The sequence below is a fragment of the Bifidobacterium sp. CP2 genome, from assembly GCF_018555635.1.
Taxonomy (GTDB): domain Bacteria; phylum Actinomycetota; class Actinomycetes; order Actinomycetales; family Bifidobacteriaceae; genus Bifidobacterium; species Bifidobacterium saguinibicoloris.
The window spans coordinates 288,357-340,179 of record NZ_JAFEJX010000002.1 but is presented as its reverse complement, the minus strand read 5'-3'; the positions used below and the strand labels follow the sequence as shown (position 1 = coordinate 340,179).

General features: G+C 66.5%; 29 protein-coding genes (1 of these 29 running past the window's edge). 4 read left to right on the top strand and 25 right to left on the bottom strand.

Annotated features, from left to right (window positions below):
• Positions 1-201: 201 nt before the first annotated feature.
• Complete coding sequence (locus JS531_RS02690; RefSeq protein WP_214312255.1) at positions 202-1,752, top strand: hypothetical protein; 1,551 nt, start codon at positions 202-204, stop codon at positions 1,750-1,752.
• 300 nt (positions 1,753-2,052) lie between these two features.
• On the opposite strand, the gene JS531_RS02685 is transcribed toward JS531_RS02690, so the two are convergent.
• The 11 genes from JS531_RS02685 to JS531_RS02635 all read right to left on the bottom strand — a co-directional run bounded on the left by JS531_RS02685 (position 2,053) and on the right by JS531_RS02635 (position 25,822).
• On the bottom strand, positions 2,053-4,017 hold the full coding sequence (locus JS531_RS02685) for a zinc ribbon domain-containing protein (protein ID WP_276313114.1): 1,965 nt from the start codon (positions 4,015-4,017) through the stop codon (positions 2,053-2,055).
• A gap of 87 nt (positions 4,018-4,104) precedes the next feature.
• On the bottom strand, positions 4,105-5,502 hold the full coding sequence (locus JS531_RS11285) for an FHA domain-containing protein (protein ID WP_214312251.1): 1,398 nt from the start codon (positions 5,500-5,502) through the stop codon (positions 4,105-4,107).
• Between the two features lie 13 nt (positions 5,503-5,515).
• Positions 5,516-6,007, bottom strand: a complete 492-nt coding sequence (locus tag JS531_RS11235; RefSeq protein ID WP_214312249.1) for a hypothetical protein — start codon at positions 6,005-6,007, stop codon at positions 5,516-5,518.
• Between the two features lie 222 nt (positions 6,008-6,229).
• Positions 6,230-11,536, bottom strand: coding sequence for a hypothetical protein (locus JS531_RS02670; protein WP_214312247.1), 5,307 nt, complete (start codon positions 11,534-11,536; stop codon positions 6,230-6,232).
• Positions 11,536-12,150: a hypothetical protein gene (locus JS531_RS02665; protein WP_214312245.1), complete on the bottom strand. Its 615-nt coding sequence runs from the start codon at positions 12,148-12,150 to the stop codon at positions 11,536-11,538. The genes JS531_RS02670 and JS531_RS02665 overlap by 1 nt, the downstream gene beginning before the upstream one ends.
• A complete protein-coding gene (locus JS531_RS02660) occupies positions 12,147-13,868 on the bottom strand; it encodes a serine/threonine-protein kinase (protein WP_214312243.1) in 1,722 nt (573 codons plus the stop codon). Before JS531_RS02660 ends, JS531_RS02665 begins: the two co-directional genes overlap by 4 nt.
• Before the next feature lie 269 nt (positions 13,869-14,137).
• Positions 14,138-18,262 carry a DNA-directed RNA polymerase subunit beta' gene (locus JS531_RS02655; RefSeq protein ID WP_214312241.1) on the bottom strand — a complete coding sequence of 1,375 codons (4,125 nt, stop codon included), beginning with the start codon at positions 18,260-18,262 and terminating at the stop codon, positions 14,138-14,140.
• Positions 18,263-18,409: 147 nt separating this feature from the next.
• Positions 18,410-22,024 (bottom strand): DNA-directed RNA polymerase subunit beta, encoded by a 3,615-nt coding sequence (locus tag JS531_RS02650; RefSeq protein WP_214312239.1) that lies wholly within the window; start codon positions 22,022-22,024, stop codon positions 18,410-18,412.
• A 180-nt stretch (positions 22,025-22,204) separates the two neighbouring features.
• Entirely contained in the window at positions 22,205-22,864 is a 660-nt protein-coding gene (locus JS531_RS02645) for a hypothetical protein (RefSeq protein WP_214312237.1), read from the bottom strand.
• Positions 22,865-22,958: 94 nt separating this feature from the next.
• Positions 22,959-23,915 carry an A/G-specific adenine glycosylase gene (locus JS531_RS02640; RefSeq protein ID WP_240541991.1) on the bottom strand — a complete coding sequence of 319 codons (957 nt, stop codon included), beginning with the start codon at positions 23,913-23,915 and terminating at the stop codon, positions 22,959-22,961.
• 206 nt (positions 23,916-24,121) lie between these two features.
• Complete coding sequence (locus tag JS531_RS02635; RefSeq protein WP_214312235.1) at positions 24,122-25,822, bottom strand: zinc ribbon domain-containing protein; 1,701 nt, start codon at positions 25,820-25,822, stop codon at positions 24,122-24,124.
• 227 nt (positions 25,823-26,049) lie between these two features.
• On the opposite strand from JS531_RS02635, the gene JS531_RS02630 reads away from it, so the two are divergent.
• From JS531_RS02630 to JS531_RS02620, 3 genes are all read left to right on the top strand, one after another.
• Positions 26,050-28,074 (top strand): WD40 repeat domain-containing protein, encoded by a 2,025-nt coding sequence (locus JS531_RS02630; RefSeq protein WP_214312233.1) that lies wholly within the window; start codon positions 26,050-26,052, stop codon positions 28,072-28,074.
• 40 nt (positions 28,075-28,114) lie between these two features.
• Complete coding sequence (locus tag JS531_RS02625; protein ID WP_214312224.1) at positions 28,115-30,124, top strand: zinc ribbon domain-containing protein; 2,010 nt, start codon at positions 28,115-28,117, stop codon at positions 30,122-30,124.
• 432 nt (positions 30,125-30,556) lie between these two features.
• A complete protein-coding gene (locus tag JS531_RS02620) occupies positions 30,557-31,714 on the top strand; it encodes a hypothetical protein (protein ID WP_214312222.1) in 1,158 nt (385 codons plus the stop codon).
• A gap of 434 nt (positions 31,715-32,148) precedes the next feature.
• Here the strand turns inward: JS531_RS02620 and JS531_RS02615 are convergent, their stop codons facing one another.
• From JS531_RS02615 to JS531_RS02550, 14 genes are all read right to left on the bottom strand, one after another.
• Positions 32,149-32,820, bottom strand: a complete 672-nt coding sequence (locus tag JS531_RS02615; protein ID WP_214312220.1) for a tRNA (cytidine(34)-2'-O)-methyltransferase — start codon at positions 32,818-32,820, stop codon at positions 32,149-32,151.
• Between the two features lie 469 nt (positions 32,821-33,289).
• Entirely contained in the window at positions 33,290-34,654 is a 1,365-nt protein-coding gene (locus tag JS531_RS02610) for a PFL family protein (protein ID WP_214312218.1), read from the bottom strand.
• A 105-nt stretch (positions 34,655-34,759) separates the two neighbouring features.
• Positions 34,760-35,032 (bottom strand): ACT domain-containing protein, encoded by a 273-nt coding sequence (locus JS531_RS02605; protein WP_214312216.1) that lies wholly within the window; start codon positions 35,030-35,032, stop codon positions 34,760-34,762.
• Positions 35,033-35,245: 213 nt separating this feature from the next.
• Entirely contained in the window at positions 35,246-36,832 is a 1,587-nt protein-coding gene (locus tag JS531_RS02600) for a DHA2 family efflux MFS transporter permease subunit (RefSeq protein ID WP_240541990.1), read from the bottom strand.
• A 379-nt stretch (positions 36,833-37,211) separates the two neighbouring features.
• Entirely contained in the window at positions 37,212-38,459 is a 1,248-nt protein-coding gene (gene galK, locus JS531_RS02595) for a galactokinase (RefSeq protein ID WP_214312207.1), read from the bottom strand.
• A 115-nt stretch (positions 38,460-38,574) separates the two neighbouring features.
• A complete protein-coding gene (galT, locus tag JS531_RS02590; protein WP_214312205.1) occupies positions 38,575-39,825 on the bottom strand; it encodes a galactose-1-phosphate uridylyltransferase in 1,251 nt (416 codons plus the stop codon).
• A gap of 2 nt (positions 39,826-39,827) precedes the next feature.
• Complete coding sequence (locus JS531_RS02585) at positions 39,828-40,637, bottom strand: DeoR/GlpR family DNA-binding transcription regulator (RefSeq protein ID WP_214312203.1); 810 nt, start codon at positions 40,635-40,637, stop codon at positions 39,828-39,830.
• 558 nt (positions 40,638-41,195) lie between these two features.
• Complete coding sequence (locus tag JS531_RS02580) at positions 41,196-42,344, bottom strand: quinone-dependent dihydroorotate dehydrogenase (protein ID WP_214312195.1); 1,149 nt, start codon at positions 42,342-42,344, stop codon at positions 41,196-41,198.
• Positions 42,345-42,496: 152 nt separating this feature from the next.
• Positions 42,497-43,858, bottom strand: coding sequence for an NADH:flavin oxidoreductase/NADH oxidase (locus JS531_RS02575; RefSeq protein ID WP_214312194.1), 1,362 nt, complete (start codon positions 43,856-43,858; stop codon positions 42,497-42,499).
• 349 nt (positions 43,859-44,207) lie between these two features.
• Positions 44,208-46,487, bottom strand: coding sequence for a transglycosylase domain-containing protein (locus JS531_RS02570; RefSeq protein ID WP_214312193.1), 2,280 nt, complete (start codon positions 46,485-46,487; stop codon positions 44,208-44,210).
• A gap of 200 nt (positions 46,488-46,687) precedes the next feature.
• Positions 46,688-47,383, bottom strand: a complete 696-nt coding sequence (locus JS531_RS02565; protein ID WP_217625619.1) for a Crp/Fnr family transcriptional regulator — start codon at positions 47,381-47,383, stop codon at positions 46,688-46,690.
• 255 nt (positions 47,384-47,638) lie between these two features.
• Complete coding sequence (locus JS531_RS02560; protein WP_214312318.1) at positions 47,639-48,832, bottom strand: lipoate--protein ligase family protein; 1,194 nt, start codon at positions 48,830-48,832, stop codon at positions 47,639-47,641.
• 255 nt (positions 48,833-49,087) lie between these two features.
• Complete coding sequence (locus JS531_RS02555) at positions 49,088-50,131, bottom strand: 3-isopropylmalate dehydrogenase (protein WP_214312178.1); 1,044 nt, start codon at positions 50,129-50,131, stop codon at positions 49,088-49,090.
• A 149-nt stretch (positions 50,132-50,280) separates the two neighbouring features.
• A protein-coding gene (locus tag JS531_RS02550) for a S9 family peptidase (protein ID WP_240541989.1) crosses the window boundary here: on the bottom strand, positions 50,281-51,823 show its 3' portion. 1,166 nt of this gene lie beyond the right edge of the window; 1,543 of the gene's 2,709 nt are visible here — the last part of the coding sequence; the start codon falls outside the window, past its right edge — the gene reads right to left on this strand; it ends in the stop codon at positions 50,281-50,283.

Here is a 51,823-nt window from a genome sequence, read left to right as displayed (position 1 = left end):
ATTCCGCCCCATCCCCTCCCATACCCCTCACGCAACCCCTCATCCGGCACCCCACCCGGACGCGTCGTTTCCAATTGTTCATCTTCGGCTTCCAAGAAAACAGGCCGAACGATGCTAGGCTGGAGACACGCACCCGGCTGTACGACATGGTCATCGAAGGCGAATGACCCGACCGGATGAGGGGAAGGAAAGGAAACTTTCATGAGTGAGGAATATCCGAACGCGACGGGGGCACAGCCCGCCCAACCCGAGCAGAACGGACAGGCCCCCTTCGACCAGTCCACCCAGCCGGCGCAACAGGAGTGGCGTCCCTCCCCGGAGTCCGCGCCCCAGCAGCAGACGGCACCGTCCGGGGCACCGTTCGCCCCGCAGGGCCAATACCCTGCGCAGCCGCAGTTCCCGGCGCAACCGGGATTCCCCCCGCAGGGACAGTTCCCAGCGCAGCCGCAGTATCCGGCGCAACCGCAGTTCCCGCAGGGCCAGCCCCAGCCGGTCGCGGGATTCCCCCAGCAACAGGCGTTCCCCGCCGCTCCCCAGTTCCCAGCTCCGGCAGCCCCGGCTCCGGCCGTTCCCGGAACCCCCACGGCACCCGAAGCCGGCGTTCCGGAAGGCGCTCCCATTTCAGGTGATGCCGCTCCTGAGGCGACGGCGCCGGTCGAAGCGCCCGCACCTAACGGCACCGTCGAGCCGGCAACGGCCTCTGAGGGTGCAGCCCCCGTCAACGCCCCTGAATACCCCGCACCGGCGGGTGCTCCCGAAGCCGGATTCCCCGCTCCCGGCGCACCCGAATACCCTGCGCCGAACGGTCAGGCCCCGGTTCCGGGCGCTCCGACCCCTGGCGTTCCGGGCGTTCCCGGCACCCCGGTTCCGGGCGCTCCGGTTCCTGGCGTTCCCGGTGTTCCCGGTGCCGCGCCGAAGAAGAAGATGTCGAAGGGCGCGCTCATCGGCATCATCGTGGGCATCGTCGCGGCCGTGCTGGCCGTGGTGCTCATCGTGGTGTTCGTGGTGGTCAAGCCGTTCTCGCTGAAGTCCGATGACTATCTGGACGGCATGAACAAGACCATCTCCATCCAGAAGCAGTACAGCGACGTCTCCTCCGAGGTGACCAAGGCCACGAGCGCCGTCTACGGCTCGTCCTCGAAGTTCGACTCCGCCGACGCCGCCAAGCTCAAGAAGCAGCTCAAGGAGTTCACCGACGAGAGCCAGGCGTTCGGCGACCTCAAGGTGGCCACGCGTGACGACAAGGTCAAGCAGCAGTACGACAAGTACATGAAGAAGGTCAAGCAGTACGAGAGCTTCGCCAACAAGATGGCGAACGTCGCCGTGCCGATGAACGAGGCCGCCATCGCGTGCAACGACACGCCGAACGCCTACTATTCGGACAGCGACTTCTACTCCCAGTACGACACGTACATCAAGAGCTGCACCGCCGCCCTGGACAAGGTCTCCAAGACGAAGGACGTGAAGGCCGTGGCCGACTACGCCTCCGCCATCAAGGACTACATCACCCAGCTGGGCGACATCATGAGCCAGATGGAGGCGCTGGGCGATCTGAGCAAGATCGAATACGGCACGGACACCTACAACAAGTTCCGTGACCTGAGCAGTAAGTTCTACGATCTGAGCTACCCGTACGACGCGTCCAGCGATCTGAGCGACGCGTTGCGCGACATGGCCGACGAGTCCAACCCGTCCGAAGCATTGGACGATCTGGACAGCGTCTGCCAGGACGGCTTCAACGAGAAGCTCTGATCCCGCCCGCGGCACATCCTGCCGAAAGCTGTAATGAGGAACCCCTTCGGAATACTCCGAAGGGGTTCCTCATTACAGCCGTATTGCGTCCGTCCACCCGTCCGTTGCCCCGGTTCAGCCGTCGGTTCATCCGTCCGTCGGCCCGCCCGTTGCGTCGTCCGTAGCGTCCGTCCGTCCGCCCGTCCATTGCGTCCGTCCGATTCCGTACCGGGTTCCACGGATGTCGTCCCCCGCACGCCGCATGCCCCGCACGCCGCATGCCCCGCACGCCGCATAGCGGCATGCGGGGCATCGCCGTTTTCAGTCCGTGTCGGAGTCGCTGTCCGTGTCCGCACCGGAACCCGTACCGGAACCTGTACCGGAATCATCCGTCCCCATGCTCGGCGCCGGCTGGCCGGGTGCCTGGCCGCGCGTCACGGTGACCGTGTCGCCGCGGGTGTCACTGCCGTCGCCGGTGTGGGCGGCGACGGACCATTTCATCCATTTCATGGCGGTGTGGTCGCATGCGGTGAACACGCTCTCCTCCGGCAGTTCCGAGTATTCGCCGGTGGATTCGCCGTGCTCGTCCACCGTGATCTGCTGGTCGGTGGTCTTCACATAGATCCGTTTGGTGAGGTAGTTGATGCCGTGGAATTCGCCGCTGTCGAGCAGGAGCCTGTTCCATTGGTCGCTGTCGAGCACTTCGGTCTTCTTGAGGTCCTTGTCGAGCAGGAAGACGCGTTTCTCGCCGTCGTATCCCTTGTAGAGGATGTACAGCGTGCCGTCGGAGAACTGGTCCCATGCGTCGACCTCGGTGTACGGCTTGGCGTCGTCGATGCCGAGCACCGTGGTCATGTATTCGCCTTTGCCGGTGGAGGTGTCGAGGATGATGTCGCCGGATATGCTGCTGATCGCGTAATGGTCGCCGCCGATGTACCGGATGGTCTCCACGCTGCAGCCCGAGACGTCGGAGTTGCCGGGACAGTAGTCTTCACCGAACGAGGCGGTCTGCTTGTTGCCGTCGATGGAGTACAGGTGGTAGCCGGAGCTGTCCGTGACCATGTAGACGTCCTGCATGGTCACGTTGCTCGCGGTGGTCTTGACGACGGACTTGTATCCGTAACCTTGGTCCTCGATGGAGTCCTTGAGGTTCTGCAGCGTGGCGGCTTCGGTCTTGTCGCGGGTGAGGCCCATCACCTGGGTGTGTCCGACGTGCAGGTCGTCGTGGTCGCCGTCACCGGGGTAGGGTTCGTCGGTCACCCATGTCTTGGCGATGGCCACGGTGGTGTTGGACGAGCCGAGGATGCCGTAGTTGTAGTCCTCCTGCTTGTCGAGGTGGTTGTCTTCTTCGGTGCGTAGGTCGATGCGTTTGCCGAGCGTGCCGGCGTCGAGGTCCACCTGGTGTGCGTACAAGTGGACGCTTTCCGGCGTGGTGCCCACGGCTTTGGTCTTGACGGCGTACATGACGAACACGGCCGGGTTGTCGCCGTAGGTGGCGGCGATCTTCGGTTCGGAGTATTCCTTCTCCCCGGATTCGAGCATGGAGATGTGGATCTCCTTGGATTGGTCCATCGCCGGCGTCCAGACGCCCACCGAGTATTCGCCGTCCTCCGGGTCGGATGCGCTTGAGTATGTGGACGAGTCGGAGGTGTCGGTGGTGGAGTCGCCGGATCGGCATGGGATGGGGACGGAGACGAGTGCGCTGCCCGTCCACTGCCAGTCGGAGGTGATATGGCCGTCGCAGACGAAGTCGGTCATGGCGACTTCGCTGACCTTCGGTTTGGTGGGTTGCTTCGGCGTCGCCTTCGGCTTGGTGGTCTTTGTCTTCGGTTTGGCGGCCGATGCCGATTGCGTCGTGTCCGCGGCGTCCGTGGCGTGCATGTGCCTCCAGACGAGGAATCCGGTCACGGAGGCGACGACGAGCAGCACCGCCACGATGGCCGCGATGATCGGGACCGCTTTTCCGTGCTTCTTCCGTCCACCCGTCCGGCCCGCGTCGCCGCCGGCGGCAGGCGCGTCCGGAGCGCCGGGCATGCCCGTCGGCATCGGTACGGGTGGCGCCGGCTGCGGCACCGCAGACGGCGGGGACGGCACCGCGGCGGCCGGCTGCGGCACCGGCATAGGCACCGGTGGGACCGTCGGCGCGGGTCTTCCATGCCCCTGCGCCTGCTCCTGCGCATTCGTGGTCATGCCGGTACCCGCCGCCGCGGCCAGAGGCGCGCCGCAGTTCGTGCAGTAGGCCTGCCCGTCCGGCATCATCGTGCCGCACCTTGTGCATCGTTTCATGGTCCCTCCCGTCATTCCCGGTCTCACGACCGGTCCTGCCGGTTCCGTTCCGTCCTGTCCGCGGCCACTTCGCTGCGTGGGGACGGTCTAGAGCAGTGTGATGATGAACGTGTCGTCGGCGAGCTCGAAGTCCTCCCCGGAGGTGAGGAATTCGGTGCCGCCGGCGGCGATTTCACGGCCCCGAACGCTGGTGCCGTTGGCGGAGCCGTTGTCCGTGATGCTGAACCGGCCGTCGGGCAGCATCTCGATGGTGGCGTGGATGCGGCTCACGTTGGTGTTGCCGCCCATGTGCAGGTCCGCCGTCTTGGACCGTCCGATGGTGGCCTTGCGTGCGATGGCGCCGGTGGCGTTGAGCGTGCGGCCATCGCGCAGTCTGGTGACGGTGAAGCCGGTGCGCGCGGCGCTTCCGAAGATCCGCGTCTCGCCGTCGTCCGCCCGGTCGTCCGGAGACGGTCCGGTCTGTACGGACGGCTGCGTCGGCTTCGGGGATGGCGTGACCGGCATCGCCGGAATCGTCGGTTTCGGCGATGTCTCCTCCTGCGCCTGCGGACTCACCGGTGTCGGCTGTGCTGCCGGCTGCGGCGTCGACCCGTTTTCCGGTGCGGGGATTGCAGGAGCCTTCGACGCGGCCGTTGGTACGGCGTGGGCCTCAGCCACCGCCGATGGCGTGCCGCCGAAATGGGAGAGCACCGTTCCGTCAGGTTCCGACTCCTCCGGCACCTCCGGCTTTTTCGGCGTCTCAGGCCGCGTTTCGGCCCCGACGCCGTTCAACCGTTGCAGGAGCATCGACCTCCGGTCCGTATGTTCCCGCGCGGTGATGGTCGATCCCGCCACGGTGGCGTCTTCCCGTACGGATGCGATGGTCTCGCTCCCGACGGTCGCGCCCACGGTCACCCCTACAGTGGCCGCGTCCTGAGCGGGTGGTCTCAGCAGGCCGAGGGAGACGAGCAGTCCGCCGAATTGCACGGCGGTGAACGCCGGCACCTGTGCGGCGAATTCGCGCACCGAACCCTGCAGCCATTCGCCGCGTGGCGTGACGGGTTTCACATGACGGTTCTCCCCCAGCAGTCCCACGAGCGTCGCCGGCGTGTGACGCCCGGCGCCCAGTCCCGTCAACGGTGCCAAGGCGAAGTAGACGCCGCCGTTGGGCGCCACGAACACCTGCTTGGGGTCCCAGAGCACGGCGGCAAGCGGCACGCCGTTGGCCTCGCACAGGTTCATCACCGTGTACGCGGCGACGAGCGCGCCGGCATACAAGCCATCCGTCACGGGCTGGCGCAACACGTCGTGCAACGTCGTGCATCCGGTCACGTTGTATGTGATGGTGACGCCGCCGTCGGTCACGTCACAGCGGTACGGCAGCAGTGCCGGTCCGCCTGCGGCGAACATCTGCGCATGGGCGGCGTCCGGCCCCTCCCCACGGGTGGAGGACACCGTCATGATCGTCGTGCCGCTTCGCCGGTCCTTGGTCGTTCTGACTTTCACGATGCCACCGTCGCTATCGTTCCTCGACGCCTTCACCGGGCGTCGTCGTCGGGTGTTCCTCCGGCGTACCGACCGTACCGACCGTACCGACCGCATCCGGCGTTTCCGTCACCGTGGGGGAAGCGGCCGAAGGCACCGGCGCTCCCGTGTACGGAGTCGCGGATGGGTAGGCCACGCCCGGTGCCGCATAGGGAGGCGCCATCCGACCTGGCGCACCCGGCACGCCCGGCACGCCCGGCGCACCGGGCCCCGCCGGCGCGTACGGTCCCGCCGGCATCTGCGGCATCCCCGGGTACGGCGCGCCCTGCCATTGCCCGTATTCCTGCTGTTGGCGACGCATCGCCTCCTCCTTCTTGCGGACATTGCGCAGCACGAGCAGCGGCACCACCACCATCGTGACCACGATGGCGGTGATCACAATCACCAGAATGGCGATCGGCAGCGCCACGATCCACCAATCGGTCGACCAATCCCATGGACGGCAGTCCCCATTCACGCAGACCATGTCGTTCTCCTTCCTTTCCCATCGCTTTCGGCGACGGCCCGCATCATCATCGAAACGTCGATTCCATCCTAGGTCCGGCAGACAGGGGCCGGGCCATATCGCCCGGCATCCCCGGAGCCGGCGTGTCGCCCGGAACGACGGGGCGCCCGGCGCACACGTCCCTGTGAAGGAGACCGTGTCCGCCGGGCGCCCATCATCATCGGCCCCTCATCGCCGTCCGGGTCACACGGCCAACGGGTCGCCATTGGTCCTGCCGCGCCGGCTGAACGCCACGATGGCGCCGGCGATGACGGCGAGCACGATGATCAGGCCGAAGATCAGCGTGTTGCGGACCGCGGGCGTGTTCATCGCGTACTGCCACCAGTTGGAGGCCACATAGACGTTGTCGTACGTGGCGACGGCCTTGTTGCCGGCCTTGTCCACGGAAGTGACGGTAATCTCATGGCGGGCGCCGTCCGCGGGCAGACGGAACGTGGGCGTCGAGGAGAGCAGCGTGGAGCCCTTCCACGTGGCCTGCACCTCGCCGTCCACCGCGATCTCGGCGGAGTCGAGGTCGAGGTTGTCCTTCGCGTCCACGCCCACGTTGCGGCCGTTCTGGTCGTAGTACACGGCGCCGGACTGGATGTTCAGCGCGTGCGCGGTGGGGGCGGTGGTGTCGAGCGCGAAGTTCACCTCGGCGTCGCCCTTGCGGTCGACGTCCTTCTTCTCCATGGTGTTCTGGGAGAGGTTGCCGGCCTTGTCGGTGGAGGTGAGCTGCACACGGTAGAAGCCGTCGGCGGCGAACTGCTTCGCCGGGATGGTGTACACGTTGCTGCTCCAGCCCTTGTCGTCGCCGGCCTTGACGCTGTACTCGTCCTCGGAGAGCTGCTTGGCGGAGGCGTTCCGGGCGACCACCACGTTGGACTTGCCGGGCTGGAGTCCGGACACGTTGATCTCGGTGACGGTGACCGGCTCGCTCTTCTTCAGGTACGTGCCGCGCAGGTTCTCGGTGCCCGCGTTGAACAGGTACGTGGAGCCGAAGCGGTTGGCGGAGAAGGTCTTCGCGGTCTTGTACGTGTTGCCGGCCATGTCGGTGGCTTCGGCGGTGAGCGTGTACACGTCGTCGATGTCGGCCTTGCGTTCGAAGTCGGCGAAGTCGACGGTCTGCGTGTTGTCCGTGTCCTTGGTGGTGGATTGGGGCAGCTTCTTGTCCTTGAGCTCGCCGCGGTGGGCGCCGACGAGCGTCCACTTGACGTGCTTGGCGTCGAGGTTCGTGTCGTCCGTGTCGATGAGCGGGGCGACGGTGCCGGCGTAGGCGGTCTTGTCCTCCACGCGTTCGATCTTGATGGACGGCTTGGTCTTGTCGATGACGAATTCGGGTGCGCTGACCTCCTGCGCCACGTTGCCGGCCAGGTCGGTGGCGGTGGCCTTGATGGTGTAGTGCAGTTCGCCGGTGAAGGCCACGGTGTTGGTCCACTGCGTGGTCTCCTTGTCGCCGCCGGCACGAGTCCAGCCGGAGCCGCCCGGCGCGTTCTGCGAAGCGCCCTTGTCGTCGGTCGCGGTGGTGGTGATCACCGATTCACCTTCGGAGAAGTTGCGTTCCGTCTCGCGTACGGTGGCGATGCGGTCGGCCGCGTAGTACATGCCGTTGCGCACGTCGTTGTTGTTGAACGAGAGCTCGAGCACGGGGGCGACGGTGTCGACGGTGAATTCGTCGTGGAAGGTTGCGGCGGCGTGGAGCGGATCGGCGAAGCTTGCGTCGATGGTCCAGTCGCCGTCCCTGTCGGCGGCGAAGGTCGCGGCGTAGGTCCTGCCGTCCTTCGAGACGGCCTTGAACGCGCTCAGCGGCACGGTGCGCGTCTGTCCGTCCACGGTGGCGGTGACGACGGTGCGGTCGCCGTCGCGCGCCTGGAGGAGGTCGAGGTTCGATTCGACGATGGTGACGGTGCCGGTACGGTGCGCCTTGTAGTACTTGCCGTTGCGCACGTCGTTGTTGTCGTACGAGACCTGCATGGTGGGCGCCACGGTGTCGATGACGACGCCGTCGAGGCCCTTGAACGCGCTGTGCCAGGTGAGGTCGCCGGTGGTGGCGTAGTTGCCGGCCTTGTCGCCGATGGCGAGGGCGGTGCCCTTGGTCCACAGACGGAAGCTGTCCTTGTCGAGGGTGAAGGCGAGCGTGCCGTTGGCGTCATCCTGCACGAGCGAGCCCTTGTCCAGCGTGAATCCGCTGGTGTGCGGGTCGGTGCTGGGCGCCCTGCTGACGAAGTTGTCGTCCGTGTCGGCGATACCGAAGTCGCCGCTGCCGGGTGCTACGCCGGCGACGTCGTCGCTGATGCCGTTGAGCGTCACGGTCTCCGATTCGGCGAACAGGAGGCCGCGGAACACCGGGCTGGCGGAGCTCAGCGTGAACTCGCCGAACGTCGGCGCGGTCCAGTCCATCACGAACGTGCCGTTCGTGAGATAGTCGCCGTCGACGGCACCCTGGGTGGCCTTGTCGCGCATGCCCTGGTAGCTGAAGGCGATGGTGTACACGCCCTCCTGCTTGTCGGTCCTGCCGTCGAGGCGGACCGGCTTGGTGACGCTCCACTGGTATTGGCCGGTCTTGGTCCAGCCGTCGGTCACGTGCAGCGGGGACAGGTCCTGTCCGCTGCCCTTGCTGCCTTCGGTGAGGTTCGCGGCCTTCGCCCCGGCGTTGCCCTGGGCGAGCGGGAACCATTTGTCGGTCACCGTGTAGGTGGCGGACACGTCGCCGCGGAAGTAGCCTTGGCGACCGTCGATGAAGACGGGGTGTCCGTCCTTCTCTCCGATGATGTTCTTCTTGGCTTCGGGCGCGTTGTCGGTCAAGGTGATGGCGGAGACGGAGACGTCGTCGGAGCCGGCCTTCATGACCACCGCGGCATCGAGCCCGTTGAGCCCGTACGCGGCGTCGTTGGCTGCTTTGGAGACCTTGTTCGTCACGTTGTCCTCGGCGGTGACGGTGAGCTCGCCCAAATCATACTTGCCTTCGGCGTGCAGGGTGATGGTGCCGTTGCCGTCGGCGTCGAGTGCGACCTGCTCGGTCTTCGCCGGCTGCAGCTCCTTGCCGTCCAAATCGGTGCCTGCCGGCACGGCAACAGTCACGGTCTTGATGCCGGACGTGTGGTCGGTGCTGGTGGTGACGGTACCGTCGGGGGCCTTGCGGTAGTCCTTGACGGTGATGCCAATCGTCTGGTCGCCAGAGGCGGCGTAAATCCGCTTGCCGTCATAGGAGGTGTTTGCCGCGGCGAGGCCGGTGATGGCCGTGATAGTCGGTTCCTGGCTGTCCACACCGAAGGTCACGTTTCGCGTGCCCTTGCTGATGCCGAAGAGCCGGTCCGCGTCGGTGTTGGACGCGACGGAGGCCGTGTACAGGCCGTCGGCGGCCGGCTGGGAGACGGTCCACGTGGCGGTGGCCTTCGCCGGGTTCTTCGCGTCGGACGTGACCTTCACCTGTGCGAGGGTGACGGCGGTGGTCGCGGCGTCGTTGAACGTGCCGGTGACGGCTTCGCCCGCGTTGGCGTTGTTGGCGTACGTGGCGGCGAGGCGTGCGGCGAGCGGGTTGCCGTCGATGTCGGCTTCGAGGGTGACGGTCTTGGAGTGCCAGTCGACGCCGTTCACCTTGGCGTCGGCGTCGCCGGAGGCGCGCACGACGCGCAGCGTGGTGCTGATGTCCTTGGCGCTGCCGGCGAGGGTGAGCTTCTTCGGCAGGGCGGTGCCGCTGGCGTCCGCGGGCACCTTGTCGAAGGTGGTCGCGGCATCCGCGTTGCCGAGCCTGTCGGCGGCCTTGACGCTGATCTTCGAGAAGTCGTAGGTGCCCGGGGTCTTGAGCGTCATGACGAGCGTGTACGCGCCGTTGCCCTGGTCGCGGAGGTCGAGGTCGTAGTCGCTGCCTTCCTTCAGGGCGGTGGCGGTCCCGCCGTCGATGGGGGTGACGTCGCCGGTGATGGCGATGCCGTCCGTGTCGAGTCCGGCGCCGGCTTCGGTGAGGTGGAAGGTGACGTCGCGCGTGGAGGCCTTGTCCGGGTCGCCGCTGAAGGCGAACGTTTCGCCGGTGGTCGCGTCGGCGAGGTCGTTGGCCGTGTCGGCGCCGTAGCTCACGGAGTCGACGGTGGGCGCGGTGGCGTCCACATGGAAGGTCTGCGTGCCGAAAGCGAGGACGAAACGGTACTCGTACGTGCCGTCCGTGGCGTCGGGGATGGTGAAGGTGACCTTCGGCGTGTCCTCGTCGATGTCGGCGGTGACGCCGGTGACGTCAACGCCGTCATGGGTGAGCGTCAGGAGCGGCTGGTTCGACGACTCCATAATCTTGAGATGCAGGAGGAACACGTTCTTGTCGAAGTTGTTCTGGTTCCTCGGTTCCACGGTGATCTTGGAGACGCTCGTGAAGTATCCATCGACCTTGCCGTTGCCCTTGTCGCCGGTCACGGTGTACTTGAAGCGGCCCCTGTACTGCTCGTCGGCGTTGTCGACGACGATCAACGCCGCCTTGTCGGCCTCCGGCAGGAGGTCGGAGAGTTTGGCGCTGACGGGGTTGCCGGCTTCGTCGGTGGTGGTGACGGTGATGTCGGTGACATGGTATTTGCCGGTGGCGGTGGGCGTCCAGACGAACGTGTCACCGGTGGGCCTGCCGGAGCCGATCGTGATGTCACGCCCCTTGTCGTCCACGGCGGTGAGCTTGACGGTGTCGCCGTTCACGGGCGCGCCGAACGTGATGGTGACGGAGCCGCTGCCGGTGGACAGGCGAGTGTCGGCACCGTCCACGGTGGCCTTCCGCCAGTCGCCGTCGGCGGTGGAGAACGCGGCGGCGGTGGGTGCGGCCGGCGGGGTGGTGTCGTAGACCACTGCGGCGGGCACGGTGATGCCGTCGGCGAAGTCGTCGCCGTCGACGGGCAGACCGGTGGCGGGGTCGTCGGACGCGGCGACGGCGAACGCGGTGCTCGCGCCCTCGCCGGTGGCCTTGAGGTCGAGCTGCGGGCTGTCGTCGTCCTGTTCGGAGATGACGTACCGGTCGGCGATGACCCTGCCGGCGTCGTCGCGGGCCTGCGTGAACGCGCCGTACGTGACGGGGATGTCGGTGTCGGCACCCGCGGGCGAGACCGGGCTGACGCGGAACTTGAACGCCACGTCGTCCTTGGCGTCGCCGTCGTACTTGCCGGTGGTACGGTCGAAGCCGCCGGACGGGAAGTCGGCGGTGTCGAGGGTGATGCGGAAACGCAGGGAGTCGGCGTTGGTGGCGCCGTTCACCGGTTTCGCGTCCTTCGCGACGACGCCGCCGGTGGCCGGGTACGCCTCGATGGCGAGGGTCGACCGCGCGGCGCGCGCCGCGGGCGAGGCCGCGGCGACGGCGGTGGCGTCACCGGTCCCGCGGGCCGCGGGGAAGCTGCGTGCGGACGCGACGTGATCGGAGACGGCGGACGAGACGGCCACGGCGGCCGGGGCGATGGCGCCCACGCCCAACGCGAACGCCGCGATGGCGATGGCCGAACCGATGGCCGGTTTGAGCCAATGGAATGCTTCGTGCTTCGGATTCATCACTTGTTCTTTCCTCCACGGACCAGAATGGTGCGGGATTCGTCATCGTCGTCGGTCGTATGCTGGTCGGTCTTGCGGAACTGCATGAGGGAGGTCTCCCCTTCGTCGGCGAGTTCGGCGGCGGACGCCAGGTTCACGGGGATCTCGACGAGCGGATTGCCGTTGTCGTCCTTCGCACCGCTTACGGGCGCGGCTGCCCCGCCAGCAGTCTTGTGCGGCCGTTTCGCGGACTTCGCCGGCTTGGCCGGCTTGGCGGCCGGCGCGTCGAGACGTTCGCCTGCGCCAGTGCGGGTCTCGCCGTCCTCGGTGGGCAGAGAGCCGGAGCCGGTGCCGGTGACCGGACGGAACGCGATGTCGCTGGTCTCGTGCGATCCGGTGCCGCCGGTGGTGTCCGACCGCTTGGATCCGCGCCTGCCGAATTCGTCGGCATGCTGCCAGGAGCCGGCGCGCACGCCGCGCAGGTCGGCGATCTCGCGCGCGGCGGTGCGGCCGGTGAGCGCGTCGCGCACGGCGCGGATGTCGAACACGCGGTAAAGGATTACGGCGACGACGGCCAACACGATGGCCAGCGCTAGGAACACGACCGCGAGGGTCCTGAAGGTATCGGCGTTCACTTGGCATCCCCCTTGATATCGACGAAGGCGTTCGCGATGGCCTCGTACGTGGGTTGCAGGGCCTGTTCGGCCTGCTGCTTCGATTGGTCCTGCGCGTCCGTGGTAGGCGTCACCTTGCCGGCCAGATCGCCGGCCTTGCGGGCCAGCTGCGTCATCTGGTCCTGTCCGACGCCGTCGGCGCGGAACTTGCGCGGGTAGACGCGCAGCGCGTCCAATGTGAGGTTCGCGGCCTCGAGACGGATCACGTCGTTGTCCTCGGACTCGGCCGAGGCGATGAGGTCGTTGAGCTTGATGAAGTACGGCTTGTACTTGCCGGCGTCGCCACCCTCGTTGATGAGCGGGACGATCTGCGTGTTGAAGTCGGCGATGTCCGCGTACATCTGCGCGATCTTCGCGTTCTTGAAGTTCTTGTCCTTCGCGGCGTTGTGCATCCACTGCGAGGCGGATCGGATGCGCGCGTAGCGGATCGGGTCGGAGCCCTGCGAGGCGCCGGACGCGGTCTTCATCTTCGGACCGTTGTAGTAGTACCAGTACATGCGGCCGGTGTCGTAGCTGAGCGAGGCCCACGCGTCCGCGTCCTTGGCGAGGTCGTCGGAGTGGGCGGTGATGGCGGCGTTGTAGACGCGCTCTTCCTTGTCGGTGAACGTGCCGTCGGCCGTGTAGCGTTCGATGAGCTTCTCGTACGGTTCGACGCTGCCGGTCTTGATGTCGGCGGCCTTGAGGTAGGCGTCCACGGCCTGGGCGTCGCCGGTGCTCTGTCCGGCCTTGTTCATCCAGTAGTCGTAGTCGTTGTCCTGCGCGCGGTTGGCGAGCAGCAGGGACCCGCCGGACAGGGCGAGGCAGACCACGGAGGCGATGGCCGCGGCAAGGAAGCCGCGCCACTTGGCGAGCAGCGCGCCGCGGTGCGCCGCGTCCTCCTCCTGGTAGTGCCTGAGCGCATACGCGAATTCGGCGCACGTGTTGAAGCGTTCGTCCGGGTTCTCGCGCGTCGCCTTGTCGATGACGCGTTCGAGGCCCTCGCTCAAGGCGGGGTTGATGCGGCGGATCGGCACGATGCCGTTCTTGCGCGGGTGCGATCCGGTGAGCAGGTAGAAGAGCGTGGCGCCGAGCGCGTAGATGTCGGTGCGTTCGTCCACGGTGCCGTTCGGGTCGAACTGTTCGGGTGCGCCGAAGCCCGGCGTGCCGAGCTGGCGGTCGTCGCCGATGAGGGGGCGTTCGCCCTTGCCGATCTCCAGCGCGATGCCGAAGTCGATGAGTTTGACGGCGCCTTCCGGCGTGAGCATCACGTTGGAGGGCTTCATGTCGCGGAACACGACCGGCGGCTTGCGGCGGTGGAGGTAGTCGAGCACGTCGCACAGCTGGATGCCCCAGTTGACGACGTCCTTCTCCTTCTGCGGGCCTTCCTTCTTGAGGAGGCTGGCCAGCGTCTGGCCCTCCACGTAGTCCATCACGACGAACAGGGAGCCCTTTTCCTCGATGAGGTCCACGATGCGCGGGATGGCCGGATGGTCGAAGCGCTTGATCATGTTCGCTTCGACGGTGAGACTTCTGATGACGAGGTCGCGCTGGACGGGATCGGAGACGTTGCGGATCTCCTTGACGGCCCACTGTTTGTTCAGCGAGGAGTCCATCGCCAGATAGACGGTGGACATGCCGCCCTTGCCTATCCGGGTCAGGATGCGGTACCGCTTGCCCACAAGCGTGTTTTCAGCCACCATACGTGCGGCCCCTTCTGCTTCTCTCGGTCATGCTTCCACGCCGCGGGCGATCAGGGACCCGAACTACCTTCCCCGTACCGCCCACAGCGATACTTGATTCCTGACCATACTCTGAAAAACCGACAATACAACCCCGTTTATCGATGGCAACGGCCCGGGACCCCCGATGGGGGTCCCGGGCCGTTGCCAAGGATTCACCGTCCGTTCATCTTCGTCGCGTTCCCCCTGCGTTCGGGGGAATGCGACGGATGCGGGACGGAGCGGTCGGGTCAGACGGTGCCGTTGGCGCCGTCGGTACCGTCGGTCGTGCTGCCGGAGGCGTCGTCGCCGCCCAGGTCGGGCAGGTCGGTGTCGCCGAGGTCGAAGTCGGCGCCGCCTTCGGTTCCGCCGAGGAACTCGTCGGGGTTGAAGTCCTCGCCGAGCTTGAGGTCGCCGAAGTCGATGTTGGAGAAGTCCACATCGTTCATGTCGCCATCGGGGAAGTCGATGCCGTCGCCGTCCGCGTCGCCGCCCAGACCGAAGTTCGGGTAGATGGTGTCGCGGATCGCCTTGTCCGGCTCGACCACCGCGTTGCGGTAGCGGGCCAGGCCGGTGCCGGCGGGGATGAGCTTGCCGATGATGACGTTCTCCTTGAGACCCTTGAGGTCGTCGACCTTCTGGTTCAGGGCGGCGTCGGTGAGCACGCGGGTCGTCTCCTGGAAGGAGGCGGCGGACAGCCACGAATCGGTGGCCAGGGAGGCCTTCGTGATGCCCATGAGCTCCGGACGGCCGGAGGCGGGCTTCTTGCCGGCCTTGACGGCGGCCTTGTTCACGTCGCGGAAACGGCGCTGGTCCACCAGCTCACCCGGCAGGAGGTCGGTGTCGCCGGAGTCGATCACGGTGACGCGACGGCTCATCTGGTGCACGATGACCTCGATGTGCTTGTCGTGGATGTCGACGCCCTGGGAGCGGTACACGTTGTGCACCTCCTCCACGATGTTCATCTGGGCCGCGCGCTTGTTGAGGATGCGCAGGATCTTCTTCGGATCGACGGAACCCTCGACGAGCTGGGTGCCGGTGGCGACATGTTCGCCGTCCTTGACCAGCATCGGCACGCGGCGGGACACGTTGTAGATCAGCGGCTTGATCTCGCCGTCCTCCGTCGGGGCGCCGGAATCGGCGTCCGGGACGAGGATGATCTGACGGCCGCGCTCGTTGTCCGTGACCTTGATGGTGCCGGCGAACTCGGCGATCGGGGACTCGCCCTTCGGCGTACGGGCTTCGAAAAGCTCGGTGACACGGGGAAGACCCTGGGTGATGTCGGACGCGGAGGCGACGCCGCCGGAGTGGAAGGAACGCAGGGTCAGCTGCGTACCCGGCTCGCCGATGGACTGGGCGGCGACGATGCCCACGGCCTCGCCGACGTCGACCAGCTTGTTGGTGGCCATCGACCAGCCGTAGCACTTGGCGCACACGCCGCGCGTGGAGTCACAGGACAGCACGGAACGGCACTTGACGAACTCGACGCCGTGGGCCACGAGATCCTTGAGGACGTCCATGGACAGGGCGTCGTCACGGTGGTACAGGACGGTGGTGCCGTCGGCGGGGTCGACCACGTCGGCCGCGAGCAGACGGGAGTACGGGCCGCCGTCCGCCGCCTTGACGAGCACGAGCTTGCCGTCGGCGTCGCGGTCGGCCACGCGGATCTGGATGCCCTGCTTGGTGCCGCAGTCCTCCTCGCGCACGATGACGTCCTGGGCCACGTCGACGAGACGACGGGTCAGGTAGCCCGACTCGGCCGTACGCAGTGCGGTATCGGCCAGACCCTTGCGGGCGCCGTGCTGGGAGATGAAGTACTCCAGCACGGACAGGCCGTCGCGGTAGTTGGACTTCACCGGACGGGGGATGATCTCGCCCTTCGGGTTGGCCACGAGGCCACGCATGCCGGCGATCTGGTTGATCTGCATCATGTTGCCTCGCGCGCCCGACTGGACGATGATGGCGAGGTTGTTCTGCGGATCGAAGTCGTGCTCCACGGCCTTGGAGACCTCGTCGGTGCACTCGGTCCACAGGTCGATGAGCTCCTGGCGGCGCTCCTCCTCGGTCAGCTCGCCGATCTCGTACTTGTCGTTGATCGTGGCGGCGTCCTCCTCGTACTTGGAGACGAGGGATCCGCGCTCGGCCGGCTCGATGACGTCGGAGAACGCGAAGGACACACCGGACCACGGCGCGCGGGTGAAGCCGAGGTCCTTGAGGGCGTCAAGGGAGGCGGCCACCTGGGCGGTGGAGTAGCGGGTGGCGATGTCGTCGACGATCTTGGCGAGGCGCTTCTTGCCGACCTGCTCGTTGACGAACGGGTAGTCCACCGGCAGCGTGTGGTTGAACAGCACGCGTCCGTAGGAGGTGGCGAACAGCGCGGTGCCGTCGTGGAAGCGCTCCTCGTGCACGGTCTCCTCGCCGTTCTGGGCGGCCGGGTCGGCCACCTTGAGCTCGCCCGGCTCCCAGCCGGCGGGCAGGACGAAGTCGGCGGGCACGCGGATGAGCACCTTGGCCTGCATGTCGATCTCATGCAGGTCGAGGGCCATCTCGGCCTCGGCCAGCGAGGAGAACACGCGGCCCTGGCCCTTGGCGCCCTCGATCACGGTGGAGAGGTAGTACAGGCCGAGGATCATGTCCTGGGACGGCATGGTCACGGTGTGGCCGTCGGCCGGCTTCAGGATGTTGTCCGAGGCCATCATCAGCGAGCGGGCCTCGGCCTGGGCCTCGGCGCTCAGCGGCAGGTGGACGGCCATCTGGTCGCCGTCGAAGTCGGCGTTGAAGGCGGCGCAGGCAAGCGGCGGCAGGTGGATGGCCTTGCCTTCCACCAGGATCGGCTCGAACGCCTGGATGCCCAGACGGTGCAGCGTAGGCGCACGGTTGAGCAGCACCGGATGCTCGGAGATGACCTCTTCGAGCACGCCCCACACCTCGGAGTCGCCGCGGTCGACGAGACGCTTGGCGCTCTTCATGTTCTGCGCGTAGTTCATGTCGACGAGGCGCTTGATGACGAACGGCTTGAACAGCTCGAGGGCCATCGGCTTCGGCAGACCGCACTGGTGCATGCGCAGGGACGGGCCGACGACGATCACGGAACGGCCGGAGTAGTCGACGCGCTTGCCGAGCAGGTTCTGACGGAAGCGGCCCTGCTTGCCCTTGAGCATGTCGGACAGGGACTTGAGCGGACGGTTGGACGCGCCGGTGACGGCACGGCCGCGGCGGCCGTTGTCGAACAGGGAGTCGACGGCCTCCTGGAGCATGCGCTTCTCGTTGTTGAGCATGATCTCCGGGGCGCCGAGCTCGATGAGTCGCTTGAGTCGGTTGTTGCGGTTGATGACGCGACGGTACAGGTCGTTGAGGTCGGAGGTCGCGAAGCGGCCGCCGTCCAGCTGGACCATCGGGCGCAGGTCCGGCGGGATGACCGGGATCACGTCGAGGACCATGGCCTCCGGCTTGTTGCCGGTGGACAGGAACGCGTTGACGACCTTGAGGCGCTTCAAAGCCTTGGTCTTGCGCTGCTCGGACGCGTCCTTGATCTCCTCGCGCAGGTCGGCGGCGATGGCCTCGAGGTCGAGGGACTGCAGGCGCTTCTTGACCGCCTCGGCGCCCATGGAGCCCTCGAAGTAGTCCTCGTAGCGGTCCTGCATCTCGCGCCACAGGTCCACGTCGTCGATGATGTCGCCGGCCTTGAGCTTCTTGAACTTGTCGAACACGGCGTTGAGGCGCGCGATCTGGTCGTCGTAGCGCTGGCGGATGGCCGCCATGTCGCGCTCGGCGCCGTTGCGCAGCTTGGCCTTGGCGGTGCCCTTGGCCTCGCCGGCCTCCTCGAGCTCGTGCAGATCGGCCTCGACCTTCTTGGCGCGGTCCTCGATCTCGTTGTCGCGGCGCTTCTCGAAGTTCGCGATCTCGTGGTCGAACTCGTCCTGCAGGTCGGGCAGGTCCTGGTGACGCTGCTCCTCGTTCACGGAGGTGACCATGTAGGAGGCGAAGTAGATGACCTTCTCCAGGTCCTTCGGGGTGATGTTGAGCATGTAGCCCAGACGGGACGGCACGCCCTTGAAGAACCAGATGTGGGTGACGGGGGCGGCCAGCTCGATGTGGCCCATGCGCTCGCGGCGCACGCGGGAGCGGGTGACCTCCACGCCGCATCGCTCGCACACGATGCCCTTGAAGCGCACGCGCTTGTACTTGCCGCAGGCGCACTCCCAGTCACGGGTCGGTCCGAAGATCTGCTCGCCGAACAGGCCGTCCTTCTCCGGCTTGAGGGTGCGGTAGTTGATGGTCTCGGGCTTCTTGACCTCGCCGTGGCTCCAGCCGCGAATGTCGTCCGCGGTGGCCAGGCCGATCCTCAGCTTGTCGAATGCATTGACGTCCAGCACTGTTGTGATGTCCTTACTTACTCGTTTTGCTACGACTGTTTCGTTCGTTTGCACCGTGGGGTGCGCGGGTCCGCGCCGCCGGGCCCGGGGCCGTGCGTCACATGGACGTCACTGCCTTCCGGGCGGTCCGGCGCGGCGCCCCGCGTCTCACTGGTATTCGGGCGTGGGGGCCGCCTGGTCTTCCTTCGCGGCGGCGTCGGGGCGGGCGCCGATGTTGAAGCCGAGGTCGTCGGAGGAGTTGGACGGATCGTCGTCCTCGTCCTTCATGTCGATGGCCTGGCCTTCGGCGTTGAGCACCTCCACGTTCAGGGAGAGGGACTGCATTTCCTTGAGGAGCACCTTGAACGATTCGGGGATGCCCGCGGAAGGCAGGTTGTCGCCCTTCACGATGGCGCCGTAGACGCGCACGCGGCCGTCCACGTCGTCGGACTTGGTGGTCATCATCTCGTGCAGCGTGTACGCGGCGCCGTAGGCCTCGAGGGCCCACACCTCCATCTCGCCGAAGCGCTGGCCGCCGAACTGCGCCTTGCCGCCCAGCGGCTGCTGGGTGATCATCGAGTACGGGCCGGTGGAGCGGGCGTGGATCTTGTCGTCCACGAGGTGGTGGAGCTTGAGCATGTACATGTAGCCCACGGAGATCGGACGCGCGAACGGTTCGCCGGTGCGGCCGTCGAACAGCGTGGCCTTGCCGTCGGGGCCGACCAGACGGTCGCCGTCGCGGTTCGGCAGCGTGGTGGACAGCAGGCCCTTGAGCACGTCCGGCTTGACGCCGTCGAACACCGGGGTGGCCACCGGGGTGCCCGGCTCGGCCTTCTCGGCGCCGGCGGGCACGAGCTTCTTCCACTCGGCCTCGAGGTCCGGATCCAGGGAGATGTCCCAGCCGGAGTGCGCGATCCAGCCGAGGTGCAGCTCGAGCACCTGGCCGAGGTTCATTCGGGAAGGCACGCCGAGCGGGTTGAGCATGATGTCGACCGGGGTGCCGTCCGCGAGGAACGGCATGTCCTCCTCGGGCAGGATGCGGGAGATGCAACCCTTGTTGCCGTGGCGGCCGGAGAGCTTGTCGCCCACCGTGATCTTGCGGTGCTGGGCGATGTAGACGCGGATCATCTGGTTGACGCCGTTGGGCAGCTCGTCGCCGTCCTCCTCGGCGTCCTCGCGGGTGATCTCCTTGACGCCGATGACGGTGCCGGTCTCGCCGTGAGGCACGCGCAGCGAGGTGTCGCGCACCTCGCGGGACTTCTCGCCGAAGATGGCGCGCAGCAGGCGCTCCTCCGGGGTGAGCTCGGTCTCGCCCTTCGGCGTGACCTTGCCGACGAGGATGTCGCCGGCCTCGACCTCGGCGCCGATGCGGATGATGCCGCGCTCGTCGAGGTTGGCCACCGCGTCCTCGCCGACGTTCGGCAGGTCGCGGGTGATCTCCTCGGCGCCCAGCTTGGTCTCGCGGGCGTCGATCTCGTACTCCTCGATGTGGATGGAGGAGAGCGTGTCGTCCTGGACGAGACGCTGGGAGATGATGACGGCGTCCTCGTAGTTGTAGCCGTTCCACGGCATGAACGCGATGAGCAGGTTCTTGCCGAGGGCCAGCTCGCCCTTCTCGATGGCGGGGCCGTCGGCCATCACGGTGCCGGCCTCGACGCGCTCGCCGTCGTGGACGATCGGACGCTGGTTGTAGCAGGTCGTCTGGTTGGAACGCTGGAACTTGGCCAGCTTGTAGGAGCTGGTGGTGCCGTCGTCGTTCATCACGCGGATCATGTCGGCGGAGACGTAGGTGACCACGCCGTCCTTCTCGGACTTGATGACGTCGCCGGAATCGTTGGCGGCGCGCCATTCGGAGCCGGTGCCGACGAGCGGGCGCTCGGATTCGATGAGCGGGACGGCCTGGCGCTGCATGTTGGTGCCCATGAGCGCTCGGTGGCCCTCGTCGTGCTCGAGGAACGGGATGAGCGAGGCGCCGAGGGAGACCATCTGGCGCGGGGAGACGTCCATGTAGTCGACCTGGCTGACCGGCACATCGACGGCCTCCTCCTCGCCGACTCGGGCGAGGGCCTCGGACTTGACGAAGTTGTCGTTCTCGTCGAGCTCCTGGTTGGCCTGGGCGATGACGTGGTCAAGATCGCGGTCGGCGGTCATGTACTCGACCTCGTCGGTGACGTGGCCGTCGACGACCTTGCGGTACGGGGTCTCGATGAAGCCGAACGGGTTCACGCGGCCGAAGGTCGCCAGCGAGCCGATGAGGCCGATGTTCGGGCCTTCAGGGGACTCGATCGGGCACATGCGGCCGAAGTGGGACGGGTGCACGTCGCGCACCTCCATGGAGGCGCGGTCGCGGGACAGACCGCCGGGGCCCAGCGCGGAGAGACGACGCTTGTTCGTCACGCCGGACAGCGGGTTGTTCTGGTCCATGAACTGGGACAGCTGGGAGGTGCCGAAGAACTCCTTGATGGTGGCGTTCACCGGACGGATGTTGATGAGGGACTGCGGGGTGATGGCCTCGGCGTCCTGGGTGGTCATGCGCTCGCGCACGACGCGCTCCATGCGGGACAGGCCGGTCCTGAGCTGGTTCTGGATGAGCTCGCCGACCTGGCGGATGCGGCGGTTGCCGAAGTGGTCGATGTCGTCGACGTCCACGCGCAGGTCCACGTCCTCGCCGTTGCGCTTGCCCGGGAAGGTCTTCTTGCCGTCGTGCAGCGTGCACAGGTATTTGATGGTGGCGATGATGTCCTCGTGCTTGAGGCCACGATCGTTGATGTCGGTCTCGAGGCCGAGCTTGCGGTCGATCTTGTAGCGGCCCACGCGGGCGAGGTCGTAGCGCTTGGTGTTGAAGTAGAAGGAGTCCAGCAGGTTCTTGCCGGCGTCCGGCGTCGGGGTGTCGGCCGGGCGGATCTTGCGGTACAGGTCGACGAGGGCCTCGTCCTGGGTCTGGAGGGTCTCCTTCTCGAGGGCGTCGAGCACCAGCGGGTAGTCTTTGAACGCCTCGCGGATCTCCGGCTTGGTCATGCCGATGGCCATGAGGAACACGATGGCGGACTGCTTGCGCTTGCGGTCCACGCGCACCTGCGGCTGGTCCTTCTTGTCGATCTCGAACTCGAGCCATGCGCCGCGGCTCGGGATGATCTTCGCGCCGAAGACCTCCTTGTCGGAGGTGCGGTCCTGCTGGCGGTCGAAGTAGACGCCCGGGGAGCGCACGAGCTGGGAGACGATGACGCGCTCGGTGCCGCCGATGATGAACGTGCCGTGCGGGGTCTGCAGCGGGAAGTCGCCCATGAAGACGGTCTGGCTCTTGATCTCGCCGGTGTCGCCGTTCTCGAACTCGGCGTTGACGTACAGCGGCGCGGAGTAGGTGTAGTCCTTCTCCTTGCACTCCTGGACCGTGTGGCGCGGCTCCTCGAAGTACGGGTCGGAGAAGGTCAGGGACATGGTCTGCGCGAAGTTCTCGATCGGGGAGATCTCCTCGAAGACCTCGTCGAGGCCGGAGATGTGCGGCGTGGTGACGGTGCCGTTCTCCTCGTCCTTCGCGACGCGCGCCTTCCAGCGGTCGTTGCCGATCAGCCAGTCGAAGCTGTCGGTCTGCACGCCCAGCAGGTAGGGCACGTCGATGGGTTCCTTGATGGAACCGAAGTTCACGCGGTCCGACGCCTTGTGCAGGTCGATGTCGTGCTGGTCGGCGCGTGCGGTGATGGTGGTGGTGTTCGTCTTGGACTCAGTAGCCAATGGACGTTCCTTATCGCTCGCTAATCGTATGGTTCCCCGGGAGCGCCGCATGGCCACCATATGCCTATGCGGACGCTTCATCGTTGGTGGCATGCCCGCAATATGACACACCATATGCAAACACAAAATAGTAGTGATATGAGGAGACGTTCACCGTGAATTCATCCGGCGGCACCTCGCCCATCCACAAATCGACACACTATCTTCACAAATGCCGTGTATGGGGCGTCGTCACTGCACCTCAATCGTCACCGGCTGGCTCTTCACCTTCGGCGCGTTCTTGAGCCGCAGCACACCCACGTACGTGCCGCGGTCCACCTTCGGCAGCTCGTCCTGGTTCTCCACGCACTGGCCGTCCGTGGTGCTGTTCGCACCCCACGTAATCGACTGGATGTCCTTGTCCCCCTTGGCCATGAGCAGACGGCGCGCGTCCACCGGGCACACGTCGGAGCTCCACACCTTCTGCCCGTTCTGGGTGATGGTGAGCACACGGCCGGAATCGGAGGCGTCCAACAGGCAGGAATCGTTGCCCTCGTGCACGATGGTCGCCACCCACTCCAGGGAGCCGCCCACCGGCACCGTGGCGGATTTCGCGGTCAGCTCCAGCCGCGTGTCCTTCGCCGAGCAATCGCGCACGCCCGAGCTGTGATGTGGCTCGGGGGCGGCGGACCGTTCCATCACCGCATGCGAGACCGAGCCGAACGTCGCATCGTAGACGAAGCCCACGCCGCGCGAGATGCTGTACACGCAGAACACCGCCAATGCAAGGAACACCGCGAGCAGCACGCCCACCACGATGCGGCGGCGACGGTAGATCGCCCGCTGCCGTTTGCTGAGCTTGCGCCTGCGTTTCTTCGGAGCCTTGCCCGCCGTGTTCCTCTGCACTGCCATAACGCCCCCAGTCTAGATTCCCGTCCGGTCATGGCATGGCCGCCCGACGCCATTCCCGCATCCTTCTTCACATACCGCCGTACGAAACCGTCCCTTATTCCGGAAGCCGCACGTCCCCGCCGGGCAGCAGTTCGATGAGACCGTCCTCGTCGAGACCGGCCACACATCGGTCGAGCTGGTCGCGGTCCTTCCACAGCGATTCGACGGTCGCGCGCTCCAGCACGCCGGTCCCCTCCGGCAGCCGGCGCAACGCCTCGAGCACCAGACCACGCACCTGCCGGTCCGTCCCCTGGAACCGTTGGCGCGGGCGCGTACGCCGCTCACCAAGCCCGGGACGCCCCGCGGCCAGGAACGCGCACTCCCCCGCCACCGGGCAGTGGCCGCACAGCGGGTTCTTCGCCGTGCACACCAATGCGCCCAGCTCCATCACCGATTGGTTCCACGTCACCGAGCGCGACGCATCCTTCGGCAGGACCTCGTCGGCGAGCGCCCGTTCGGCGGGGCTCGCCGCGCCCCCTCGCGACTCCTCGCCCAGGAACACGCGTGACAGCACGCGGCGGATGTTCGTGTCGATGACGGCCACGCGCTCGCCGTACGCGAAGCTCATCACGGCCGACGCGGTGTAGTCGCCGACGCCGGGCAGCGCGACCAACGCGTCGTATGTACGCGGCAATTCGTCGCCGCACTCGGCCGAGACGACCCGTGCGCACTCCTGCAGGCGCAATGCACGGCGCGGGTAGCCGAGCCTCCCCCACATGGTGATGACGTCGGCTTTGGGGGCGGCGGCGAGCGCGGCGGCGTCGGACCACCGGTCCATCCATGCGCTCCAGTAGGGCACGACGCGGCTCATCTGCGTCTGCTGGCTCATCACCTCGGAGACGAGGACGCCCCACGGCGTCGTGCGTCCGAACCGCCACGGCAGGTCGCGCGCGTTCGTCTCCCACCATGCGGCGAGCCTCCGGCGGACGTATTCGACGGCATGCCGAGGCGTCGGTTCCGGCACGGTCGCGTACGCGCCCGTCGCCATGGTGTCGCCGCCGTCACGTGTCATGTCCTGTTCCGCCTTCCCTGCGTGCCGCCGATGGTCTCCGATTCATGCCGTCGCGGCCGACGCCATCGTACCTGCCGTCCGCAGGCACGTCCGTCGAAGGCCCCATTGTGCAGGCACAGCCGTACAACACGTACGCGTCGCACCCCATCCCGCAGCCGCGGACGGACGGTTCCGCCTGCGACGGAACCGTCCGCAGGTCACCGGAATCAGAACATCGGGTGGCCGCACTGCGTGCAGAACCGCCCATCGTCCGGCAGGGCCGCGCCGCACTGCGAACAGAACTTCGGGCGGGACGGCGGCAGCGGCGGCTGCGACGGCGTCGGCATGGGCACCGGCGGCACCGCGGGCGTCACGGTCGCGGGCGGCATCGGGACCGCCGGCACGCCGCCCGACCGGGCGGACGCACCGGTCTGCGGCGCCGTCACGCCGTCAGAGGGCATGGGAGGCCCGGACGGGCCGGCGACGTTCGCCGTACCGGCGTCGGCCCTGCCGCGTCTGCGCAGACGCAGCACCAACAGGATGACACCCACCGTCGCCGCGGCGACGGCGAGAACGCCCACGCCGAGCTTGATCCACGTCGCCGGACGCGACCACGTGTCGCCCACGCCGGTGTCGTACACCATGAGGCGTTTGCCGTGCGAACCGGACGGCATGTCGGCGACGCCGATCAGCGTGGAGCCGTCGGCGGAGACGTTCATGCCGGTGAAGCCGTCGTCTCCGATGGGGGCGTCGTCGGATTCCGGCAGCGTCACCTTGTCGGTCTCCCCCTTGGACAGGTCGACGACGGTGAAGCCGGAACGCTCCAACTCGGTCTCCGAGGCGAAGAACAGGTAGCGGCCGTCGGACGAGAACCTGTTGAGATAGCTCATGCGGTTCATGCCCTTCACGATCGCACGCATGACGGAACGGTCATCGACGCGCCACTTGGCCCTGCCGCTGGCGACGTCGCGCACGACGAACGCATCGACATCGTCAAGGTCGTCGTCGACCTGGGGCGATTCGTCGGACGGGTCTCCGGTGTCGGCCTCGGCCGCCAGCACGTACTGGTCGACGATGAACCACGGACTGGCGGGCCGGTCGGACAGATACGACATCCTTCCGGTGGAGACGTCCAGCGTGCACAGACGGTTCGTGTAGCCGCCGTCGTACGAAAGCTGGACATTGGCCATCAGCTTGCCGTCATGGGGACCGACCAGATAGGAGTACGCGGAGGTGACGTCCTCATGGGACGGCACGAATCCGTCCGGCAACTCGACGTCCTTCGATTCGTCGGCATGCTTGCCGGTCATGTCGTAGATGAGCAGCGTGGCGTCGGAGCCGTCGTCGTCCACATCGAGCGTGTAGATCCGGGACAGGTCAGTGTCCGTCGTCGTGCCGTCGTCGCCGTGCACCTTCGCGGTGCCGAGCGTCTCCTGCCGCTTGACGTCGTACAGCGTGTACCTGTCGCCGCCGTCCCCCACGAGCAGCCGGTCGCCGTGGGCGTGCAGCAGGATGGAATCATCGTCCCAGTCCAGATCGTCCAGCGTGGTGACGTCCTTCGAGGCGACGTCGACCATCCTGACCGACCCCTTCGTATCGACGTAGTACAGGCGTTCGCCGTCATCGGAGAAGACGGCGCTGGAACTCGAGGCCTTCGGCAATTCGGTGATGGACATGTCCTTGAGCGTCACCATGTCGATCTCGGGGTTTCCGCCGTCGGACTGCTTCGAGGCGCTCACGACCGCCACCGAGCCGTCGTCGGACATGCCGCCGATGTACACGTCCTCATAGTTCCTGAAATCCGCGTTGCCCACCCATTCGGGGGACATGCCCTCGGCCGCATGCGCCGGAAGCGGCGCGATCGCCATCGCCGCCATGCACGCGAAAGCCGCCAGCAACGGCATCAGCCGCATCGCGAGAACCCTCATGCACTCCCCCGCACACATCACACGCGCCACAGCCATACGGCCGCACGGCCGTTCCATATGCACCCCATCCATATCCGTCTCCCTCGCTTCCCCAGGCAGGCCACACCGCATGCCCCTGTACCGTCCAGCATACGCCACGACCCGGCTCCATCCGAGGTCCGAAGCGGCGTAAGGGCGTAGACTTGGCCATATGGCGCAACGGCACGCGCCGTAAGGGGGAACGTCTGATGAATCGGGCATGGCACACGTACCATACGCACCACACGCACGAGCCGGCCGCACGCAGCGCGCACGAGCCGACCGCACCACGCGGATCGACCGCCGTGACGACGATCCGCGCCGCCGCACTCACGCTCGTGGCCTGCATCGGGACCATCGGCATGCTTGCCTGTCTCGCCCTCGCGCCGGTCGGCGTCACCGCACCCGGCGCGCCGCGCACGGCGTCGGCCATCGAACGCACAAGCGACGGCGCACACCGGGCGACGCCGGCGAAAGCCGGGGCGGACGGACAGTCGCGGTTCTCCACGGATCCGCAACGCATCACACTCGACCAATCACCGCTCGACGTCACCTTCTCACCGGACGGCACACGCCTGTACGTCACGGACATCAGCGACACGCTGCACGTCATCGACGCGAAGACCGGCAAGGAGCAGGGCACCCTGCCGGACGCGAAATACGCGGTCACGGACGAAGTCGGCAAACGGCTCCTCCTCGAGAACCCCGGCGACGACGGCGACGTCACCCTCACCGTGACGGACGCGAAGACGCTCAAGACGGTCGCCATCGTGAAGCTGGGCAAGGTGGGCAACTGGCAGCTCACCCATGACGGCACGCGCATCATCGCCGTCGAGAACGAAAACGACGGCCGCACCGGGGACCATTCGACCGTGCACATCTTCGACACGTCCAACGGCAAGGAGACCGGCAGTTTCGACGTCACGCACGAGACGCACAGCCCGCTCGTCGTGGCGCCCAAGGACGGATCATGCTACTTCGTGGCGGGCACGGACGGCACTATCAGACGCGTGGACGCCACCACGTTCAAGGTGACCGGCACGGCCAAGGTCCCCGCCGGCACCGACCCCTCGTATCCACCGGCGCTGCGCCCGGCCGACGACCACGGCTCCACGGTCTGGGCCTACAACTGGAGCGAACCGAACCTCTACCGGGTGCACATGGACGACGGCTCCGTGGACCACACGGACACCGGCGACGCACAACTCGTGTTCGTATTCCTCCACGGCGACGATTGGTACGCCACGCTGAACGAACCGGAAAGCTCACGTAGCGGAACGCTGAGCGTCGCCCCGATCACCGGCGTCTCCGGGAAGGGCGAGCCGAAGTTGGGCAAGGCCACCGCATTCGCCACCTCGGACGGCACCGCGCCGAGCGGCAGCATGGATGGGTCGGTCATCTACTACGAGGCGGCCACCGGACGGTCGACCACTCTGTACGCCTACGACGTGACGAACGGGCGGAAGGTGGAGCCGATGACCATCCCGCAATCCGTGTCGGGATCGTACGGCAGCAGCCATGCCACGGCTTCGTGGGACGGCTCCCGGTTCGCCGTGCCGGACGGAAACGGCAAGCAGGTGCTCATCTACGATCTCGAACGCGGGACGTCTGGCGCGACGAAGGACGGTACTGGTGACGGCGCCAGCGGCAAGGACGGCGAAGGCCAGGCCGGCGGGAATGCCGCGGACGGCTCGGACGGCTCGGACGGCTCGTCGCATGGCTGGAAACCGTGGATGTGGATAGGCGTGGCCGCCAGCGGCGTGGCGCTCGCGGTGGCCGTGGTGCTGGTGGGCGTGTTCGTCGCCCGGCGGCGCGGGCGGGCGAACGCGGCGCCGGCCGTACCGGGTGGCCCCATTGCGACGGGTGGCCCCGGCGTACCCGGTGCGCCCAGTGCGCCCAGTGCGCCCAGCGTGCCGGGAGCCGTACCGGGTGTGCCGGCCGCTCCCGCGGCACCGCCGCGGTACGCGGGACAGGGGGTCGCCGGACCGTCACCGGCCTACGGCCCGATCGGACAGGCCGCTCGTCCAAACGCCCCCGGGTCGCAGGCCATAAGCCCGTATGCGCCTACTGGATACGGCAACCGTCAGCCGGCGCAGGCCATGCCGGCGCAACCCGGCCCGACGCAGGCCATGCCGGCGCAACCCGGCCTGACGCGGTTCTGCCCGTACTGCCGCATGACGTGGACCGGCGTCGTCTCGCCGCTCTGCCCCAGATGCGGACGGCCGCTGCGGTGAGGCAGGGCGAGACACAACGAAACGCAATGAAGAAGGCCCGATGAACAAGCGGACAACACATACCGTCGAATCGGCTGGAATCGCGCATATCACAGGCAACGCGCGCATGGCCGACACGAACCTCGACGGCATGCCCGACGACGCACGCACCTGCGCCGACTCCATGGCGACGGCAACGTCATCCCAAGGGACGCATCACGGCGGAACGATCCGACGGCTTACCCGACCCGCCCGCCGCACGGCGATCCTCATCCTGCTGGCAATGCTGCTGTACGGCATGGCGGCATCACCGGTCCAAGCCCTGGCGGCCGGCGCACCTCCCACACCGGTGCAGTCGGGTAGCGCGGTCATGCAGGGCGCGATGAACGTGATGGAGGTCTCGCAGGACGGTTCCCTCGCCATCGCGGAACGCATCGACTCGGATGCGCAATCCTGGTATCTGGTGTCGCTCCCCAATCTCAAGACCACACCAATCGGCGGCGAAGGCGTCATCGCCAGGGACTCCTCGGCGGCGTTCTTCATCGACGCCGGCACGCACACACTCAACCGGATGGACGCCTCCACGAAACACGTCACGAAGCTGTCCGGCGATATGACCGCATACAAGGTCGATACCGCGACACGCGACCGCGTGCTGCTCAGGAAGGACGACGACAACGGCAGCAGCTACGCCGTCTACGACGTGTCCAAGCAGCACCTCGTCACCCTCGACCTGCCTACGGATTCGACGATCCGCCCCGGCAGCGACCTGTCACGGCTGTTCGTCGTCGCGAAGGAGATGAAGGGCGCGAAGACCGAATACACGCTGCGCACCTATAATTCCTCCACCGGCAAACAGACGGATTCCAAAGTCATCACGGCCCCCGAAGGATTCGACCTGCACGACATGGTGGTCGGAGCGCCGCATGCGAACATGACTGAAGGCGACAAGGCGATGTTCATCACCTATCTGGTCAGGGACCGCAACGGCAGCGGCAAGGTGCTGAACCAGAAAATCTACCGTCTGGGACTGGACGATGCGAAGGTGACGCCGCTCGTCAAGGGAACGGCCTTCGCCGAGACGGACCCGTTCGGCCCTTCATCGTATGCGCTGGCCTACTCCAAGGGATACGGTCCCTCCGGAAGCACCGGCACCGGCTCCGGTCCTGTATCGGGTTCGCAGTGGACGCTCGTCGACGTGACGACCGGCAAGGCGATCCGGCACGGTACCGTACCTTCCTATCACCCCGGCGACGACGAATATCTGAAGTATTCAGGCGTGTTCCTGGGCTTCTCGCACGACGGGGCCTATGTGTTCCGATACCAGGGAGGATCCGGCAGTTCGCCGCTCCAAGGCACGTTCCTTTCGACGATCAATCTCGCCGACGGCACGTTGTCCTCCACCAAGATGGATCTGCCCTCGGAATGGGGAGAAGGCAAAGGCGATTCCATGAAATGGAGCGCCAAGGCAGGCGTGTTCGTCGTCGCGGCATCGGATGACAAGGCCGGCACCACCACATGGCGGGTCTATGACACCGGCACCGGCACGGGCGGTTCCGGCTTCTTCCTCTGGCGATGGCTGCGCGGCATGGGCGTGTGGGACATCGTCATGGTGGCGGCGGTGGCGCTCGCCGTGATCGCGGCCATCGTGGTCACGGTGATCATGGTGATACGCCGTCGCAGGTATGGGAGCGGACATGGCAAAACGGAGACGTCGGAACCGCCGCACGCCGACATGCCGCCGGTTCCGGAACCGGTGCCGACACCGGTTCCGGTGCCCTTGCCCGTACCCATGCCGGTGAGCGCATCCGAAACCGCAGCCGCAGCCAGACGGACCGTGCCTGTGCCGATGCCGGTGCCTCCGGCACCGTCCATGCCGCCTATGCCGACGGCTACGGGCACCGCGTCACCGGCCACCGCATCACCGGCCACCGCGTCGTCCACGCCGATGCAGGTATCTCCGGTATCTCCGATATCCCCGTCGACGTCGAGATTCTGCGCCCGGTGCGGCGCCGCACTCGGCAATCGGCCGGCGAGATTCTGCCCGCAGTGCGGCTCGCCGGTGCTGTGACGGCGACGACTTGGATTCCGAGAGTCACTATCCGGACGTCCACGTCACACTCCCCCAACGGCCCCGTCCTCGCCGCCCATCTCAAACGTCACCGTACGTTCCCGACGGCTTTCCCCATACCCACCGTCGCCAACGTACACTGAACAAACCTCAGCGTACGCCGCCGACGGCGACGACGAATAACACCGTCGCCAACGTACGGCACAATCAGTCACCCATGGCCGAATCGGCGACATACACACCCACAGGACAACCAGACCAACCAGACGACCAGACCGACGATTCCACCAGTCCGAATCAAATAGATCACCTAGACCAACAGAACCGACCGAACGAATCAGGCCGACCGAACGAATCAGGCCAGACCGATTCGAACGGACCAACCGAACGAACCGGACCAATCAGACCAAACCGACACATCCACACCCTGGAATGCCGAGGTTATCCACAATGCCACGTTCTCTCGGCGTGTCATCCACAATCGTCATATTGCATAATCACCTGAACACCATCTACCGTAGAGTGATGAAGCAGCACAAAGCCGTCAACTCCTGCATCGAACAGGCGATGCGGGAACAACGCTGCGCGTTCGGAGACGAGGACGCCCTCCGTCGGGCGCTGAAACGTCGCGCCGACCGTGGCGAACTGATTTCCCCCTACCAGAATCTCTACGTGCCGCCCGAATATTGGCGGACGATGAATACATGCCAACGTTCGCTCCATGTGGCCCGCGGATTGGCTCGACTGCATCCACGATGGATATTCGCCGCAATGACCGCGGCCGATGCCCACGGCTTCGACCATTCATGGAATATCCACGACCGATGCGTCTACCTCGCGAACAACGAAGGCCGGCTTATCACGTCCAAAGCCGAACTGTCCCGCCGGATGCCGGTAAACGGATACCGGGTGTCTCCCCGATTGGACGGACGCGGCCACGACGAGACGAAGGAAGCCCCATACCAAGTTCGTCGTCTCTACGTTCCATCAATCGAATCGGAACGCGTCAACGGCATCAGAGTGACCAACGCCACCCGGACTCTGATCGACTGCGGATTGAGTCTGCCGTTCCGTTTCGCATTGCCGCTGTTCGATTCCGCGGCGAGGAAAGGCCTGGACATGGACACGGTGAGGGAAGCGTGCAAAGGCATGCACGAGGACGGCACTCCGATACAGACACTGCTGCGTCACGCCACCGCCGAAAGCGAAAACGGCGGGGAATCGATGGTCCGAGCGATCATCATCGACAACGGATTCGCCGTACCGCAGCTTCAGGTCGAATTCCGCGATCCTGCATATCCGGTCCGCCGCTTCCGCGCGGATTTCGTATGGCGCTTGTACGACGGCCGGATCATCGTATTGGAATACGACGGCATGGCCAAATACGAGGACCCTTCCATGACGCATGGCAGAACCGCCAGGCAGTTGTTCAACGAGAGGGACGAACGGGATCGGACGCTACGCGCGGCCGGAGTCACAACGATTCTGCACTGCACCTACGAGGACGCCTTCATCTCGAACCGCCTGTTCATGATGCTCAGGGATAGCGGCGTGCCCCAACTCACGGCCGACGACCCGTATCGCCGGTGAGCAGTGGGCTGACGACGCCGACGGTGCAACCACCGGAGTCAGTCGTCGTCAAGTGGAAAGTCCCCGGATCCTGGATGGCACCATCGGACGAAACCGGGCGGAAATCGGACAGAACTACGGGCCCGCCGCCGGACGGAACCGGGCGGAAATCGGACAGAGACCTTCCATCCGCAGCACGTTCCACCGACAGCACGTTCCACCGACAGCACGTTCCGCACGGCATTATCCACCATCACCGTCACCAACGTACACTCGGCGGGATTCAGCGTACGCCGCCGACGGCGACGACGAATAACACCGTCGCCAACGTACGCTGAGGCACCGGCCGTACCCGCCACAGGCCATCAGCCACGAAACCATCCAACCCGCAGGTTCACCGGCCGTCGGATCGCCGGACGCAGTCTCGCTGACTGCCGGCGCCCCGGCCGCAGGCTTCAGCGGCCGCCGGCGAAGTTCAGCTGACGCCACGCCTCGTAGATGGCGATGGACGCGCAGTTGGTGAGGTTCAGCGAGCGCAGGCTCGGACGCATAGGCAGACGGACCTGTTCGGCCACGTGCGGACCGGCCATGATGTCCATCGGATCGGGGATGTTGCCCGGTTCGGGGCCGAACAGCAGGATGTCGGTCGGCCTGTATTCGATGTCCGTGTACAGCTTCGTGGCGTGCGCGGTGAACGCGATGATGCGCGAGTTCGGCATAGATTCGACGAGGTTCTCGAAGCTCGGGTGCAGCACCACGTGGGCCATGTCGTGGTAGTCGAGGCCCGCGCGGCGCAGCTTCGTGTCGCGCAGGTTGAAGCCGAGCGGCTCCACGAGATGCAGGATGGTACCGGTCACCGCGCACAGGCGAATCGCGGAGCCGGTGTTGCCGGGGATGCGCGGGCTGTAGTAGCACAGGTGCGGGGTGACGGTCTCGGTCTCCGCGGCCTGCTCGGCGGAGAGCATCGCGTCGACCACCGAGATCGGGTTGCCGTGCGCGTCGGTGACGAGTTCGTCCGGCCCGTAGTTCGACTTGCGGTAGCCGTATTCGAACATCTTCTCGACCTTGTCCTCCGGGTTACCGGAGGCCTCCGGGGTCGTATCCGGTGTGGTTTCGGTTTCGTTCATATGCTTCACCGTCGATTTCTCATTCGTCTCGATTGCGTGCTCGTACGCGGCGCCCTCACGGGCCGCGACCGACAACCGAGCATAGGCCATGCTCTGCCCGATGCGACCGATTCCGGGACGACCGGACGATTCGGGCTTCCATCGGCAGTCGCGTGACCGCCAAGAACGCCTATCCGCGCTATCAGGGGCGTATTTCGACGTTCGCGAAGCTCTACCCTGACTACGAGGGGTGGCCCGCCGGGTATGCAACCGCTCCGAACGGCGTGATTCCAATGAGGTTGGTCCCGTTTCGGGTCACGGTCCGAGGAAAGGGCACCCCTCGTAGGAGAGATGGATGTCCGGAGCATCCGAAATGCACCCCTCGTAGCGCGGATGGCCATCGAATGGCGCATAGAACACGCATGAATACGACGGGGTCGGCTCATCCGGTCGCCGTGCAATCGGCAACCGGATGAGCCGGCCCCGGAAATCAGTTCTTGAACGAGTGGATCGGAGCGGGGATGCGGCCGCCGCGCGTGACGAACGCCTCGCACGAGGTCTGGTTCACCGGGATGATGGGTGCGTAGCCCATGAGACCGCCGAAGTTGGCCATCTCGCCCACGCCCTTGCCTTCCACCGGGATGACGCGCACGGCGGTGGTCTTCTGGTTGACCATGCCGATGGCCGCCTCGTCGGCGATGATGCCGGAGATCGTGGCGGCGGACGTGTCGCCGGGGATGGCGATCATGTCGAGGCCCACCGAGCACACGCAGGTCATCGCCTCGAGCTTTTCGATGGTGAGGCACCCGGAGGCCGCGGCGTCGATCATGTTCTTGTCCTCGGAGACGGGGATGAACGCGCCGGAGAGGCCGCCCACGTACGAGGACGCCATGATGCCGCCCTTCTTGACCTGGTCGTTCAACATGGCGAGCGCCGCGGTGGTGCCGGGCGCGCCGACCTGTTCGAGGCCGATCTTCTCCAGCACTTCGCCGACCGAATCACCCACGGCCGGGGTCGGCGCCAGCGACAGGTCGATGATGCCGAACGGCACGCCGAGGCGGCGCGAGGCCTCCTGCGCGACCAATTGCCCCACGCGCGTGATCTTGAACGCGGTACGCTTGATGGTCTCGCACAGGAATTCGAAGTCCTTGCCTTTTGTCGCGTCGAGCGCGCGGGAGACGACGCCCGGGCCGGAGACGCCGACGTTGATGACCGCGTCGCCTTCGGTGACGCCGTGGAAGCCGCCGGCCATGAACGGGTTGTCGTCGGGCACGTTGCAGAACGCCACGAATTTCACGCAGCCGTAGGAATCGTTGTCGGCCGTGGCATGCGCGATGTCCTTGACGATGTGGCCGAGCAGTTCGACGGCGTTCATGTCGATGCCGGTCTTCGTGGAGCCAACGTTGACGGACGAGCAGACGACCTCGGTTTCGCTCAGCGCCTGCGGCAGCGACCTGATGAGCAGCTCCTCGGCCGGGGTCATGGCCTTGGAGACGAGCGCGGAGTAGCCACCGATGAGGTTGACGCCGACCTCCTTGGCCGCACGGTCGAGCGCGTGGGCGATCTTGACGAAGTCGCCGGTGGTCTTGCAGCAGCTGGCGCCGACCAGCGAGATCGGGGTGACGGTGATGCGCTTGTTGACGATCGGGATGCCGTAGTCGCGCTCGATGTCCTCGCCGGTGGAGACGAGGTCCTTCGCGTAGGTGGTGATCTTGCGGTAGATGTTGTCGCAGGTCTCGTCGACGTCGTCGGTGGCGCAGTCGAGCAGCGAGATGCCCATCGTGATGGTGCGCACGTCGAGCTTCTCCTGCTCGATCATCTGGTTGGTCTCGTGGACCTCCATGATATTCAGCATGGTGTTGTCTTTCTGGAAAGTTCGATTATAAGGATGGCTCCGTCGGTGGAAAGCCCACCGGGCTTTCCACCTCCTCGCGTGAGTCGGCCTGCCGAGCGGGCCGACTCAAATCCTATGCATCTTGGTGAAGATCTCCTCGCGCTGGCAGCGGATGCGCACGCCGATGTCGTCGCCGAGGTCCTCGAGGTTGCCGACCATGGCGCTGAATTCCTTGTCGGAGTTGGAGTAGTCGACGATCATCATCATGTTGAAGAAGCCGTCGATGATGGTCTGGGAGATGTCGAGCACGTTGACGTTGTGGTTGGACAGGTAGGTGCAGACGCGTGCGATGATGCCGACGGTGTCGTGTCCGACGACGGTGATGATTGCCTTGTTCATGAAGCTCCTGAGATTGGGGAAGACGAGATACGGGTGTCTTCCAGTATAGGAAGGCACCCGTTGCGATGCGTCGTAACGTCCAAGCCCGCGGCCTGCGACGTCACGTTACGTCATCCGATGTCATGCGACGTCGGTCAGGACGTCGCGTCATCCGACCGTGTCGTGTCCGGACGGCACGTACGTCACATACGTCACGTCGTCCGACCGTGGGGTTCACGCCGCAAGGTTCTCCTTCTCGGCGCGTTCGACGCCCGTTTCGACCGGCACGAGCTTCGGCGCGTCATGACGCTCCCGCAGTGCGAACGAGAACGCGAGCACGACGGCGACCAGAGCGAGACCGAACAGGTAGCCGTAGCGCGAGCCGTCCACGAAGCCCTGCGCCGGGTTCGAGCCTCCGGCGGCCGCGTAGTGCGTCTGGCCGAGGCCCAGCAGGCATGTGGCGACGGCGGTGGAGATGGCGCCGCACACCTGCTGCATCGTGTTGAGGATGGTGCTGCCGTCGGCGGCCATGCGGCCGGGCAGCGCCTTGAGCGCGGCGGACTGCGTGGACTGCTGGATGAACGGGATGCCGATCATCACGATGATGTGCGCGGCGAGGAACAGCGCAATCGGGGCGCCGACGCCAATCGCATAGAACAGCGCGCCGCCGATCACGGCCATCACCACGCCGATCCACACGAGACGACGGGCGCCGTGACGGTCGAACAGGCGGCCGGCGACCAGCGTGCACACCGCGTTGACGATGCCGCCGGGCAGCATGAGCATGCCCGCGACGGTGGAGCTCAGGCCAAGGCCGCGCTGGAGTTCCTGCGGCACGAGGTACATGAACGCGAGCGTGCAGGCGAACGAGCAGGAGACCATGATGGCCGGGGTGCGGAACGCGGCCACGCCGAGCGCGCGCAGGTCGAGCAGCGGATCGGCGATGGTGAGCTGGCGGCGCGCATAGAACGCGAGCACCACGATGCCGACGACCAGCAGGCCGATGACGGCCGGGGAGAAGCCCATGTCGGCGACGAGGCTCACGCCGGCGACGAGGCAGCCGAAACCGATTGCGGAAGTGATGATGGAGATGACGTCGACCGCCGGACGCGTGCGTTCGATCGGGGTCACGAAGAACAGCGCGGTGAGCACGAGCGCGACAGCGGCGATCAGCGCGAACAGGGCGAAGATCGCACGCCAGGAGACGGCGCCGATGAGCGCGCCGGCGATGGTCGGGCCGACGACCGGCGCGAACATGATCACCAGACCGGCCACGCCGTTGGCCGCGCCGTTGGCCGCGCCGATCTTGACCGGCGGGAACACGCGCATGATCGACGCGAACATGGTGGGCAGGACGATGCCGGTGCTGACGCCCTGCACGATGCGGCCGGCGAGCAGCACGGGGAACGCGGTCGCGAACGTGCATACAAGCGCGCCGGCAAGGAAGCAGACGAGCGCGAAGATGACGAGCGTCTTCGCCTTGACCCACTTGAGCAGGAACCCGACGCACGGCAGGACGACGCCGATGGCGAGCATGTAGCCGACGACCATCCACTGCACGGTGCCGGAGGAGACGGAGAACTCGTCCATCAGGTCGGGCAGGGCGATGTTCATCGACGTTTCGGACAGCATGCCGAGGAACACGGCGAGGTACAGGCCAAGCATCACGCGGTGCGGATGCGCGAAGCGACCGGAGTCGCGTCCGGCGTCATCGTTCGTGGGGGTGGCGACCTCGTAGGCGAGGTCGTCGAAATGCGGTTTGGTGGTGTCGGCGGCGCGCCGATCGGTGTGCTGATTGTTGGTTGTCTGCGTTTCGGACAACGTGAGGCCTCTCTTGATACTCGACTCCCGTCGTCGTCGGGCGACGCGGCCATGGCTTTGCCCGCCACGGATCGTTTCCGGGAATCCTCCGGAAGGCGTGGCATGCGGCGTCATCGGCTTCGCGTCGAAAACCCCTAACGTCCGGGTCCCGACGGCAACGAAAAACCGCATGCCCACTGGCTGAGAATGCGCCAGGGGCATGCGGTTATCAAATCAAGACCTCACCGTAGCGGATTCACGGATGCTTCGTAAGTCCGCCGGGCGTGTCGCGGTTCGTCGCCGTGAAGGTCACGCCTCGCGGGCCGAGCCGTCACACGGAGAGTCCAGTGGACTCTCCGTAGGCGAGGTGAGTGGACATCCCCGATGTCCACGAAGGGCATCACGCCTCGCGTGATGCCGACGGGGCCGCATAGGCCGCGAGGGCGCGAGGCGCGTGGAAGCCGCGGTTCTCGAACTCGTCGGCGATCTTCTGGGCGACCTCCTGGGAGCGGCCCTTGTCGACGAGCGCGATGATGGAGCCGCCGAAGCCGCCGCCGGTCATGCGGGCGCCGTAGGCGCCGTTGTGGCGGGCCACGTCCACGGCCACGTCGAGCTCGGGCACGGTGACTTCGTAGTCGGCGGCGAGGGAGTCGTGGGAGGCGTTGAACAGGCGACCGGCGGATTCGATGTCGCCCTTGGCGAAGGCGCGCACGAAGGAGCGGACACGCTCGATCTCGGTGACGACGTGGCGCACGCGCTTCTTCATCGTCTCGTCGGGCAGGGCGTCGAGCGTCTCCTTGAGGGCCTGGAACTGGTCGTCGGCCTTGGCGATGCCGTCGGCGGCGACGCGCAGGTTGGCGACGCCGAGGACCTTGGCGGCTTCCTCGCAGGTGGCGCGGCGCTGGGCGTACTGGCCGTCGTTGAGCTGGTGCGGGGCCTGGGTGTCGACGACGAGCAGCTCGAGGCCGTACTTGTCGAGGTCGAACTCCTGCTGGGAGACGTTCTCGAGCGGGGTGAGCTCGGGACGGCAGTCGAGCAGCAGCGCGTGGCCTTCGGTGCAGCGCATGGAGGCGTTCTGGTCGAGACCGCCGGTGGAGGCGCCGGCCATCTCGTTCTCGGACTTGATGGCGGCGTTGATGAGGGTGACGCGGCCGGCGTCGGAATCGCCGTAGCCGAGGCCGTACACGTCATCCAGCGCCAGGGCGGTGGAGCAGGTCATCGCGGCGGAGGAGCTCAGGCCGGAGCCGAGCGGCACGCAGGAGACGAACGCGGCGTCGAAGCCCTTGACCTTGAAGCCGGCCTCGCGCAGCGCCCAGGCGACGCCCACCGGGTAGGCGGACCAGCCGTCCACGCCGCGGGCCTTGAGCCCGTCGAGATCGGCTTCGGCGACCTTGTCCGGGGCGACGTCGGAGACGACGCGCACCTTGGTGTCCTCGCGCGGCTTGAGCGCGATGAACGTGCGGTGCGGCAACGCGATCGGCAGGCACAGGCCGGCGTTGTAGTCGGTGTGCTCGCCGATGAGGTTGACGCGGCCGGGGGCGGCCCACACGCCTTCGGGCGCGGCGCCGTAGGTGTCGACGAAGAGCTTGGTGGCCTGGGAGACGCCTTCCTCGTGGGTCAGCGGTTCGATGAATTCAACAGCAGTCATTGGTGTTCTCGTTCTTTCGTTGCGGATGGTTGGTGGGCGCGGCCCCTCCCCGTCCGTGCCGTCGGACGACGGGGATGGGCGGGATGGGACCGCGTTGCGTACGTATATGTGCAGATCAGTCGGCGATGTCCACGTCGCCGAGCTCATGGAAGCGCTTGGCGATGAGTTCCGGCGTGGTGTCGGAGATCCAGGCGGCCATGCCGGATTCGGAGCCGGCGAGGTACTTGATCTTGTTGGCGGCGCGGCGGAAGCTGAAGAACTGGAGGTTCAGACGGTAGTTCTCGCGGCGCGGGTCGTGGATCGGGGCCTGGTGCCAGGCGGCGATGTACGGCAGGTCCATGCCCTTGCCGTCGCCCTTGTCGAAGAACGCGTTGCCGCGCTTCAGGAGCGTGGAGTACATCTGGGCGAGGTCCCAGCGCTCCTGGTCGTTGAGCTGGTCGATGGTGAGGACGTCGCGCACCGGGGCCACGTGGACCTCGAGGGGCCAGCGGGCGGCGGCCGGCACGTAGGCGACCCAGCTGTGGTTGCGCAGCACGACGCGCTCCTTGGCTTCGAGCTCGGCGTTCATGAGGTCCTTGAGCAGGTTGCCGCCGGTCTTCTCATGGTAGGCCTCGGTGTGCTGGAGCTCCTTCTCCATCTTCGGGGCGATGAACGGGTAGCAGTAGACCTGGCCGTGCGGGTGGGCGAGGGAGACGCCGATCTCCTGGCCGTGGTTCTCGAACGGGAAGATCTGCTCGATGCCGTCCATCTTGGAGATCTCGGCGGTGCGGAACGCCCAGGCCTCGACGACGGTGCGCAGGCGGCTCACCGGCAGGTCGGCCGGCAGGCCGTGCTCATCGGGGTCGAAGCAGATGACCTCGCAGCGGCCGGCGGCCATCTTCTTCTCCCACAGCGGGTTGCCGTCCACGTAGGTGACGTCCTCGGAGCGGCCGGGCACGCGCACCATGGAGGGGAAGCGGTTCTCGAAGACGACGACGTTGTAGTCGGTGTCCGGGACCTCGCCGTCCTGGTACGGGTCGCCGGGCTTGCGGGCGGCCAGCGGGTTGCCCTTGGCGGTGGCGCCGGGGCCGGCGGTGATCGGGCGGTTCATGCGCGCGGTGGCCATCGGGATCCAGTCGCCGGTGAGCGGGTCGCGGCGCATCTCGGGGGCCGCGTACGGCACCTCCTCGCCGGCGGCGTTCAGCTGGTTGGCAAAGCGGTACGGCAGGTTGCGCGGGTCCTTGAGCTCGCGGGTCTTCTTGCCGGAGACGTACTCCGGGTCGTCGTCAAGGTAGAAGAAGTCGCGTCCGTCGGCGAGGGTCGTCGGCGTGATGCGGATGTGCTCCTTCGCGTATTCGCCGGGCTCGTAGGCTGCGAAATCGGTCATGGTTACTCCTGTTCACTTTCCTGTTCGGGCTCGGTCTGTTCGGCCAGGACGAGCTCGTTGACCAGTTCCTTCGTTTTGGCGGCGGTATCGTGATCGAGCCCGTCGTCGGTGATGACCGTGTCCACCTGGTCGAACCGCGCGAACAACGACAGCGATGTGCAGCTCCACTTGGTGTGGTCGGTCAAAATGATGGTCCGATCGGCGATGTCCATCATCGCCATGTCGGTTGCGGCCTCGAGCGAATTGGGCATGAGGAAGCCGCGGGGAATCGACACGGAGTGCGTGCCGAGGAAGACGGTGTTGACGCGCAGAGAGGCGATGACCTTGTCGGCGATCGGCCCGACCAGTGAATTGGATCGGGTGATCACACCTCCGGTGACGATGACCTCCACATCCTTCGATTCGAGCGCCTGGACGAGTTCGGCCACGGGGATCGAGTTGGTGAGGATGGTGATGCCGCTGGCCTGCTGGCTTTCCAGCAGGTGTTGCGCGAACACGTAGGCCGTGGTGCCGCCGCCGATGGCGATGACGTCGCCGGGGGCCACGTATTTGACGGCCTCCTGGGCGATGGCGTCCTTGAGCCCGATGTCCATCTGCGACTTTACGGAGAACAACGGTTCGCTCAACAGCGTGCTGGTGGTGACGGCGCCGCCGTGCACGCGCTTCAGAAGGCCTTTGTCGGCGAGTTCGGCGATATCGCGGCGAATGGTCATCGCGGAGACGCCGAGCTCCTTGCTGAGGGCCGTGATTCGCACGGCACCTCTGGTGCGAAGCCTGCTCAGTATCAGGTGTTGACGTTGTGACGATATCATACGAACATTATCGCACACAAACTTCCATATACCAAACCGACTTGTGCGTTTCGCGTCGCATATTTTCGATTTTGAAAACGTTAGCGAACAAAAAAGCACATCACCGGTGCACACCCAAACGTCCGATTCTTAAGAATCGGACGCAACCGGACCCACGGCAGCCCCCGCAGCATCCGTTCCTACAGAATCGGACGCCAGGAACCTCCCACCGGACCTCCAAACACCCGATTCTTAAGAATCGGACGCAACCGGACCCGACGCAGACCCCACAACATCCGTTCCTACAGAATCGGACGCCAGGAACCTCCCACCGGACCTCCAAACACCCGATTCTTAAGAATCGGACGCAAGGAACCTCCCACCGGACCTCCAAACACCCGATTCTTAAGAATCGGACGCAACCGGACCACGGCAGACCCCGCAGCATCCGTTCCTACAGAATCGGACGCAAGGAACCTCCCACCGGACCTCCAGACGCCCATTCCTTAAGAATCGGACACAACCGGACCACACGCAACCGGACCACACGGAACCGGGCCCGGCCCCGACGCCCCCCTCTCAGGCGTCGACGCCGACCGCCTCGGAGACGGACGCGAAACCGTCGCGGCGCAGCAGCTCGGCCAGACCGCGCTTGAGCACCGTGATCTGCTGGGGGCCGCGGTACATGAGCGAGGAGATGAACATCACCAGGCTGGCGCCGGCGCGGATCTTGCGGTACGCCTGCTCCGGCGTGAACACGCCGCCGATGCCGGCGATGGCGAACCGGTCGCCGAACTCGCGGTACGTGCGCGCCACCAGCTCCTCGCTGGCCACGGTGCACGGCCCGCCGGACAGGCCACCCTCCCATTCGCGCGGGATCTGCAGGCCGGTGCGGTCCTTGTTGAGGTTCGCGAGGCTCACGCCCTGCACGTTGTGTTCCGCGAGCACCGCAAGCAGGTCGCGGAACTCCTCCCACGGCTTGTTGAGCGGCAGTTTGACGAGCGTGGGCTGCGGGCGGTCGATGCCGTCGAGCGCGGTGAACAGGCGGTCGAGCGCTTCGGGCGAGGCGGTGAACGGCTCGCCCGCGTGCGTGTTCGGGCAGGACACGTTGACCTCGATCATGGCGGTGCGTCCGGCGGCCCGACGCATGGAGATGCAGTAGTCCTCGATGCCTTCGTCGAGGTCGCCGCACCGGTCGTCGTTCGTGCGGGCGATCGAAACGGACACCTGCATGCCGTGTCCGTGCGTCCACGCCTCCTCGGCGCGTTCGATGACCTTGTCGGAGCCGATGTTCGCGAGTCCCACGTGCACCATCATCGAATCGTATTCGGGGAGCCTGTGGAACCAGGGCTTGGCGTTGCCGGCGCACGGGCGGGACGTGGTGGAGCCGACGGTCTCGAAGCCGAATCCGGCGTTGTCGAGCACCGTCGCCATCTCGCAGTTCTTGTCCAGTCCGGCGGACAGGCCGAACGGGTTGGCGAAGTCGACGCCCATCACGTTCGTCTCGAGGATCGGGTCCGTGTAGTCGAGCATGGTGCGCTCCGCCCACAGCAGCGGCGGCACGTGACGGACCACCCGGCAGAATTCGATCATGCGGTCGTGCGCCTCGTCCGGGGGCACGTTGAACACGAAGTTGGGTTTGATGATGTGCTTGTAGCCGAAGGTGAAGAGGTCGCAGGTCGCCTTGTTGACCGCGTCATGCCAGAAGCTGTCGGAAACGTAACTCATGCGTCCCATTGTCTCACCATTCGCTGTCGATGTCACCGGTCACGGACGAAACCGTCCGCGACCGGCGACGCCGCGCACGTCACCGCCGCTCACCTCGAAACGCGCACGTCACCGCGGCACACCTCGAAACGCGCACGTCACCGACGCACGTCTCAGAACGCGCCGCGCACGTACTGCGGCGGGTAGGGCGCGTCCTCCACGGGCACGCCGAGCTTGGCGGCGGCGCGCAGCGGCCAGTACGGGTCGCGCAGCGCGGCGCGGCCAATCTCCACCGCGTCGGCCTTGCCCTTGGCGAGGATCTTCTGCGCCTGCTTGGTCTTGGTGATGAGCCCCACGGCCGTGACCGGCACGTCGGCGCGCTTGCGCACCTGCGCGGAGAACGGCACCTGATAGTCGGGCTTGGCGGGGATGGTCACGCCGGAGACGATGCCGCCGGTGGACACGTCCACCAGGTCCACGCCGTGCTCCTTGAGGATCTTCGCAAGGGCGACGGTCTGGTCGAGGTCCCAGCCGCCGGCGGCCCAGTCGGTGGCGGAGACGCGCACGAGCAGCGGCATGTCGTCCGGGATGACGCCGCGGATGGCGTCGGTCACCTCGAGCAGGAAGTGGATGCGGCCTTCGAAGCCGTTGCCGTATTCGTCCTCGCGTTCGTTGCTCAGCGGGTCGAGGAACTGGGAGATGAGGTATCCGTGCGCGGCGTGGATCTCGATGGCCTGGAAGCCGGCGGCCACGGCGCGGCCCGCCGCCGCGGCGAACGCTCCGACGAGTCCGTGGATCTCGTCGACGGTCAGGGCGCGCGGCGTGTCATACCCGCCGAACGGGATGGGGCTGGGGGCGACGGTCTGCCATCCGCCCGCGCTTTCGGGCACGGTCTCGCCTTCGTATCCGACGGCGAAGCAGCCGGAGGAACCCTTGCGTCCGGCGTGGTTGAGCTGGATGGCGGGCACGGCGCCGGCCTGCTTGATGTCCTCGACGATCCAACGCCAGGAGTCGATCTGCCAGTCGGCCCACAGGCCCACGTCGCAGGGGGAGATGCGTCCTTCGGGCGCCACGGCGGTGGCTTCGGCGATGATCATGCCGAAGCCACCGAGCGCGCGGGATACGTAGTGCTGGTAGTGGAACGGCGTGGGACGGCCGTCGCGGGCGAACGCCGAGTAGGTGTCCATCGGCGGCAGCCAGATGCGGTTGCGGATGGTGAGCCCGCGCAGGGTGATGGGGTCGAAGAGCCCCGCTCCCCCGCGCGCCTTGCCCTCGCCGGCTTCGGCGGCATTCGCGTCGGCGCCCTTCGCCTGCTTGTCCGCCTTGTTCTTCGCCTTGCCGTTCTTGCCGCCCTTGCCGGGTTTGCCGGTCTTCCCGGCCTTCCCTGCCTTGCCCTTGCCTGTCCCGTCGCCGGCCGCGGCGGCGGCTCCGGCGAGGTTCGGCACGTCGAGCCCGCGGAAGTCGAAGCCCTTGGGCGTTTCGATGGGGGCGGATCCGGTGTCCCCGTTGGTCTGTTCGATGTCGGCTTGCGCCATGTGCGGTCCCCTTCGTTCGATGTCATGTCCGCCCGATGCGTCGCCGTCCGGTCCGTCCGTCGCCGCGTAAGGGGCGACGCGATTGACGTGTGCCGGCACGATGCGACGCGTCGGGTGCTTGTCGGTCCCCATTGTAGTGCGGCCGAAAGGCGGCGAGGGTTTCGTCGGGAATGCCCACCCGTCGACGGAAGGGCCGATGGACGGAACGTCGGCGGACGGAACGCCGGCAAGCGGCTTGCGGATACGACGAACGCCCACCCCGTCGGGGTGGGCGTTCGCATCGTCATGCATCGGACGTCACAGGGACGTCACAGTGCCTTGGACGGGCCGATCGGGCGAATCGGACGAATCACTGTCCGGTGGTGCCGTCGGTCGTGCCGGTGCCTCCGGTCGTACCGCTGGTCGTGCCGCCGGTGGTTCCTCCGGTCGTTCCACTGGTCGTACCGCCGCTGGTGCCGCTGCTGCTGTATCGTCGGCCGGAGCCGGACGAACTGTAGCTGGCGGTCATGAACCGGGAATCCGGGTTGCCGTAGTCGTTGTTGATGGGGATGCCGGCGGCATTCACGTAGTTCTGCATGAACTCGCGCCATGCGGGCTCGGCGATGTACATGCCGTACCAGGTGGAGTGGTAGACGCCGTTGATGGTCTTGTAGCTGAACGACTGCTGCTCCTCCGCGTTGCCGACGGCCACGTACGCGCTGACCTGCGGGATGAATCCGCCGGTGAGCATGTACGTCTTCTCGTTCGTACCGGTCTTGGCGAAGGTCTTGCGGTTGTCGTCCAACTGGGCGAGCTCCGCGTTGCCGCCCTTGGTGACGACGCCCTGGTTGAGCGCGTACGCGGCGGTCTGCGCCACGCCGGAGTCGATGGCCTGATGGCAGTTGGCGGACGGCACCTTGTATTCCTTGCCGGAACGGTCGGTCATCTTGGTGATGGCGATCGGGGTGCATTCCACGCCGTTGGCGGCGATGGTGGCGTACACGTTGGCCATGGTCAGCGGGGACGCCTGCACGGTGCCGATGACCATCGGGGGCTGGAAGGAGTTGGAGTCGTAGATGTCCTCATGCCCCTTGATGGAGTTGTGGTAGCCCATGGCCTTGGCCGCGTCCGCGATGGGGCACAGCGTGATTTGGGAGGCCATGGCGGCCTGCGTGGTGTTGTGGGACTTGATGAGGCCCTGCAGCGGGGTCTCGCTGCTCACGGTGCCGCCGCCGGAGTTCTCCACGTGCCAGTTGGTGGTGAATCGGATGCCGTTGCAGCTGAAGCCGCGCGTGCTCACGTTGGTGGAGGTGCTCAGCGCCTGGTTGATGGACTTGCCCTGCTGCATCCACGCCACCAGGTTGATGGGCTTCCAGGTGGAACCCACGTTGAAGCCCCATCCGCCGCCGTCGACCTGGTCGACGGCGTAGTTCACGGCCGTTCGGGTGGAATCGGTCTTCGCGCGGTCGGTGGCGTCATAGGTGCGGTTGAGGCCGAAGCCGAGCACTTCGCCGGTGCCGGGTCTGATCACGGCCATCGTCACCTCGAAACCGGTGGGGTCGTCGGGCGGGATGGTGTTGCGGGCCGTCTGCATGGCGATGGAGTTCGCGTTGACGTCCATGGTGGTGACGATGGTCAGACCGCCCTCCTTGAGGAGCTTGCTGCGCTCCTCCTCGGTGGCGCCGAACTCCTTGTTCTTGAGGATCTGACGGGTCACGTAGTCGCAGAAGAACGCAGCGTCGCCGGCCACCTGGCATCCGGAGTCGATGCTCTGCACGTTGAGCGTGTCCTTGAGCGGGATCTTCACGTCCTTGTCGTACTCGGCCTGGGAGATGTAGTCCTGGTCGAGCATGAGCTTGAGGACGATGTTGCGCTGCTCCTCCGAGGCCTTGAGGTTGCCTTCGGACGTGGGGTCGTACTTGGCCGGGTTCTTCGTGATGGCCGCGATGGTGGCGGCCTGAATCACGGTGAGGTCCTTGGCGGACGTGTTGAAGTATCGTTTCGCCGCGGTCTCCACGCCGTAGAGGTTGTGGTTGCCGAACTGGGCGATGTTGAGGTATCCCTGCAGGATCTCCCACTTGGTGTACTGCTTCTCCATCTGCACGGCGATGAGCATCTCACGCACCTTGCGGGCGATGGTCTGTTCGGTGGCGTGGTATTCGGCGATCGGGTCGTCGTCCTCGCGCGCCTGCATGGCGAGCACGTTCTTCACGTACTGCTGGGTGAGGGTGGAGCCGCCCTGCGTATCGCCCTTCTTGACGAACGTCTGGAAGAAGGCTCGCATGACGCCCTGCACGTCGACGCCGTGATGCTGGAAGAATCGGCGGTCCTCACGCGCCACCACGGCGCGCTGCATGGCCTTGGAGATGTTCTTCAGCGGGACGACGGTACGGTTGTCGGCGTAGAAATCGGCGATTTTGGTGGTGCCGTCGGATGCGTACATCACGGACTTCTGCGGCATGGCCGTCACATCGAAGTCGACGCCTTCGACCTTCAGGGACGGGACCACGGCCTTGGCCACCGAGTTGGCACCGAACACGGCTGGCAGGAACATCAGGGAGACCACTGCGCCGCCACCCACGCACAGCATGATGTACGCCAGCAGGAGAGTGAACACACGTCGAGCGGTAAAGGACTTCTTTTTGGGCATGCGGCCCATTCTAAGTGGGCGGGTCTACCGTGCAAGCGCCCTTGCGCCGCACACCACAATCATTCACAGTAACCCCACTCACCACGACTTCCGCTGCATACGGGCGGCGAGCCCGCTCCAAGGAACCTCCACGTCCGCTGAACGCGGCTCCGTGCAGGCCGTGGAAACGGGCTGCGGCGAGAGCGAGCGGACTGCGGCGACTACCTGCGCGAACGGCGGATGAGCATGCCCGGCTGGTAGATGATGATGGAACGTCCCTCGCGCGCGATCCATCCGCGGTTGGCGAAGTCCATGAGCGCCTTGTTCACGGTCTCGCGGCTAGAGCCCACCAGCTGCGCCATCTCCTCCTGAGTGAGGTCGTGCGGCACCTTGAGCCCGGCCTCCACCGGTTCGCCGAACCGCGAGGCGAGGTTGAGCAGGGTCTTGGCGAGACGCGCCGGCACGTCCATGAACACGAGGTCGGAGATGTACTCGTTGTTGGCGCGCATACGTCCGGCCATGACCTGGAGCATGTCGATGGCCACGCGCGGATGCTGGTCGAGCCAATGGAACAGCGCGTCGTGCTCGAGCCACACCACGCGCGTGCCATGGTTCATGGCCAGCGCGGACGCGGTGCGCGGGCCGCCGTGGGGATCGAAGACCGGAATCTCGCCGAGCACCTCGCCGGGGGCGTGGATGGACAGCAGCTGCACGCGCCTGTCGGAGGATTCGCGGATGAGCTTGACCCTGCCACGTTCCAGCAGGTACATGCGGTGGTCGGTGCCGCCCTGTTCGAAGATGGCCTCGCCCTTGTCGTACTCGGCCTGGTTGAGATGCGGAATGAGCTCCTCCGCCTGTTCAGGCGACACCTGTTTGAACAGTGCCGTATGCAGCAGGACGTTCTCCTGTTCAGGCATCGCATTGGGCTTGAGCGCCACCTCGCATCACCATTCCCTCATCGGATTCGCCGGCCGGTTTCCGCATCATTGTACCGCACCGTCATCGGCCCGTCATGCATCGTCCGGGAGCCCCGCGCATCACCGCGCTCCGCCGCGCAGCGCCGCGCATCGTCCGTTTTCCGCAGACACACGGCCCCAGAACGGGACCGGCGACGACGCATCCGTACGGTCGGCAATCGTACGGACGCGTTTCGTCAGGCCACTCCCGTCCTTCTAGCCGAGAACCCGCTCCCGCGCATATGCGAGCAGATGCCCGATCACCTCGTCCCGCCCCATGCCGGTCTGGCTTCTGAGCGGGTCGACGCGTTTGACGGCCGACCTGACCGCCTTGTCGCTCATCTTCTCGCGGCTGGTGTTCAGCATCCGCGCCATCCTGATGGCGTCGATGTCGTACGCCATGGTCACGTGGTGCAGCACCGCCCCGGGCCCGCGCCGCCTTGCGGCTTCGTCGAGCGTCTCCGGTTCCGAGGGCGCGGCGGCGGCAGCGGGCACGGCGGCCGGTGGCGCTGGGAACCTGCGCTGCGCGGCTCCGCCGATCTTGCCGTGCTGCGAGGCGATGTCGTTGAGTCCGGCGAACCGCACGTCCAGTCCCAGCCCGCACAGGGCGCCGACCAGCCATCGGTCGCACAGCCGGTAGGAGGCGGCCACGTCGATGCCGTCCACGAACCACAGCGGCGCATACAGCGAATAGGTGATGGTGTTGTCCGGTTCGATGAACATGGCGCCGCCTCCCGTGCAGCGGCGCACCACGTCGAATCCTTCCGCGCGGGCCACGTCCTCGTGCACTTCGTCCGGAACGGATTGGAACCGTCCGACGACGACGCACGGTCCGGCCCATTCCCATACGCGCAGGGTGGGGGGACGTCGTCCGGCGGCGACGTCGCGCGCCCATGCCTCGTCGACGCGCATCTGTTCCGCGGGCGACCGCGGCACGTCGTGCACAACCGCCAGCTGCGGCCACAGCCGCGCCCACCGCGCGGCGAAGTCCGCGTCCTCCACGTCGCCGACGGCGGTACGCCCTTCCGCCGAGGCGCAGGCCTCCGACGTCCCGTCGGCTTCGGTCGTCGTCTCGCGTCGTCCGCCGCGACGTCGGTCCGTCGCACGGGAGAAGGCCTCCCGTATCGCCTGTGCGTCCGCGCCGACGAACGTCGCGTCCGGATGGCGGGCGATGGCGGCCTCCACCGAGCCGCCGGACGCCAACGCGCGTTCGACGTCGCGCAACATCGCGTCCGCCTCGGCGTCGGACGTCGCCTCCACGAAGAAGTCGCCGTCGAGACGGCACGACGTCACCGCTCCCCCACCGTCGAAGCGAACGGTCACCGCGACCAGCTTGCCGCCGGGCACCTTATACTCCCCGCGCACCTCGTATTCTCCGCGCGCCTCGTATTCCCCGCGCGCCTCGTTCATGGGCACATCCATGGTCGTATCCGCAGTCATATCCACAGTCATACCGTCACCATAACAACCGCCTCCGCGCCCTCAGCGAAACAAACCGTCACGGCCTGCTTCGCGGAGACCCCATCAGCGAAACAACCCAGTCGCGGATACGCGAGACGCCTCGCCATCACGAGGATGACGAGGCGTCTCGGAAGCCGGACCGGCCGAACCGACCGAAATCAGCCCAGCCAAACCGTCCAGCCCAGCCAGGCCGGACCTACCGCATCACATGCGGTCGAGGATGTCCTGACCCACCTGGTCGGTGGTGCGGACGGTGGAGCCGAGCTCCTCGATGTCCGCTTCGACCGCGGCGTGGATGCGCTTGGCGGCCTCGTCGAAGCCGAGGTGCTCGAGCAGCATGGCGGCGGAGAGGATCGCGGCGGTGGGGTTGGCCTTGTTCTGGCCGGCGATATCCGGCGCGGAGCCGTGAATCGGCTCGAACATGGACGGGTATTCGTCGGTGGCGTTGATGCAGCCGGACGCGGAGTAGCCCACGCCGCCCACCACGGCGCCGGCCTCGTCGGTGATGATGTCGCCGAAGAGGTTGTCGGTGAGAATCACGTCGAAGCGGGACGGGTCGGACACGAGGAAGATGGTGGTGGCGTCGATGTGGAGGTAGTCGTGCGAGACCTCGGGGTACTCCTCGCCGACCTTGTCGACGATGCGCTGCCACATGTCGCCGGCGTTGACGAGCACGTTCTTCTTGTGGACGAGCGTGACGTGCTTGCGGCGCTTCATGGCGAGCTTGAACGCGTAGCGCACCACGCGCTCCACGCCGTACGCGGTGTTGATGGACACTTCGGTGGCGACCTCGTTGGGGGTGCCGCGGCGGACCGCGCCGCCGGCGCCGCAGTAGAGGCCTTCGGTGCCTTCGCGCACCACCACGAAGTCGATGTCGCCGGGGTTGGCGAGCGGCGAGGTGACGCCCTTGTACAGCTTGGACGGGCGCAGGTTGACGAACTGGTCGAGGTCGAAGCGGAGCTTCAGGAGCAGGCCGCGTTCGAGGATGCCGGCCTTGATACGCGGATCACCGACGGCGCCGAGCAGGATGGCGTCGTTGGCCTTGATGCGCTCCTCCTCCTCCTCGGGCAGGATGGCGCCGTCGCGCAGGTAGCGTTCCGCGCCGAGGTCGAAGTGCTCGTATTCGAATTCGGCCACGCCTTCGGCGGCCTTTTCGAGGGCCTTCTGCGCCCAGGGGGTCACTTCCTTGCCGATGCCGTCGCCGGGGATGACGGCGATCTTGTACTTCTTCGTTGCGTTATCAGTCATGGCACGACACGTTACCCGCGCGCCCTTCGCGCCCATGGACGATGTCCATAAGCTGAACGCGCCGTGAGACGCGTCGTGCCACACCTCGTACGCCTGCGAGCGCCGGCCGGAACACCCGCTTCCGCACGCCCGCACGCCCCCTCGGCCGACTACTCCTTGATGCCCATGACGTCGAGACACCACGCGTTCTCGTAGGACACTTCGCGCCACTGCTTGTACCGTCCGGAGGTGCCGCCGTGCCCGGCCTCCACCTCGATCTTGGCGATGGCGTCGAACCCGCGTTCCTGCATGGCAGCGAGCCATTTGAGCGGTTCGACGACGAGCACGCGCGTGTCGTTCATCGACGTGGTGATGAGGATGCGCGGGAACGCCTTACCCGCCTCGCTGCCGGCCGCGGGCAGGTTCTCGTACGGCGTGTACGACTTCATGTACCGGTAGACGTCGGCGTCGTGGAGCGGGTCGCCCCATTCGTCCCATTCGGTGACGGTGAGCGGCAGGGACGGGTCGAGGATGGAGGTGAGCGCGTCCACGAACGGCACGTCCGCCTCGATGCCCGCGTACAGTTCGGGCGCGATGTTCGCCACGGCGCCCATGAGCAGGCCGCCGGCCGAGCCGCCGTCGGCCACGGTGCGGGCCGGATCGGCGAGGTGCGCCTCCTGGAGGGCGCGTGTGGCGTCGACGAAATCCTCGAACGTGTGCTTCTTGTTGAGGCGCCGGCCCTGTTCGTACCAGGCGCGGCCGAGTTCGCCGCCGCCGCGGATGTGGGGCACGGCGTAGAGCACGCCGCGGTCGAGCAGGCTGAGGCGTGCCACGGAGAAGGCGGGGTCGGAGGAGATCTCGTAGGCGCCGTATCCGGTGATGAACATGGGCGCGTCGTGGAGGTCGGTGCCGTCGCGCCAGACGAGGGAGACGGGGACGTGTTCGCCGTCGCGCGCTTGGATCCAGACGCGACGTTCCCGGTAGCGGCGTGGGTCGAAGCCGCCGAGCACGGTGCCGCGTTTGAGGAGGCGGTCCTCGCCGGTGGCGGGGTCCACGTCGTGCAGTTCGCCGGGGCGCGTGTAGCTGGTGAACGAGTAGCGCATGCGCGGCGCCTCGTAGGAGGGGTTGCCTGCGGTGCCGATGGTGTAGAGCCTGCGGGTTTCGCCGGGGAGCCGTTCCTCGTTGCGTTCCGTCTCGCGTTCCGCGCCGTCCTGTCCGACGTGTTCGCTTTCGTCGTCCGATGCCCCGTCCGACGCGCCGACGCCGTCCGATTCGACCGTTCCGTCCGATGCCGTCGTGTCCCAGTCGCCGTCCAGCGCGGGCGGCAGCAGTTCGGCGAACCGCCAGGGCCGTCCGGCAAGGAAGTCCTCGGCGGCCTCGGCCTTCGGCATCATGGCGAGGTGCGGCAGGCCGTCGGCCCGGTAGGCGAGGGAGACGAAGTGCCGGTGGATGGAGATGCCTTCGATGCCGAGGCCGCGCAGGCCCTGCAGCAGCGCAGGGTTGCGCGGGTTCTCGTATGGTTTGGTGATGGGTTCGTCCGACGCGCCGCCTCGTTCGCAGCCGTATGGGGAGCCTTCGGCCACGCAGACGCCTTCGCCGAGGCGGAACGGCGGCTCGTGGTCGCGCATGTCGATGACGTCGATCTCGAAGTTCGGGTTGTTCGCGTTGTGGTAGACGACGGCGAGCGGGATGTCCTCGCCGTCGGGTCCGGCC

Bases quoted from the DNA above. Each gene is read 5' to 3' on its own strand.
- JS531_RS02670 (WP_214312247.1), bottom strand. From the start codon at position 11,536: ATGAATCCGAAGCACGAAGCATTCCATTGGCTCAAACCGGCCATCGGT.
- JS531_RS02560 (WP_214312318.1), bottom strand. From the start codon at position 48,832: ATGAACGAGGCGCGCGGGGAATACGAGGCGCGCGGAGAATACGAGGTG.
- JS531_RS02660 (WP_214312243.1), bottom strand. From the start codon at position 13,868: ATGGTGGCTGAAAACACGCTTGTGGGCAAGCGGTACCGCATCCTGACC.
- galT (WP_214312205.1), bottom strand. From the start codon at position 39,825: ATGACCGATTTCGCAGCCTACGAGCCCGGCGAATACGCGAAGGAGCAC.
- JS531_RS02615 (WP_214312220.1), bottom strand. From the start codon at position 32,820: ATGAACGAAACCGAAACCACACCGGATACGACCCCGGAGGCCTCCGGT.
- JS531_RS02645 (WP_214312237.1), bottom strand. From the start codon at position 22,864: ATGGCAGTGCAGAGGAACACGGCGGGCAAGGCTCCGAAGAAACGCAGG.
- JS531_RS02635 (WP_214312235.1), bottom strand. From the start codon at position 25,822: ATGAGGGTTCTCGCGATGCGGCTGATGCCGTTGCTGGCGGCTTTCGCG.
- JS531_RS02630 (WP_214312233.1), top strand. From the start codon at position 26,050: ATGAATCGGGCATGGCACACGTACCATACGCACCACACGCACGAGCCG.
- JS531_RS11235 (WP_214312249.1), bottom strand. From the start codon at position 6,007: ATGGTCTGCGTGAATGGGGACTGCCGTCCATGGGATTGGTCGACCGAT.
- JS531_RS02640 (WP_240541991.1), bottom strand. From the start codon at position 23,915: ATGACACGTGACGGCGGCGACACCATGGCGACGGGCGCGTACGCGACC.
- JS531_RS02565 (WP_217625619.1), bottom strand. From the start codon at position 47,383: ATGCCTGAACAGGAGAACGTCCTGCTGCATACGGCACTGTTCAAACAG.
- JS531_RS02575 (WP_214312194.1), bottom strand. From the start codon at position 43,858: ATGGCGCAAGCCGACATCGAACAGACCAACGGGGACACCGGATCCGCC.
- JS531_RS02690 (WP_214312255.1), top strand. From the start codon at position 202: ATGAGTGAGGAATATCCGAACGCGACGGGGGCACAGCCCGCCCAACCC.
- JS531_RS02580 (WP_214312195.1), bottom strand. From the start codon at position 42,344: ATGAGTTACGTTTCCGACAGCTTCTGGCATGACGCGGTCAACAAGGCG.
- JS531_RS02650 (WP_214312239.1), bottom strand. From the start codon at position 22,024: ATGCGGCGCTCCCGGGGAACCATACGATTAGCGAGCGATAAGGAACGT.
- JS531_RS02685 (WP_276313114.1), bottom strand. From the start codon at position 4,017: ATGAAACGATGCACAAGGTGCGGCACGATGATGCCGGACGGGCAGGCC.
- JS531_RS02620 (WP_214312222.1), top strand. From the start codon at position 30,557: ATGCCGAGGTTATCCACAATGCCACGTTCTCTCGGCGTGTCATCCACA.
- JS531_RS02570 (WP_214312193.1), bottom strand. From the start codon at position 46,487: ATGCCCAAAAAGAAGTCCTTTACCGCTCGACGTGTGTTCACTCTCCTG.
- galK (WP_214312207.1), bottom strand. From the start codon at position 38,459: ATGACTGCTGTTGAATTCATCGAACCGCTGACCCACGAGGAAGGCGTC.
- JS531_RS02625 (WP_214312224.1), top strand. From the start codon at position 28,115: ATGAACAAGCGGACAACACATACCGTCGAATCGGCTGGAATCGCGCAT.
- JS531_RS02610 (WP_214312218.1), bottom strand. From the start codon at position 34,654: ATGCTGAATATCATGGAGGTCCACGAGACCAACCAGATGATCGAGCAG.
- JS531_RS02585 (WP_214312203.1), bottom strand. From the start codon at position 40,637: ATGATATCGTCACAACGTCAACACCTGATACTGAGCAGGCTTCGCACC.
- JS531_RS02605 (WP_214312216.1), bottom strand. From the start codon at position 35,032: ATGAACAAGGCAATCATCACCGTCGTCGGACACGACACCGTCGGCATC.
- JS531_RS02555 (WP_214312178.1), bottom strand. From the start codon at position 50,131: ATGACTGATAACGCAACGAAGAAGTACAAGATCGCCGTCATCCCCGGC.